Origin of the sequence: Microcoleus sp. MON1_C1 (assembly GCF_036701945.1) — a bacterium.
GTDB lineage: Bacteria > Cyanobacteriota > Cyanobacteriia > Cyanobacteriales > Microcoleaceae > Microcoleus.
In genome coordinates this window covers 1-57,671 of the sequence record NZ_JAUBRO010000033.1, presented here as the reverse complement: position 1 = coordinate 57,671, position 57,671 = coordinate 1, and the positions used below count along the sequence as shown (strand labels likewise).

Sequence of the window (57,671 nt, the reverse complement as noted above, 5' to 3'; positions counted from 1 at the left end):
AAATTTCTGTTACGAGCCGCACCGGGATTGCCGATGTAGAAGCAAATTGCGCGTATTCTGGCGTTAGAAAGACTGCATATTTGTCAGCTTCAGTAGTCAGTTGAGCAACGGTAGCCAAACTTACAGCTTTAATATAATTGCGTATGCTAACAGCTTGGTCGCCGACAACTTCATCGCCGGTAATTACTGTGCTCGGTCTACGAACTTGATGTAAAGTTGTACTGGGATCTTTGACGCTTAAGTGGGTTCCTCCTACAAAACCGACTAGCCATTTAGGAGATGGAATTTTCGGAAAGCCGGCAATTTGTTCGGCTAAGGCGGGAGTTGTTTTGTCTGCTGAAGATGCTACTATTAAGGTAGGAATTTGAATTGCACTTAAACCAGTTTCTCCAAATAGTAATGATGCGATCGGATTCATGGCGATCGCCCTTTTAATCCTCGCATCCCGCAATTGATACCGTTCTTCGGGCAATCCGGCCGCCGCGCACTGAATGCCTTCGCCCAAGCTGAACCCAATCAAATCCCCCTGACACCGCTGTTTGAGTCCGCTCAATTGCAGTTCGGCGCCGGCCAAGGACAAGGCTGTAGCGCCGCCGAAGGAATAGCCAATTATTACGGCTTGGTCGATCGCAATTTTCCCCTGCAAATTATCATCAGTTTCGTTCAATTTTGTCAGTTCGTCGAGTACAAAACTGATGTCTTTGGGACGGTCTAAAAACTCTTGAGGAGCTAGCAAGGGACACTTACCCGCCATCGCAGCATTGGTATTCGTCTCGTTGCTGCCCGGATGTTCTAAAGCTGCTACCACATAGCCGTGAGACGCCAAATGCTCGGCTAAGTAGCGCAAATCCGTGCGGACGGAACCCAACCCGTGAGAAAAGACGATCGTCGGTTTGTCGGCTGTCGCAGCTTCCGACCAGTACACATCAACCGGAATAGGTCGATTGCGGGCGCTATCGTTCAAATCTAGCGCCCGTACCTGCACCGAATTAGGGCCGGGCTGGGTTGGATCGAAAGGCAGGTTAAACGCGGGTTTAACCGGTGCTAACTGAGGTGCGATCGCCTCCATAAAGCGCTGAGTTTGCCAAAAACTTGCGTTCATATTTCCCAAAACTGCGAAAGCTCGATCGAGATCCACCACGACCCGCGAGCTCGGATAAGATTCAATGAAACTCAATACCGATAAGCCTTCCGGCGCGTTTGCTCCCAGCAGCAGAGCCGATCGCAGCGCTTCCACACCCCCACCGTCGCGCCTGGGTATCACTGTAGTCAAATCCGTCAGGATGCCAGTGCCGATGCCCGTATTTAGCAAGTTGCTCAGGCCGACTACATTTAGGGGAATTTTCGCTTGCAGCGCCCGAAAGATTTTACTGCGCTGTTCGTCAGACAGGAGATTGGCATAAGCTTGCAGTCTGGCGGGGACTTTTCCTGTTTCTGCGAGTTCGCGCAAATCCGCAACCGATATTGACGATTCTAAAATACCTTTGCGGACAACAACCGTTTCTGCAGCTTTTACAGGAGATGTCGTGTCGCTGAAAGGATTAATCGAAATCGAACCCAAAACACTCGCTACTGAAGAAAACCATCTGAAATTTGGTCTGATGCTCATTTTTACCTTATTGAACTAGAGAGGATAGATCACCATATTCTCAAAATTCTCCCAGATACCGAGAAATTGTCCTAGATGCCGAGAAATTGCCTGCATCGGGGTGCGATCGTCAAGGCCTCTACGCATATTTACTTGCCGATCGCACATTCCGTACCTAAGTGCACTTCTTGTGCGGCTGCTAATGATGATCAGTTGAAGGATTTTTTAATCGACCTCCCAAAAAATACAAACTTCGCGAGTGAAAAGAGCGATCGGCTATTAACTGTAGGGTTTTCTTTGTTGGGTAAATCCTATACTCCTGGAACTTCACAATTATCCCCAGTGAAAAATCTTCATAATTTGAGTCTCAAAAGTGAAGGATAATTTAAGCCGGCAACATTTGTAAATATTGATACCAAATGCCAGAAATGCTTCATTAATTAGGGGAAGTGATTGTGGAGCCAATTAAATATGGAAGTAAAAGCGAGCTGCGAGAAATTATTAAGTAGAATTGCCCACCAAAGAAAGATAGCCATTTATATCACTTCCGGTGGCACTCATATATCATAGCAACGGAGGGCACAGCAGTGCTGTGCCCCAGCCCAAAATAATCATGAGCGGTCGCGACAGATGTACCTATCGCCCGATTAATTTTTCGTAAACAGCACGGCGCGTGTCCTGACTGGGGGTAATATTAATTTTGATGCTACCCAATTTTATATTACTTAAACCACTAAGCCAAATTGCGGTAAGGGAAAGATTCAAAATAGGCTCTATCGATTAGCTATCAAAGTGTTGCATAAAAACTATGTACGGCGATCTAGTGTATTTCAGAACCGCGCACAGGTGCGGAAATTTTCCTCGCAATTCCGTTGGATTAGGATTAAATATAGGACTTACACAATTGTCACAAATAGGGAGGTTAAATTTTAGGTATGTAGTTGCGCTTGTTCGATATTAGCTTAGGAAAGAGCGAGTCGAGCGCAACTACATACCTTTGTTTAATTTGCCACTTGGCTTTACTCCTAAAACATTAACCGCAGATGAATGCAGATTCATAACATCATCTGCAGTTAAAATATTCCTCAAGATACAGGAAAATAAACAACCAGCATCGAAATATTTTGGTGAGCCCGGGCGATCGCTTCCGGTTCTTTGAGAGTTCCCGGTTTTTCCCACAATTTCTGTTGCTGAGAAAGTGTTGTTAAAATCAGCAAATCGTGTTCTAACAAATTCTGCGAAACTAACTTGATAAAATTTCCCTGCACCCGATTTACTGGTATCTCAGAAAGAATTTCCACCTCCGCCGCACTTTTGTTGCTTTTTTCCCGTTGTGTCGCCACCAACAACACTTGCAAACTCGCCTTAAGTTCCTCTGCCAAACTCTTAGCAATATCCACGGTTTCCTGAAACCCAAACCGACTCAACTCGCTGTCAGTTACCGCCAAAATAACTCTGGCTGTATTCTGGAGAGGATCGGGAAATCGAGCAATCAGTACGGGTACGGGCGATCGCCTTACTATATTGTCAATGATGCTGCCAAAAAAATTGTCGCGAGTCGTAGAAAATCCCTTCCAACCGCAAACTATTAAACTAGCCTCGCGTTCGGTTGCACTCCGCAGAATTCCGCGATCGATCGCATCATCTATCCTCGCGATCGGTTCAACCGCACAAGCAGCCGCATGGGCGACAGTTTCCGCAGCCGTCAAAAGTTGAGTTTGTTGCATTTTATCTGCCGGAGAAATTGCTTCCCCGCGATCGGACAAAATATGCAGCGGCAGCAAAGTTCCCTGATATCTTTTTGCTAATATCAAAGCCAAACGCAGCAAATTATCTTCCGTATTCGGATTAGCAACAGGCACTAAAACTCGCTCTCCCCATGAATGCTTTCCCGAAGTAGCAGTCGGCAAACTCGACCCCGGGTGCTGCATTTCTTGACCCCACCGAGATACAATCCAAGGAGAAGCGACACAAGTTACTAAAATCATGGCAATGATGCCGTTCACCGTTACGCGATCGACCAATTTAATTTCAAAAGCAACCGTAATCGCAGCCAAAGTAGAAGCAGCTTGAGCACCAGAAAGACCGAACATTACCATAATGTTCGGAAACTCAAAACCGAATAATTTCCCCGGTATCCAAGCTGCCAAAAACTTACTCACCACCTCGGCTAAAATCATCACCGCCGCCACCAACAAAGACTGCGGCTGCTTCACCAAAATTAGCGGGTCAATTAACATCCCCACCGAAATCAGAAAAAACGGTACAAAGAGCGTATTGCCAATAAACTCAATCCGATTCATCAGCGGACTCATTTTGGGAATAATTTGAGTAATGGCAATTCCCGATAAAAACGCCCCAATAATTGCCTCAATCTCAATTAGTTCTGCTGCGTAAGAAACTAAAAATAGGGTAGCCAATACAAATATAAATTCAGCATTTTCGTCGTGTCCGAATTTCTTAAAAAACCAGCGACCGATTTTGGGCACTCCCCACAAAGTAGCAAAAGTGTAGATAGCAAGAGAGGGAATGAGAACCAGCCAAAAATCGAGAGTGAGATTTCCTTTGTAAGCTTTGACAACAATTGCCAGCACCAACAGTCCCAACACATTCGTAATTAAAGTCCCCCCCAAAGTCGCAGTAATAGTCTGAGTTCGCATCAATCCCAATTTTGTGAGAATTGGCAGCGCTAAAAGCGTGTGCGTAGCGAAACAAGAAGCAATTAAAATTGAAGCCAGCCAGCTATATCCCAACAGCAGCATCGCTCCCGTCCCCAATATCATCGGTAACGAAAAAGTAGCCAGCCCAAATATGACAGCTTTGTCCGCATTGAGTTTGAGGTCGTCGAGGCTAGTTTCCAGTCCCGCTAGGAACATCAAAAACAGCAACCCTACTGTACCTAACAAAACAATAGTAGCGTCCCGTTGCAGCAAATTGAGACCGTTTGGTCCGACAATTACGCCAGCAATAATTAAACCGACTATTCCCGGTAGCCGCAAGCGCTCAAATAACAGGGGCGCGATTAGCATGATTGCTAAAAGAAGCAGAAAAACGGGAACGGGAGCGGTAATCGGCCCGGAAGTTAACATAAAAAAATTTCCCTAAATATTGGCAGCGAACTGCTACCATATTTAAAATAAAACAATCAAAATATCTATCAATCTAAAGAAGTATTATAAAAGTTTTACAGCGTAATTCTTAATAAGTAGGACTGGGCGGGAGAAACCCGGTTTCTTGGTAAAACATGGGTTTGATGACGAAAAATTTATGAAAAAAGCCGGGTTTCTAGTTCCCCGCGTACAAATCCTGATTGGGAATAATACCCACAAAAAAGGGCAACGTGCTTTTATCCCTTGCTCTTCTCTATTTAAAATCTAAAACCGGGAAAGGTTTCGCCGCTTCCATCTGCGCCGCTAAAGCAATTAAAGTTGCTTCCGCCGCCGGTCGCCCGATAATTTGAATTCCCACCGGCAAACCGTTGTCATCTAAAATGGCAGGAAGTGCGATCGCAGGCAAACCGCTAGCATTAAATGGCGGACAAGGAGCAATCCAATTAATAATCCGCTGCAAAGTTTCTTCAAAACTCAAATCCGCCCACTCCCCAACCCGGATGGGGGAGTGCATATAAGTCGGCAAAACTAACACATCAAATTTTTCAAAGAATCCCACAATCCGCCGTGAAATCACCTGCATTTGATTCACCGCCCGCAAATATTCCCCAGCCGAAATAGTTCTTTCTAACAGCCAGCGATTCATCGGTTCCAAAGCAGAACCTGGAATGCCGCTTGCCGCCGCCCCCGACTGCCAAATTGCGATAAACGGTTCGATTAAACCCGTAAAATCTGGGCATCCAGGTTCGACATCATGTCCCAAATCAGTCAATAATTTTACTGTTTCGAGTACCGCTTGCTGACAGGTAGCCGAAGCCTCGCCCACAGGGGAAATAGTCGTAGAAAACGCAATTCGCAGTTTGCCCAAATTTTGACGGGAAGCCTCTAAAAACGTCGGATTTGAATCTGGTAGCCAGTACGGATCGCCCGTTGTGTAGCCTGACATTACATCCAAAAGTGCGGCGGCGTCAGCTACTGTGCGCGCCAGGGGGCCATTGGCAGAAATGCCGCTGAGGTAATCTCCCACAGGTGCCCAGGAAACTCGCCCCCGCGATGGTTTAATGCCCACTAAACCGCAGCAGGAAGCTGGGCCTCGAATCGAACCGCCGCCGTCGGAACCTTGGGCGATCGCACACAAACCGGCTGCTACAGCCGCCGCTGAGCCGCCGCTGGAACCTCCGGGCGTATAGTCTAAATTCCAGGGATTGCGGGCGGGCGGGAAACCTTCTGGTTCGGTGTAAGGTAATGAGCCAATTTGAGAGGTGGCTGTTTTGCCCAGAATGTTAAATCCCGCTGCTTTGATCCGCCATACTACTGACTCGTCGTAGGCAGAGATGTTACCCAGCAAAGCTTGAGTGCCGTAGGTACAGGGAACGCCCGTAACTGGTGTCAAGTCTTTAATGGCGATCGGCACTCCGAAAAAAGGTGGCAATTCCTGTGGCTTGTTTAACCCAGCTAGTTTTTCGGTTTGAGATTTAGCTAGGGCGATCGCCCGCTCTGCCGTTACAGTAAAATAACTGCCCAGCTCAGGGTTTAATCGATCGATCCGTTCCAAGTAGAGATTGACAATTTCTAAAGGCGACACTTCCAGCGTGCGGATCGACTCCGCCAACTCCAGAGCTGGAGTAAAAGCCCGATCGACAGAATTCATCGGTTTAAGTCCTTAATATTTGGCTAATGTATCAATTTATACTGCTTGGTTGCGGAAAACTCTTTTCTTTAAACAACATTCTCCAAAAATGTGGAAAATCCATATTTGGTCGTAGATAGAGGTGAGCGCATCCTCCTATTGGCAGAATATTTCCTTTGTATTGCACCAGTAGAAACTGATCTTGCGATAGACTGAGGAGAACAGTTAAGCTTTTGTGCAAGAGCCGCACAATGGCGATCGGCATTGTCCAACTCCCACAAATCCTCTGTTCGAGTCAGCCTTCTCACCAACTTAAGGTAGCGCATATGACACAGCAGCATCCGCCAGCTCCTCGCCCGCCCGTACCCGGAGCTCCCCCACTGCCAGGAATACCCCGCCCTCCAGCTCCAGGGATGCCCCCCAGAGCAGCAGGAATGCCGCCCGCACCGCCGCCCGCACCAGCACCAGCACCAGCACCGCCGCCGCAATCCTTCGCCACACCTAAAAGCCCGAGCTTTAGCAGCGGCGGATCTCCGACTTTGAAAGAGCTAGTCCTCCGAGCGAAAGATGAAGGAGTTTCCGACCTTCACCTCGGCGTAAACGAAGTGCCCCGCTTCCGCACGCGGGGTGAGATTGCCGACATCGGCTATCCACCAACAGATTTAGATACGTTTTTTGGCTGGTTGCGCGAGTGCATGAGCGATGAAGAAATTGAAATTTTCCAAAAAACCCTAGACTTTGACGGCGCTTTCGACTTCGGGTTCGTGCGGATTCGGATCAGTTGCATGGACTCCTTAGCCGGACCGGCCATGGTGCTGCGGCTAATTCCTGCCAAAATAATGACACTGGAGGAATTGAAGCTGCCGGAGGTCTTTAAGAAAATATCCGGCTACCACAAAGGGCTGATTTTGGTGACGGGTCCGACAGGTTCGGGTAAGTCTACCACCTTGGCTGCGATGATCGACTACATCAATAAGAATAAAGCCTACAATATCATCACGATCGAAGACCCGGTAGAATTCGTACACGAAAGCAAAAAATCCTTGATCAAGCACCGGGAAGTCGGCAGGCACACCCTGAAGTTTATGAGCGCTCTCAAAGGCGCTCTGCGGCAAGACCCGGACATGATGCTAGTAGGAGAAATTCGGGACAGAGAGACGGTGGAAATCGCCCTCAAAGCCTCTCAGACCGGTCACTTAGTTGCAGGAACCCTGCACACCAACAGTGCGATTAAAACTCTGAACCGGATTCTGGATATGTTCGGGCCCGAAGAACAGGAGGCCATACGGGTTTCACTTTCCGAATCCCTAGTGGCAATTATTGCTCAACTGCTGTGCAAAACCACAGACGGGAAGCGGGCTGCTTTCCACGACGTTTTGATCAATACCGACGTGGTTAAGGAATACATTCTGAAGGGCCAGAATGAGGAAATTAATCAAATTATGATCAAAGATACTTATGAAGGCATGACGACGATGAATAAGTCGCTCTACGGCCTTTATCAAGAAGGTCGGATTACTGAAGAACTTTGTGTAGAGAACTCGCCGTACCCGAACGAAATGGCTCAGATGCTCCGAGGTCGAGTCTAAAGGTCGAGTGTTAACAGTTAACTGTTAACAGTTAACTGTTAACTGTTAACTGCTATTGGTGTACTGAATTGAAAGTCGATCGCCCGATTTTGCCAGAAATTTTCAAAGGCATTGCGCTGTTTACACCAGGGGGAGACTTAATCTATTGCATAGACCCCCACAAGCAAACTCGGTGGCATTTGCAGTTGTGCGTAGCTCTACAGGAGATCCTCGGTTTGTCGGAACCGCCGCATTTTCTGATACCTTGCTACACGGCAACCGTTGACTCCTGGCTCGATCCAGGCGATCGGCAGGTGCGGGTTGCTGCCGAGGCTTACCCCCCTGTGCTGCGACATCAAACGCTGCTGAACGCCATTTTTGGGACTGGCGACTTATTGTGGCATCCCCGGAGCGAAGAAATGTGCGAACCGATGGCAATCGCTACTTATCACGAAGAATTCCCCGAACTTTGGGAAAATCACGACTTAGTTGTACAGTATGCTAGCCCCGAAGCTCGATCGGACTGGAGCAGTTCGATCGTCACTCCCTTGGGCTTTCCGGCATCGCAGCAGGCTCGGCTTCCCAAACCAACAGCACTCACCCCACCGCCACAAACTCAAGGGTACGTTTTGCGTCTGTTTGTTTCCGGCAGCAACCCCAGCACCGAACGCACCCTCGAAACTTTACACCAGTTTTTAGAGCAATGCCTCGATCGTCCCTACACTTTAAAAGTAATTGATGTTTTGAAACATCCAGACCAAGCTGAGGCAGATCAGATTTCAGCAACTCCTACTTTGATTAAAATCTGGCCGAAACCCGTGCGACGAATTGTCGGCGAATTGAACGATGATGAAAAAATAGTGCGGCTGCTGAGCTATTCGGAATTTTAGATTGGGGCGAGGATTTTTGCGAGTATTTAATACTGGCGATCGCGGTTTTAGTAGCCCTGGAATTAACAACATCTAGCAATTGAGTCCTGGACGCAAAAAGTGGTTTGACGCTCTACTTCTAGGGTTCAGGTGCTATGCTGCCGTGCACCATAAATATAGAGGTTCTGCATCCAGCACTCAATTGCTGGTGAGACACTGCACTCACCGCGAATAATTAGGGTAACTTACTGGGCGTAAAAATTGTGGTAAGGTGCGCCGAAGAGCACCCTACCACAATCAATCGGGCAATCAGGAGGATTGAAAACCGTGCCTGATGTCAAAAAGGTCGATCGGCTTACTCAGGCAAACAAACATCGGGAGGGCACAAATTGGGGAAATCCAAAGTTGTGACTTCCAGCGTATCCAACTCAATTCTCCGAATTACATGATTGTTCGTATCAGCAACAAACAAATGAGGCCCGATCGCACTCAACCCTGAAGGTTCAAAAAATCGAGCCTTGAGACCTTTAGCATCAACCAAACCTGCTGTACCATCTCCAATCATTGTTCTGCACGTACCGCCCCGGTGGTCGATCCGCTTAATTTTGTGATTGTAAGTATCAGCCACCCAGAGGTAATTTTGAGCGTATTCAACACCCAAACAGTGCTGCAACCTGACCTCATCACCGCGACCATCTTTATCCCCAAAACCAAACAATTCACCGCTACCGCAAACAGTGCGAACCTTCGGGTCTTCATCTATACCCACAGCACGAATCGAACTAATTTCGCTGTCGGCAACAAACAACTCCGATCGATCCGTAGCGAGGCCGCTGGGCTGAGAAAAAGCAGATTCTGCAAGATTCCCGTCCACACAGGATTCTCGGCCAATACCCGCATAAGTGCCGATCGTGCCAGTGTCTAACTGCATTTCCCAAATTTGGTGGGAACCCGCCATTGCAATAAAAAGTCTATTTCCAACTCTTTCTAAATCCCAAGGCGAATTCAATTGCGTTTCTAAACCCTTGCCGCTGCGGGGTGAAATTTCGTGACTTTGTTCGCCGGTACCAGCAACAGTTTCTACCCGTTGAGTCGTAAAATCAATCTTTCTGATAGCATGATTTTCCGTATCAGCAACATATAGAATTTGACTTTCTGCATCAAAAGCCATACCTTGAGGTGCAAAAAACTCAGCCTCTTCAAAGTCCCCATCAGTTAAACCCGGTTTGCCACTACCGATGACGTGCAGCACCTCACCTTCGAGGGTGCTGACAACAATCCTATTGTGTCCTGAATCGGCAATAAATAAGCAAGAACCGACTAAGTTTTGTATGACTGAATTAGCAGGCCCGGGCAATACAGTTTCATCTACAGATTCATTTTCCTGGCTCATTTCGCCCAAAAGCGCGACCTGTTGGTGAAGATGTTTTGCCTCCGTTGCAGCGATCGCAAATGCCAGCACTTTACCGGGAAAAGCCAGCGGCGTTGATACAGGTTTGCGCTGTTTTTCTAAGCTAAAACGGAGTTGTTTAAATTTGAGTGCATTTTTATCTTTGTATTCAGCAATTAACTTGCCAACTAACTCGTCAAGTGCTTCTCTATTGCCTTCGCCGGAAACAAAGCCGACGACATAACTTTCAGGATCGATCACCATTAAAGTCGGCCAAGCGCGAACCGCGTAGCTTTGCCAAACTTTCATGCCACTGTCAACGATTACAGGATGTTCGATATCGTAGCGGAGGATAGCTTGGCGGATGTTTTCTACTTCTTTTTCGTTTTCAAATTTGGCCGAGTGAACGCCGATAACCGTGAGGGAATCTTTATATTTTTGTTCGAGGTATTTTAAGTCTGGGAGGACGTGCAAGCAGTTGATGCAGCAGTACGTCCAGAAGTCGAGGAGGACGACCCGGCCTTTTAGAGATTCAATGGATAAAGGTTTGTCGGTGTTTAACCAAGGGTAGTTTCCGGGGAATTCTGGTGCTCTGACGCGAGGCATGGCATCTCCTGGGTAGGATGTGAATGATTTTTTTACTTCTTTAATTTAGCGGGAAGTTTCGCGGCATGGGGAAAAAGGGAGGTTAAACCTGGGCTTTTGGACACAGCCAAGATGCCATTGCCACCAGAGGCGAGTGAGTTCAGTGCTCATATTGCCACCTTGAATACTTTAGTCTGTAGAACTTTTGTATTCAAAACCTTACTATTTTTCTCTATGCAGCCTAGCAAACTAGATCAAACTTTAGGACTAGAAATACAACGTCGTCGCATAGAGAAACGTTGGTCACAAGAATATCTGGCAGAAGTCACAGGTCTGCACAGAACCTATATCAGCCAGCTTGAGCGAGGGCTGAAAAGTCCATCTGTTAGAGTTCTTAGTCATATTACAAATGCTCTGGACATAACAATGGGTGAATTTTTACGAATTGTAGAGGAACTCTTGAGTGCTGACGGAAAACGAGATTGAAAGATTGAGGCAAGCCATTATTGCTACCATTGCATCTCCAGTTATAGGCTCGATAGAGGATTATACTTGGGAAGCTATTTTTCATTATGTCAAGCATATTCCTTTATCAGATCCAGCATTAGGACGTAGCAAACTCCTCTATGATGCTGTTGACACCACGACTGCAAGTGGTTGGTCACTCAAATCTCTTCAACTGAATACTCTTACTGTTGTAAACACATTTTTGTTTGTCATTCAGAGAGCAGATGTTATCAAAAAGGCTGCCAAACTTGGTTTTCCTGGTTTGACGGAACAATCCTCACCTGCTGAACTCGGAGCAGCTATTGTTCAGCATTGGAACGAGAAAATTATATCGAGTCAAGCAGCACAGAGCATTACCAATAGCTATGAAGGCATACTGCTGAAAACCATTAGAGGATATGAATATATTTACTGTGAATTCCCTCTTAATCCACTTGACCCAAATGCTTTTTCTTGGGCTTGGACAGTTGATAGAGTTACTGGAAGAGCGGGAGCAGGTCTACAAGGCAATGTTGCAGGTAAGCTAGAGTTAGTTTGGTACAAGAATCAAAAGCAACTTTTTAGAGCTAGAACCATTCCTCCAGAAGCAGTTCACATCAGGGTTAAGCGAACTCGTATTACACTTGATCGATATGTGCAAACTGTTCTCTCAGCTTTGCAAGATCAACTCAGTACACCGTCTTTTGACAGTGAACTTGGAGAATAGATGCAGCTATTGCTTTACCTAGAAGTGGGGGTACTGATTCTCCTATTTGAGAAGCCATATCAGTGTATGTTCCCAGAAAGTGAAAGTTATCTGGGTAAGAGTGCAATCTTGCAGCTTCACGGATTGTAATTGTCCGATTTTGGGTTGGATGAAAAAACCTGCCAGAGCCGGGATGGAAAACCCACCTTGTGATAGTTCTTGCTGGTTTATCCCAATAAAGCCTTCCATAGGCACCGCTATAGTGCTTTTTAGGAGCTAATTCCGGTGGCAAGTCTCTAGCATCTTGCCCTTCACTAAGAAGACGCACTCTTGACATTTGAATGGGACTCAAAGCACGAGCAACGTGATTGAAAAGTTTCGTACTTCCATTACGTATCATTGCTTGGTACGCAGTTTGGGGTGGAAAAGGATAAACTTCAGCATTATATTGGTCTCCTGCGTTCAATGACGGCAAATCTCCAATCGCATCTCTAACTGTGACGACTGAAGAAATGTTTGATTCTAGGAGACTAAGTTGGTAAGAAGATTTAGTAGCTCTGTAATCGCTTCTAATCTCGCCAGCGTGTGTAGGTTCAGGGAATTGAAGTGGTTTATCTAAACTAGCCAGGAAAAAAGCCCTTGATCTGGTCTGCGGTACTCCATAATGCGCGGAGTTTAGTGAGCCAAAAGTGACTTTATAACCTTGCGACTCAAGTTGCTGTGTAATTTCATTCTTAACTACACCATCATAAGCTTTCAAGATTTCAGGTACGTTCTCCATAACAACGTAAAGGGGTCTAAATTCCTGTACGAATTCTAAAAATGTCCGATATAACTGATTGCGAGAGTCGCTGAGGTAGCGATAGTCAGCAGGAATATTTCTTGAAAATCCTTGGCACGGGGGGCCGCCTATCAACGCTGTTAGTTCCTCTCTCTGCAAACCCAAACATAATCGCAGATCCAAAGGATTGACCTCACGTATATCCTGATGAACAATTTTGGTGTTTGGGTAATTATGCTTATAAGTCGTTAGAGCTTTCGCATCCACCTCGATCGCACATAAAGATTCAAAACCAGCCAGGTGAAATCCTGTAGTCAAGCCACCCGCACCAGAAAATAAGTCAATAGTCTTATATGTCATCATCGAATACTATAGTATTAGGAAGCTCTTGTCAACCAACTTCAGCAATTGGCATCTCTTGCTTCTGCTAAATTTTATGCTTGCTTTTCCCTGCCATTATTTTCCAAAATAACCAATACACCGTTAATTTTATTCTGGTCGATCGCACTTGCGATCGACTTCACCCACACAAAATCTAACAGCAACCGCCGCCGTTATAATGCCAAGTCGAATCCGTAATTAACACCTTATCCGGCATTAATCCCCCCAACTTCCCAGCAGTTTTATCGCACACCGCCGCCGGAACTCCTCGCTGCAAAACGTGACCCGCCCCATCATCAAACAGCTCTTCAGACCCCGCATAAATAGCAGTCTTGCCAGTAAAAATGCAAGCTCCATCATCCGGTACAGGCACTTTGAAAGACACCGAATCCAGGCTTTCTAACAGCAAATCTGCATCCAATTGATAATTGTGTTTGTCCAGCAGTCGGTAAGGACGGCGCGCCCGAACTTCCACTTGCCCAAAACCTACATCTACAAGGTGTTGAACGTATTCTTCGTATGTCAGAGCACCCGACAAACACAGGGCGCGCAAGCGATCGTCTTCTTTCAAATGCTGCGGAATGGGTCGAGTTGCGATCGGATCGCTCATCAACAATCTGCCACCCGGTTTTAAAACCCGATAAGTCTCTTTTAATGCTTTAGCTAAGTCTGCTGGTTCAAAGATATTAAACAAGCAGTTTTGAGCGACAACATCTACAGAAGCATCCGGGACTGGCAACGCAAAAGCATCGCCTTCACGAATTTCTACAAAACTCGGATCAAACCAATCATTTTCTTGGGCCGCAATGTGCAAGTTTCGTGCAGCCGCATCTCGCATTGCTGGAACCGGATCGACGGCAATAACCGCTCCTTTGTGTCTAGAAAAATATGCAAATTGTAGTGCTTCCAAGCCGCCGCCGACGCCTACATAAAGCACGAATGGATTGCCGACAAGTTCGGCGGCGTGAACGGTTGTGCCGCAGCCGTAATTCATTTCTTGCATTTGTTCGGGAATTTTTAATCCTGGCAATTGCAAGGGACTGCTTTGGACGCAGCAAAGTCCGATTTGGGGTGTTTCGGCAACATCACTGTAGAATTTGGCTGCTGTTTCGAGGTAGGTCATTTTTTAGTGTCCTTTAATTTTTAATCGCAGATAGAGCACGGGCGGGACCCCCATGCCACGAAGAAGCCCCGAAAGATTTTGTTAGGTGGCAAATTCGACTTTTTGTTCGGATTTGGGCGGATTTTCGGGTTCGGAAACAGTTGTTTTGGGATCTGCTAATTCGGTGGTTGGCTGGCTAGGAGTTTCAGCGGCAACTGGTGGCGTTGGCGGTACAAGATTGGGAGACTCTTCTGGTATCGCGGGAGCGACTACTTTTGGTACTGGAGCTTTTCCTGTTATTTCTGGCAGGGTTGGTGGCACTGAAGGATTAGCAGGTTGGGGCTCTTCACGCAAGAAGTTGCGGAACCGATTGTAGTATCCTTTATATTCCTGTTTTTTTGTTTGGAGAGATGCTGTTGGGGTCGGTTCTATTATTTGAACGGGTGCAACAACTTTCGGGGTTTCTAACTGGGGAGTTGCTGTCGGTGTCGGTTCTATTACTTGAACGGGTGCAACAACTTTCGGGGTTTCTAACTGGGGAGTTGCTGTCGGTGTCGGTTCTATTACTTGACCGGGAGCAACTTCGGGAGCGACTGTTGGCTCTAAGCTCGGTTGAGTAACAGGGGTTTCTGGAACCGCTGGTGAGGGTGGGACAACTGGTGTTTTTTCTAATGCAGGTGTCGGTGTCGGTTCGGGGGTTGGGGTTGGTTTGGGTTCGGGAGCTTGGTAGGTGCGATCGACTATACCGCGAGCTTGTGCTGCTGTTAGTTCGCGCCGCACTAATTTTGAAAGAGTATCTTGACCGAGGGGTTGGTAATTTATCAGTCTGGCTGTATTATTAAAGGCGTTTTTGACAATTTTTCCTCGTTCGTCAATTAATTCTAGCTGTACCCAGTTTTTCCCTGGTGTGAATCCTTTAAGATATATAGGTTGCCACTGGTCGATCGCAAAGCTTTCGCCGTTCACTGTGGCTCGAATTTTCCAATCGAGTATTTCATCTTGGGAATTTTCTTGCGCCACTTCGTGCGGGGGGGCATTTGTCAAGTAAAAGTCGAGCAGGATGGGTTCTGCCCCGTAGCTGCCTTGGGGGCTGTTGTACGTTAATAGGGGCAATGTTCGATCGGGATTATTGTCGTCTGTTTTGGTAAAAACGTGAAAGGTGGTTTGAGCTGCGGCACCTTCGTTTTTAAAGCTTTCTTCCCAAGGGCGAGCGGCGAACACCTGCAGGGTATGGGTTCCGGGTTCTAAGTCGGAGAGCGTTAAAGGTTGGTTGATGTCGTAAACTGCTGCATAAGGTTGGTTGTCTAATAAAACTTGCAGATGGGGGCCCAAACCCAAGTTTGCATCTTTGAAAATGGGCAAGTCCTTCACTTGGAACTGAACAGACACATTTATATCCTGAAGCACTTGGTCAGGTTTTGGATTCAAAATACTAATTTGAGGCTGGTAGATTTCTAGAGCCTGACGCAGTTGTTGAAGGGCTTCTGGGGGAGAAACCTCTGAGATTCTGTTTACTGGGGCGGTAGCTGAGTCGCTCTTGTTCCCTGATTTGGGCAATTCGGGATGACCCGCGCCACAACTTGCTAAACCCAAAATTAATATTGCTGCTGCGAACAATGCCAGCAGCCTGCCCGCAACCGTTCTGTGCCAATTGATCCCAATCACGCAACCATACTCCTAGAAGCCTTCTCATAGGGAACTATAGCCCAAAAATGAATTTAGTATTGGGGAATTGCCGCTCAGGAATTCCAAAGCCGCGTAGGAAGCCGGATTGAGGCAGCAGCGGCCAACCCATCTTCTCGCACTCTTAATTCCCGCAGCCTTATTCCAAAACATATATCTACAAATGAGTATTCCTAAATTACTTTATCTTTGAGTTTTGTAAAGTTAATGGCAGTACCCCTTGACTTTTTCGAGGGACTGTGGGATTTACAGGCGTTATTACATCAATAATTGAGCCTTTTTTAAGTATTGTTAACAAGCGATTAATACTCCTCTAGCAAGCTTATAATTCATAAAACTCCCTCAAAAGGAGCAGCCGTATCAAGTCTGAATCAAGGACGCGATCGGCGACTCATCTGGAGAGAAGAGTTGGCAGTACCCAGTCACATTGTTAGCGACACTGGGAAACTGGCTTCTTCACAGAAGCAAAATGCTTGGGGAGACGATGCACCTGCGTCTAGCTCTGCAAAGAGTAAAGTGTAGCAGTGTCGGCTTTTTCGAGAATCCCCCGCCTAATCAAGCGCGGGGAGTGTCCGGTACAGTATTCAGTTCTCGTTCCTTGTCTTACCGAGAGGAGAGTCTTCATGACCATTAGTCCTCCAGAGCGAGAGGTAAAAGCTAGGGTAGTAGTCGATAAGAATCCGGTTCCAACTTCTTTCGAGAAGTGGTCAAAACCAGGTCATTTCGATCGCACTCTAGCTAAGGGGCCAAAAACCACCACTTGGATTTGGAACCTCCACGCTAACGCTCACGACTTTGACAGTCATACAAGTGACTTAGAAGACGTTTCGCGCAAAATCTTTAGCGCTCACTTCGGCCACTTGGCAGTAATCTTCGTGTGGATCAGTGGCGCATATTTCCACGGCGCTAAATTTTCCAATTACGAAGCTTGGCTGACAAATCCTACAGCCATCAAGCCCAGCGCTCAAGTGGTCTGGCCGATTTTTGGTCAAGAAATTTTAAATGCAGATGTAGGCGGCGGCTTTCACGGAATTCAGATCACCTCTGGTCTATTCCAGTGGTGGCGCGCCAACGGCATCACTAACTCATACCAGCTATATTGCACTGCGATCGGCGCCCTGGTAATGGCAGCTCTGATGCTATTTGCCGGTTGGTTCCACTATCACGTCCGCGCTCCGAAACTGGAATGGTTCCAGAACGTGGAATCGATGATGAACCACCACTTGGCTGTGTTGTTGGGTTGCGGCTGCTTGGGCTACGCGGGACAGCAAATTCACGTGTCGCTGCCAATCAACGCTTGCATGGACGCGATCGATGCAGGTTCACCGCTGACAGTCGGCGGCAAGCTGATCAAAACAGTTGCCGACATCCCCCTGCCGCACGAGTGGATTTTGACACCGGGCTTGATGGCTGACATCTACCCGAGTTTCGCTAAAGGTTTAACCCCCTTCTTCACCCTCAACTGGGGCGCATACACAGACTTCCTGACCTTCAAAGGCGGTCTGAACCCCACCACAGGCGGTTTGTGGCTGACTGATACAACACACCACCACTTAGCTTTGGCAGTGCTGTTCATCGTCGCTGGTCATATGTACCGGACGAACTGGGGCATCGGCCACAGCATGAAAGAAATCCTAGAGAACCACAAAGGCCCCTTCACTGGTGAAGGTCACAAAGGTCTCTACGAAATCCTGACTAATTCTTGGCACGCGCAACTGGCGATTAACTTGGCACTGATGGGCTCTCTGAGCATCATCGTGGCTCACCACATGTACGCGATGCCTCCGTATCCGTACATCGCGACCGACTACCCGACTCAGTTGTCCATCTTCACCCACCACATGTGGATCGGCGGATTCCTGATCGTTGGAGGAGCCGCTCACGGAGCAATCTTCATGGTGCGGGACTACGAACCGAGCGGCAACGTCAACAACCTGCTCGATCGCGTGATCCGTCATAGAGATGCGATCATTTCCCACCTGAACTGGGTTTGTATATTCTTGGGCTTCCACAGCTTCGGTTTGTACGTCCACAACGACACGATGCGGGCTTTCGGTCGTCCTCAAGATTTGTTCTCCGATACCGGGATTCAGTTGCGTCCGATATTTGCCCAGTGGGTGCAAAACATCCACGCCTTGGCTCCTGGCACAACAGCGCCTAATGCTACGGAAATCGTCAGCCACGCTTTTGGCGGCGGTGCAGTAGTAGTCGCCGGCAAAGTAGCGATGATGCCGATCGAGTTGGGTACGGCGGATTTCATGATCCACCACATCCACGCTTTCACAATTCACGTTACAGTCCTGATTCTCTTGAAGGGCGTGTTGTTTGCACGCAGTTCTCGCTTGATTCCTGACAAAGGCAACTTGGGCTTCCGGTTCCCTTGCGACGGCCCCGGCCGTGGCGGCACCTGCCAAGTTTCGGGTTGGGATCACGTGTTCCTCGGCCTGTTCTGGATGTACAACAGCATCTCGATCGTGATTTTCCACTTTAGCTGGAAAATGCAGTCGGACGTGTGGGGAACAGTAGCGCCAGACGGCACAATTTCTCACATTACCGGCGGCAACTTCGCACAAAGTTCGATCACGATTAACGGCTGGCTGCGGGACTTCCTCTGGGCGCAAGCTTCTCAGGTGATTCAGTCCTACGGTTCGGCACTGTCGGCCTACGGTCTGATGTTCCTAGCTGGACACTTCGTCTTCGCCTTCAGCTTGATGTTCCTGTTCAGCGGCCGCGGCTACTGGCAAGAACTGATTGAGTCCATTGTTTGGGCTCACAACAAGCTCAAGGTAGGTCCCTCCATTCAGCCTCGCGCTCTGAGCATTATTCAGGGTCGGGCTGTGGGTGTAGCTCACTACCTCCTAGGAGGAATTGTCACTACGTGGGCATTTTTCCTAGCGCGAATCATTTCGGTAGGGTAAACTACCCCTAGGTTTTGGATTCTCGATTTGGGAGGAATCTCAAATCGAGAATCCAAACTCAGAACCGAATCCCTTCAATTTTGTTCAGGATTCAGGATTAATCAAGGCTTATGGCAACGAAATTTCCAAAATTTAGCCAAGACCTTGCCCAAGACCCGACCACACGGCGGATCTGGTACGGGATTGCCACAGCACACGACTTTGAAAGCCACGATGGCATGACGGAAGAAAATCTTTACCAAAAGATTTTTGCTTCTCACTTCGGCCACATAGCAATCATTTTCTTGTGGACTTCGGGCAGCCTGTTCCACGTAGCATGGCAAGGTAACTTTGAACAGTGGATTAAAGACCCCCTAAACGTCCGCCCGATCGCTCACGCGATTTGGGACCCCCAATTCGGCGCTCCTGCAGTAGAAGCTTTCACTCAAGGGGGCGCTTCTAACCCAGTAGACATCTCTTACTCCGGTGTCTACCATTGGTGGTTCACTCAAGGGATTCGGACAAACGCTGACCTGTATCAAGGAGCTATCTTCTTGCTACTACTGGCGGCTGTCTTCCTGTTCGCAGGTTGGTTGCACCTCCAGCCCAAGTACCGCCCCAGCTTGTCTTGGTTTAAAAATGCTGAATCTCGCCTCAACCACCACTTGGCTGGTTTGTTCGGTGTCAGCTCTTTGGCTTGGACTGGTCACATGGTTCACGTTGCTATCCCCGAATCTCGCGGACAGCACGTAGGTTGGGAAAACTTCTTGTCTACCCCGCCTCACCCGGCAGGTTTGGCTCCGTTCTTCACTGGTAACTGGAGCGTATACGCCGAGAACCCAGATGCACCGAACCATGTCTTCGGTACTTCCGAAGGCGCTGGAACCGCAATTCTGACTTTCTTGGGTGGCTTCCACCCTCAAACAGAATCCCTGTGGCTGACAGACATCGCTCACCACCACTTGGCGATCGCAGTTCTGTTTATCGTTGCCGGTCATATGTACCGGACTAACTTCGGTATCGGTCACAGCATCAAAGAGATGTTGGATTCTAAGGCTGGTTTGGTCGGCGGCAAGAGTGAAGGGCAGTTCAACTTGCCTCACCAAGGCTTGTACGAAACCTACAACAACTCGCTGCACTTCCAACTGGGAATTCACCTCGCTGCTTTGGGCGTAATTACCTCCCTGGTAGCACAGCATATGTACGCGATGCCTCCCTACGCTTTCATGGCGAAGGACTTCACGACTCAGGCTGCGCTGTATACGCACCACCAGTACATTGCTGGATTCATCATGGTCGGCGCTTTCGCCCACGGAGCTATCTTCTTGGTGCGGGACTACGATCCTGAAGCAAACAAAGGCAACGTGCTCGATCGCGTGTTGCAGCACAAAGAAGCGATTATCTCTCACTTGAGCTGGGTGTCGCTGTTCTTGGGCTTCCACACTCTAGGTCTGTACGTTCACAATGACGTGGTAGTTGCTTTCGGAACTCCTGAAAAGCAAATCTTGATTGAACCAGTGTTCGCACAGTTCATCCAAGCTGCTCACGGAAAAGCTCTCTACGGCATGGACGTGCTGTTGTCTAACCCTGACAGCCTTGCTTCTACCGCTTGGCCGAACTATGCTAACGTGTGGCTCCCAGGCTGGTTAGACGGGATTAACAACGGTACTAATTCTCTGTTCTTGGCGATCGGACCTGGCGATTTCTTGGTTCACCACGCGATCGCACTAGGCTTGCACACCACCACCTTGATCTTGGTCAAGGGAGCTCTGGATGCACGCGGTACTAAGCTGATGCCGGACAAGAAAGACTTCGGTTATGCTTTCCCTTGCGACGGCCCCGGCCGTGGCGGTACTTGCGACATCTCTGCTTGGGACTCTTTCTTCCTGGCGATGTTCTGGATGCTGAACACCCTGGGTTGGGTAACGTTCTACTGGCACTGGAAGCACCTGGGCATCTGGCAAGGTAACGTGGCTCAGTTCAATGAGTCTTCTACCTACCTGATGGGCTGGTTCCGCGATTACCTCTGGCTGTATTCCGCTCAGTTGATCAACGGTTACAACCCGTATGGTACTAACAACTTGTCTGTCTGGTCTTGGATGTTCTTATTCGGACACCTTGTTTGGGCAACTGGTTTCATGTTCCTGATCTCTTGGAGAGGTTACTGGCAAGAGTTGATCGAGACTTTGGTTTGGGCTCACGAGCGCACTCCTTTGGCTAACTTGGTTCGCTGGAAAGACAAGCCTGTTGCTTTGTCGATCATCCAAGGTCGCGTTGTTGGTCTGGCTCACTTTACTGTGGGATACATCCTCACTTACGCCGCCTTTGTAATTGCCTCGACGGCCGGGAAATTCGGGTAACTCTGAACTCTGGTTTCTAGGTAATTAACTAAAATCCCCCGCCTTCTGGCGGGGGATTTTTTTAGGTATTTTGGTTAATTGAAAGGAAAGGCTAAAAGGAATTGGAAGATACTATAATTGAGCCAAGACAATTTTCCCACCCAGATAAAATTAAGAAAACTGTCGCTTGGGTGCGGGAAAGCAACCGAATGCTTGAAGCTTGGACTCAAAGACTAGATGAACTAATTGCGAGCGTAGAAGCTGATATTCGCAACAATCCGATTAATGTTTATCGGCGGGAGAATGCTAAGCAGCGTGCCGAATCTGTTAAACAGGAATTGTAGATAGATATATCCTACCAACTTCAATAATACTCCCATGACAGGAATTGAACCCTTTGCTATAAGTTGTGTTAGCGGTATCGCCCTCCCCATTTTCCAGTCAGTCTTTGAAACTGGTGGCAAATTTCTCGGCTTGATGGGCAAAAAGCTAGATGAGAAAACTAAACAGCTAATTTACACGGCATCGGGGGAATACGGCAAACGGTACTTCAAGCGTCACGGCATTCTGAAAGCATTGGGAATGCGGGAGGCTGTGCCATTAGAATCGGTTTATACTGCTGTGCAGTTTTTGGATGAGCAAGCAATCGGCAGTTTTGAATCAATCCAAAATTTAGAAGAAGCTTACCGCCAAGCAAACAAGCGAAGTTTTCAGCAGCAAGATTGCCAGAAGCAAGAAGGGCTAAAAATTGCTAATCAGAAGCAATATTTGATGGTTTTAGGGCAGCCCGGGGCGGGAAAATCTACATTTTTGCGGAAAATAGGACTCGAAGCACTGAAGGGCAAACGAGGCGGATTTAAGCACGATCGCATTCCTGTTTTTATCGAACTTAAAAGCTTTACATCTAGCCAGATAGACATAGAAAAATTAATTGTTGAAGAGTTTAGCATTTGTGGCTTTCCCTCATCTGAGCAATTTATCGCTAAGGCATTAGAGCAGGGAAAGCTGTTAATCTTGCTGGATGGATTGGATGAAGTGCCGACAGTCAACACAAATGAGGTCATTAGTAAGATTCAGAATTTTGTTGACCGCTATGATAAAAATAGCTTCATTGTCTCTTGTCGCACAGCCGCTTATAGAAACAACTTTCAACGCTTTACCGATGTCAAACTAGCAGAGTTTGACGATACTCAAATTGAGCAATTTATTGGTAACTGGTTTCAGTCTGAGGTCGATAAACAAGCAGGAACGGCTCAAAAATGTTGGAAGTTATTGCAAAAGCCAGAATATGCAGCAGCTAAAGAGTTAGCCCACACGCCATTATTGCTAACTTTCCTCTGCCTCATTTATGACCGTTCGCAAAACTTTCCGAATAATCGCAGCGTTCTTTACAGAAAAGCTTTGCGGATATTGTTGGAAGAATGGGCGGCGGAAAAGCGGATTCAGAAAGAGGAAATTTATCAAGGGCTCAGCACGGAGTTAGAGGAGAGTTTGTTATCGGAGATTGCTTATACTGGTTTTGAGGCTGATAAGCTGTTTTTTTCGCAGCGAGAAGTGGTTGAGGAAATCAAAACTTTTTTAGAAAATAATTTGAATGCACCGAAGCATTTAGACGGTGAGGCGGTTCTGAAAGCTATGGCAGTTCAACAGGGGATTTTAGTAGAACGAGCTGAGGATGTGTACTCGTTTTCGCATTTGACGCTTCAGGAATATCTCACAGCTCAATATATTGCTGATAATAATTTAATTGAGCAGTTAGTTACCGATCATCTTTCCGATCGACGCTGGCAAGAGGTATTTTTGTTGGTAGCGGGGTTGGTGCGTTCAAAAAATGGGGCTGATAACTTGCTCCTATTAATGGAAAAAGAGGCTCAAAAGTACATTAACACGCCGAAGTTGCAAGGGCTATTGCAATGGGCTGATGCAGCGACTAATGGCTCGGAAGGTGATTTTAAGCCTGTCGGTAAACGTGCTGCGGCGATCGCCCACGCCATGGACATCGCCAGCGCCATCGCCAGCGCCAACGCCAACGCCAACGCTAACGCCATCACCATCGACTACGTCATGGCCATCAGCAAGACCACAGGCATCGCCCAGGCCTACGCCGACGTCAACGCCAACGCCAACGCCAACGCCAACGCCAACGCCAACGCCAACGCGTTGACCATCGCGTCGGCCGAAAAACTTAAAAAAATTAAAATCTTCAAGGAGGTGAACGGGACTGAACTAATTGCTCAACTGATAGAACTTGAGAAGCAATTGCCCGATAGTGAGCAGCCTAAACAAATACACTTAGCATTTGCCGATCGCCTTGTAGATACCTGGTGTCATGCACTCCATCTCAATCCAGAAATAGTCAAGTTATCTGAGGAAGAAGCAGAGGCGCTGGGAGATTATTTATTGGCAAATATTTTCATCATCCCATGCAAAGAAGCAGCAGTGAGAATATCAGCAAAAACCTGGGAAGAAATAGAATCGCGGATGTTGTTAGTTCCAGAGAATTCTACCATTTGAGATTCTCGATCTGTCCTGGACACGCTCCAACCAAAGAAACCGGGTTTTTTTCCTAATCTGCTGGTTGCAACGCGTCTTTTCGTAAAAACCCGGTTTCTGGACGCCCACCGGGTTTTCTTCAGCTTCAAATCTCGCCATTGACCTGCATCTGATGCACCTTATCTGCCAATTCTTGCAAGCGCTTTTCGTCCAACTCGTCAATCGCCAGCATCCCGACATAGATAATTTCCTTCAGCGTTAGTCGGGTTGCTAGCGCCTTTTTCTGCACAATTTCCTTGATGATGGGGCTCACCCCGATGGCGGTACTGGCTCTAGTCACAAAGGTAACGGGAGATTAACAACTTCGACTAAATCTTAGCACCTTTAAGCTGAGCTTTTAGCCGCGATGCAAAGTGTTTAAGCGCGTTTTGACAAGACGAAACACAAGGATTTATAGTAGAAACGTGCAAAGGCCGATCGACTACTCCTCAATAATCTCCACCAAGTCCTCAATCATCACATCAAACGCCCGCGCTAACTTGTACAGGGCGGTAAAGTCAACCATTGATATTTCTGAACGACGAGCATAGCTGGTTATGGTGCTGTAGATCACGCCCGATCGCTCAGCCACCTCCTTGAATGTCCAGCCCCTCTCGGCCGCTAACTCTCGCACTTTTACTCTGACTAAACCCATGCTTGACAAATAATGCAGTTGCGTTTTAAGATAATTGCATCTGAAAAAGCGATCGCCCCCGGTCTAGACAACTAAAGGCCGATCGACCTATTCCTCCAAAACCTCAACCAAATCCTCAATCATCACATCAAAAGTCCGAGCTAACTTCCGCAGGCAAGTAAAGTCAACCATTGCCATTTCAGGACGACGAGCATAGCTTCGGACAGTGCTATAAATTACCCCGGAACGATCGGATACTTCCTTAAGCGTCCAGCCCTTCTCCGCCGCTAGTTCCCGAATTTTTAGCCTGACTAAACCCATGCTTGACAGTTGATGCAATTGCGTCGTACAATTTTATATGTAAAGAGCGATCGCCCTCCGGCCTGGAAAACTAAAGGGCAATCACCTGTAAAACCATAGGGACAAACATTTTTTGTCCCATGCACTTAAATATCTAGAGATTTACTCTCTATCCAAAAGTGCATTTACCATATCCATAGGTCTACCAGCCATGATATCAGAAACTCCGGCAAAATCGCGCGCGATCGCAGAATCCAGAATAATTCATAAATCTCCAATCCTGCATCCGCTGGCGAGATTTGTCACAGAAGAAACAGTTGCACTCCTGTTCAATATCTCAGCAGACGAGATTTACCGCATTGAATGCTGTCGGTACATGGTGTACGTACACGCCAAAGGCATCAGCCGGTTTGTCAGCTACGCCGATTTTCCCCCGATTTTAGAAGTAAAGTCGATCGCACTTCAAGATTTTGGCAGATGGTACAAACGCTGGAAAAGCAAGCTAGCACCAGCATTTTGGACGAAATTCTACACCCACAAGTTCAAAAAAGCTGTTTCAGTTGACAGCTTGCTGGAGTGGGGTCAATTGGTAGCTACAGTTAAATCGGTCATTTCTGGGGCGGCGCTGCAACAGCTACGAGATGTTTATGCTCAAGAAAAAGATTTGATGGAGAAATTTTAAAGTGCGATCGACTTAATGCTACTTGAACTTTCAATTAAATTTTAAAACACTTCATCCTCGATACCCAGCCACCATTCCCCCAGATTCATTAAATCTTTGTGAAGGTCAGTAAGTTCTGTCATATACTCTTCAGCAGAAATCTCCGATCGCCTTTCTTGCAATTTTTTCAGCCGCAGTTGCACCAACAACCAAGGTTTGGAAATCCCGTCCTTTGCTTCGATATATTGGGCTAGCTCTTTGCTGTCCATAGTTATTGTTATTTGTTATTTGTTATCTGTTGGTAGGTGGACTGGTATTATACCAACTTTGAAATCCCTTTAAAAAAACCTCATTTTTTCCCGTCGCTTTTAACCGATATTTTGAACCATTCTCCAGAACAGGCAAGATGCCTGTTCCACAAAACATCAGGTTGCTTGTGGGCTGGGCATCTTGGCCGCCGGAAAACATCCTTTACCTGTAATCCGAAGTCTGAATATTCTTGAGCTTCGCAGCATATTTCATGCCGTATTCCGGGCGACAGAAGCGATCGATTTGAGACTCAAAGAAAGCTCGATTTGCCTTCAAATGCTTGGGATTTGGGTCATCTAAAGGATACAAAAGAGCAGTCCGCAAAGCTTGAATCACCGCCGAAGTAACGCAGTACATCGATCGCTGAAAAGTCACCCCAATTTGATTGAGAATATCATCTTCGCCGCGACAGCGCTGTTTGTAGAAATCCATCAAATAAGGCGGCAGGAAATGCAGCATATCTTGTGCTAGCAAAGTCGGCGGAATCCCCGCCGTACCTACCGGGAATTTGTCTGCATACAAAACTCCGTAGTGGAAGTCTTTTTGATCGTCAGGAACTTCCTTAGCTTGAGCGTTGTAAGATTTGGTGCCTCGGAACGGCGAAGTGCGATAAAATACAGCTTCCACGTAAGGTAACGCTGCTTCGTAAAGCCAAGTGAAACCTTTAGATTTCGGGATGATTTCGTAGGTTTCGCCGTCGATTTGAACGTGGTGGTAAATCGGGCGTCCGGCGATCGCAAATATGCCATTTACTAGGAAATCCATCGCCTGCGGGACTGTCGTAATTTTCCCTTCGTCGTACAAGTCGGAAACCTCAAAAAACACCGGCGCCATGACTTCCCAGAATAAACCGAGATTGCTGTAATAAGACATTTGGCGGCACTGTTCTAAAAACATTTCTGGAAATGCTTTGTGAAGTCCCAGCATGAACGGGTTTTTTTTGAAGTAAGCTTTAATTGCCCGATCGGCATTAGCCTTATATTCGTCACTGTCCAAATAAGGATCGAATTGATTGGTCGGCACGTACAAGCCCCGGTGCCAAAGCATTGACCTCATGCACTCTTCGGCAAATTCCATGTTAATGCGATCGTGCCACAAATGGTGAAACAGCCGCGGCATTTTACCAGTTTCACCCTTCTGCATGAACTCCAAAAGTTCCGGGTGAACACTTCCAGTCCCGCGCCAAATACGCAAATCTGCACCGTCGCCTGCATAGTGATTTTGCAAGTCTAAATACTCCTGCGGCAAGAAGTATTTAAAGAAAGGAAGCGGGTGTAAAAATACCCGTTCGGCGATGTAAAGCAAATCCCGCCAGTAGAAATCCATCGGCACTGCGTAAGCTTTCCAGATAGCGATGATTTGCATCAGATTTTCCGGCGTATCTGGAATCATCGCGCCGCCAGCTTCCAGCCTGTGAATTACTTCGGCAAATTGGTGTTTGGAAGGAGGTAGTTTAGTTGCTGGTTTATTAGGGGTTTGTACCATTGTTTCTTCCTTTGATTGAGTGAATCTAAATATTTTGAATTATTGCAAAAAGCTGCGATTCTTTAACTGGTTCCCAGGAATATCCTGGGAACCGAATATCCAGGTTCGCGAGCCGTAAAATTGGAGGCAGAGCCTCCGCATCTGCGTTACCAGGCTCTGCCTGGTAACGAGTAGATTGTTAGTCTGCAGAGGCGGACTTCGTTTGTGTAGACGCGATTTGCATAGCCGACTGTTCTAGGGAATAGCTAATAGCTATTTGGGTATTTCTGACCGCCGGCAGAGTAGCAAAAATCGCATTTGTAGTTGATTCGCTCCACTTGAGCAGCCAAGCAGGTTGAATCCCCAACACAAAAATGATGCCCGCCAAAACCAGCGCCGGCATATTTTCACCAAACGTAACAGGAGGGTAGTAAGCCGTGGCATTGTCCAACTTCCCAAAACAGGTGCGGTTGAGCAGAATTACAAAGTAAACTGCTGTTAAACCCGAAGCTAAAATGCACAGTAAAGTTGGAATTGGAAAGATCGAGAAACTGCCTTGAAACACTAAAAATTCAGCAACAAAACCCACCAAACCCGGAATTCCGGCGCTTGCCATGCCGCCCAAAACTAACAGGGAACTGGCAGTGGGTAAACCCCGCATCGGGTTCATCAAACCGTTGAGCACGTCCAAATCCCGCGTGCCAACTTTGGTTTCGATGATGCCTACCAAATAAAACAGCAAAGCTAAAATTAAACCGTGGCTTACCATTTGCCCCACAGCGCCGATTAATGCCAGCTTCGTACCTGCAGCGCAGGCAACGAGGATGTAGCCCATATGCCCGATCGAACTATAGGCTACCATGCGCTTGATGTCTTTTTGGGCGATCGCGCTCAAAGCACCGTACATCACGCTCACAGTCCCGATAATCGCTAAACTGGGAGCTATCATCGACCAAGTTTCGGGAAACATCTGCAAGCCAAACCGCACTAAACCGTAAGTTCCCAACTTCGCCAGAATTCCTCCCAGCAAAATTGCTGTTGCTGGCGAAGCTTCGACGTAAGCATCAGGCAGCCAAGTATGCAGCGGCACTAAAGGAATTTTAATTCCCAACCCAATTAGTACAATTGTTAGCAGGATCAATTGCGTGTTCAAGGGCAATTCTTGAGTGGTAATCGCAGTGTAATCGAAATTTAAAGACCCACTCAGCCAAGCCACACCCAAAAATGCTGCCAGCACTAAAAGTCCCGAAACTGCCGTGTAGATCAAAAACTTCATGGCAGCGTATTCCCGCTGCTTTCCGCCCCAAATCGCAATCAACAGGTAAAAAGGAATTAATTCTATTTCGTAAAACAGTACAAACAGCAGCAAATTTTGAGACATCAAAGCTCCGGCAATACCAGCATTGATTAGCAAAATCAAAGCGTAGTAAAGCTGGGGGCGATCCATCTTTTCGCCAGTGCCGTAAATGACTAATAGCGTCAGCAAAGCACTTAAAACCAGCAGCGGCAAGGACAAGCCGTCAATGCCCAAGTTGTAGCTCAAACCTAATTGTGGAATCCAAGGCAAATATTCTTGAAATTGCAATCCCGGATTGGCTGGATTGAATTGAGTCAACAGCCAGATATTCAAAAGGAAAACAGCAGCAGCAAAAGCTGAAGCTATTGAACGAAGACGCATCCCATTGATATTTCCGGGCAGGAAACCGACTACCGCAGCGCCCAACGCGGGCAACCAGAGCAAGGCACTAAGCATAATGTGTGAAGAGTGAAGAGTGAAGAATCAATTAATTTGGCAGCCTCTTGTCTTGGATAACTGGAGAGCTTAGATCTTAACTTTTTCCCAGTTATCTATCCGAAATTGCCTCAAGACTCAGAAAGAATAGTGACTCTCCCCGTGTCTAAATCGTAATATCCACCAACAACTTTCAGTTTATTCTCCGCAATTAACTTAGATATAACGGGAGATGCTTTCAACTTGTTAGCTTGGACAACCACATTGGCTTTTGAAGCATTTTCTAGCTTGTCGCCTGTTTGGCTTTTCGAGCTTTCTACAGCAGGCTTAATTGCGTCGAGCAAACTGCCAATTTGACCGGGAACCTGAGCTCCTTTGATGGTTGCGTCTACCGCACCGCACCTTTTATGGCCGACTACCACAAGCACTTTTGCTCCCAGTACCAGCGTGCCAAATTCCAGGCTGCCAATTTCTTCTGGAGTAGCAACATTTCCGGCCACGCGACAAACAAATAAATCTCCCAATCCCTGATCGAAGATAATTTCGGAAGGAAAGCGGGAATCTGCACAGCCCAGAATAGCAGCAAAGGGTTTTTGAGCTACGGCAACTTCGAGAAGGCGGGGTAAGTCTTGGTTGGGACTTTGGCGTTTGCTGTCAACAAACCGTTTGTTTCCGTCGATTAACTTTTGGAGAGCTGCATCGGGAGTTAAGTCTTGAGCAATTGCTGGTTCAGGTGCAGCCAAATCAGCGCCTGCTCGTGCTGCGAGTATCCCTGTACCAATAGCACCTGCGACAAATTTCAGGGAATTGCGGCGGGAAAGATTGAATTGTCTGTTATTTGAGTTCATTGATTTGGCCTTGTTGTATGTAGTTTGAAATCTTTGTTCAAGACTTCATGTTTTTAAGATTTTAGATTAAAACTGTCACCTAAAATCTTAAATTTTATATAGTTTTAGCCGCCCACAATCAGCGACAAGCGAGCTAGCAAAGGCCAGCTTACCAGCAGTCCCAAAAGTGCTACTCCCAACAGAATTGTCAGGGCGTAAAACTGAGTTTGACCCGTAACGTTGTATTTGAGGCTCTGCCCGCCGAAAACCGTTGCAAAACCGATTAAGTTCACGAATCCGTCAACAATATTGCGATCGACCCAGGAGATGATTTGCGAAACCAAACCAACTGCAAATATCACTGTCACGCGGTAAAGTTTGGCAGTGTAAAAGTCGTAGGCAAAAAAGTCTTGCAGGGCTTGAGAACCGATTCGCACCGGTTTTTCCCATTTCTCGTTCAGGTAAACAAATGCTCCTGCACCGATGCCGATCGCGGTTGACAAAACTAGCAGTCCAGTGGCGGTATAATTCAAACTTGCCCCAGGCAAGACCTGCCACGTCGCCAGCAAGTGCGGAACGTGCAAAGTAAAGCCCATTAAAACCGTCATCGGCAAGATAAAAGGCCAGTGAACTTCCGGCGAACGTTCGGTCATTTGCTTTGGTTTGCCGCCGAAAACTAAACCGAAGACGCGCACCAAGCCAAAAGCAGTAACGCAGTTTACAAACAGCACTATTCCTAACAAGAAAGGGTGAGTTTGCCAAAGCCCGGATGTGAAGTCTTCTAAAGCCCAGAAACAGCCGAAGGGAGGCAGTCCCACCAATCCAGCGCTACCGACAATAAACGATATCGCTGATATTGGCCGCTTTCCCCACAAACCGCCGAGAGCTCGGACATCCTGAGTGATGCTGTTCCAAACTACCGAACCGATGCTCATCACCAGCAAACCCATTGCGAAGGTGTAGGCAAATATCAATGTCAGGGCTGTCTGAGCTTGTCCGGTACCGACGGCGATAAATACTAAGCCCATGTAAGAGCTGACTATATAGGAAAGCGTGCGCTTAATGTCAATTTGGGCGATCGCAATTAATGAAGCACCAACCGCCGTCGCAGCCCCTACAATAATAGTTGTCGTCATCCCAATCGGCGACAAAGCAATCACTGGCTGCAACTTAATCAAAATCCAAGCACCAGTTTCCACAACTACGGTGTTCCGCAAAATCGTCGCCGGCAGCGGGCCTTCCATCGCCTCATCTAGCCACAGGTGCAAGGGAAACTGAGCACACTTACCCATCGGGCCGGCAATCAAAGCTAAAGTCAGCAGTGTCGCTACAGTGGGGTCAAGCTTTGCAGTCTGGGCCCAAACAGCCAACTCGTCAAAATTCCAAGTTCCAGCCAGCGGCAGAATGGCGACTACTCCCATCAGCAGAAATAAATCTCCCACCCGCTTTGTTAAGAAAGCGTCGCGGGCTCCTGTCACCACCAAAGACTGATTGAACCACAGCCCGACTAGCAGGTAAGTACCTAAAGTCAGAACTTCCAAAATCATGTAGCTGAAGAACAGGGAATTGCACAGTACCAAGCCGCACATCCCGGCTTCAAACAGCCCCATCAGAGAAAAGAACCGAGCCCAGCCCCAGTCCATTTCCATGTAACCGAAAGCATAAACCTGCGCCAGCAAGTTCAGTCCGGTAATCAAAACAGTCGCCCCGACGGTGACAGCAGAGATTTCAACGGGAATGGTTAAGTCTAAACCTGCTACATTCAGCCAAGGAATAAACTGGTGTTGCGCCGGTTGGTTCCAGATAGCTGTCAGGGCTATGACGGCGTGTAAGAAAGCGAACAAGGTTAATATGGCGTTCACGTAACCGGATGGTCTTGGCCCCGTGCGGCGGGTAACTGCTGGAAACCACAGCATCGACAGAACTCCGCCGATAAGTGGATAGCAAGGTATAAACCAAACGGTCTGGAGTAAGATTTGAGCCATTGGCATTACCTGTAAAGGTTACAAAAATTTAAAATTATGAGAATAATTCCGATCGCGCTGACGACAGCACTGAAAAGCCACAAGGCAGAAGTAAAGAAAATTTGGGGGTTTGCCTCTGAGTTGGTTCCCGTCGTCAAACCGAGCGCTTCAGAATCGACTTATTAATTTTATATTAAGTATTGCGTTAAATTTTCATATTTCTGATTCAGCATATTTATAGGAATCAATAAAGTTCACTTATAGGTATTTATAGGGGGGGGATTGTATACCAAAGAATATTTGTCGATCGCACATCCTGCACCATTTGGATGAACAGGCCCGAAAGCCTGTGCCACTCATAGTTCAATTTTTTTGTGGGGAGTCAGGGTTGGGCAGGAGAGCCCGCCCGTGAAAGCCTTATTTAGAACAGGCATTCGGGCCTGTTCCACTCATAGTTCAATTTTTTTGTGGGGAGTACGGGCTGGGCAGGAGAGCCCGCCCGTGAAAGGCTGATGCTCTAAAAGTTTAAAACCGCTCAATGTCCCAAGCTGATTCTGGCAGTTTGGCTTGGCGCTGTCCCATCGACCTTGCCCTAACATTCAAAAGACCGATCGGCGTATTAAACAAATCTACCAGATCGGCTCGGGCGATCCTCTTCGAGGGCTTCGCTAACGCACTTTTGGCAGCAGCAACCGGAAATTCCTTGAACAGCCACCTAGCCAGCCGGTAAAAATATTCCCCTGTTGTGAATTCTCGCATCAAATCGACACCGTAGAGTTCGTGCAAATATTTATTAGATTCGCCGTACCGATACCATTGACTTTGCAACTGTTTTATGGTTGAACGGTGGCGGTGTCGAACGATCGCATTTTCCGCAAAATACATTTTATAGGATGTTTCCCGCAAAATCCGCCAACACAAGTCAGCATCGCCGCCACTGGTGAGGTAAGGGCGAAATAATCCTATTTGTTGTAAAACTAGCCTCCTTACAGCTAAGTTGGCGGTTTGACCGTAGGGACAAAAAGGGTGAGCGAGAGTATGTTTTTGAGATAAAGTATTTTGGCGATCGGCGTGCTGTTCTAAAATAGTTTTACCGGGCAATGCGAGTATTTCCCCAGCGCTAATTCCTATTTCTAAGTCCACAAATGGCTTAACTAAATTTTCCAGCCAGTCAGATTCCGGGCGACAGTCTGCATCGGTAAATGCAATGATTTCGCCTGTGGATGCGCGAATTCCTTGATTGCGGGCGGCGTAGGAACTTTGAATCTGATTTTCAGTGAGGTGGCGAATGGTTATTTGATTGAAATTGCTTCCTTCCCTTACCAAAGGGGGGACTGAGGGGGGGTTAGAGGCTGCTGTTTGGAGGATGGTTGAAGTGCGATCGCGACTGTTGTTGTCTACTAAGAGATATTCTACTCTGTGTGGCGGATAAGTTTGCGATCGCAGGCACTCGATCAACTCCGGCAAATCCATCTCGCCGTTGTAAACAGGCACAACCACCGAAACCTCCGGTAAAAACGTTTTAGTCATTCACAAACAACCGTAAACGATAGCATAACTAATATTGAGTAAGATTAAAAGAACCGCGAAGGTGCTAAGGACGCTAAGGAAGATAAATAAGCAAATTTAGTTCTTACTTTGTCCTATAAGCGTCTTGGCGGTTCTTCAAATAATTAAAAAGCGTTATTAAGTTCCATTGCATTAACGGGGATATAACTTGTCAAACTTATAACTTCGGACCCTTAAACAGGCAAGATGCCTGTTCCACAACTGCATTCAGTTCTTGTGGAACAGGCATCTTGCCTGTTTCTTTCCAATAGTAGAAAATATCTCTTACATCCCCTGTGCAATCTGTCACCCAATCCGTTCTCAACTGTTCCCCGTCAACATCAAAATCATTAAAACTAACACCCCGTTAGTTAAATAAAAGATTCCCACAACCTGAGTTTCCAACCAGCCGCACAGTTCTAGATGATGGTGGAGAGGAGCCATTCTTAACAGACGCTTGCCGATTCCATCAGGCCCTTTTGTAGCTTTGTAATAACCTACTTGAGCAATTACTGACAGCGTTTCAATAAAGAAAATCCCGCTGATAATTAATAATATCCAAAGGCTATTTGTTAATAAAGCTACCGCACCCAACGCACCGCCCAAAGCTAAAGCACCTGTATCGCCCATAAACACCTTGGCTGGATTGCGGTTGTGTGCTAAAAAACCGAGACAACTGCCGCTGGTGCAAGCGCAAAATATCATTAATTCTGGCGAAGTTGAGGCTACAGATGCGCCCAATCCCAAAAGTGCGATCGCGCCTAAACCGCCCATCAACCCGTCAACGCCGTCAGTAATATTAGTAGCGTTGCTTTCAGCTACCAGCACAAAACCCGCCAGAGGCCAAAACAGAAAACCTAAAGGCAATACCCAACCGAAAGGCAAAGCAATGCTCGTAGAAATACCTGGTTCGCGGAACATCAACCACAGACAAAATAGAGCTGCAAAACCTATTTGCAAAGCCAATTTCATCCGAGGTGAAATACCTTTATTCGACTTGAGGCGCAGAATTTGCCAGTCGTCTATCCAGCCGATGAAACCGTAAGCTAAAGTTAAAGCCGATACGGCAACAACATCTGAGTTAAATCTCGACCAAAGCAAAGCTACTGCGACTCCTGCTGGCACAAAAAAGATGCCTCCCATTGTCGGCGTTCCCGCCTTTTTTAAATGAGCTTGGGGGCCGTCTTCGCGAATTATTTGTCCTGCTTTTAGTTGCTGGAGTAAAGGCACAACTACACAGCCCACACCCGATGCAACTACAGCACAAACAGCTAGTGGCATAAATAGCGATGCAGGCGTATTTAAAAGTCTACCCGCTGCTACATCTAAACCGATCGCTACAATGCCGATCCCCAAACTCAGCAGCAGGAATAAATTCCTGCCTGTAAGTTTGAAAGGCATAGTAAAAGGGATTTTCTCATCCACAAAGTTATCCATAACACTCCTCACCACACACTATTTGAGAATAAGCAATTGAAAATTGGGGAATAGGGTGCGATACAGGAGACTGAGAAATCTCTTAGTTTTTCTTCCCTGTTTCCGGTTGATTCCTTCACCCTTCTACCAGTTATTCTTCCCCTACACTCACATCATCTTCTACTTCATCTTCTAAATCATCGTAAGGACTGTCGTCAACTGCCATAAGTTCAGAAATTTCTTCTTCGTGCAGATAGTCGGGTTCTTGGACATCCCTTGCTAACAGGCGATTGTTAGATTCCAACCAGTCTAAAAGAGAAGATTGCTGCTTTAATGGAATTACATCCGCAGGCAAGTGGCGAGGTATTTGACGCAGAGATGGGTTGTACATGATTCTTGGTTTTTAAAGACAAAGACGCGATCGAGTGGAGGTAACGTTTTGCCGACGGGCTGCTGCTTCGATCGAGCACTTGCCAATCGGGCATTTAGCAAGGCTAAAGCATTATACCACAGGCACTGTTTGGTTCCGGATCGGATAAGATGGGAGACCCAAAAGGCGATCGCCCCCCAGCATGGGCGTCAGGATAACACTAAAATCCGCTCTTGCCAATCCTTCTTTAGCAGCAAGCATTGTCACCCCAGACGATCGTCTTTAAGATATCGCGGGACACGCGGCGATCCTATTCTGCAAGCCTCCCTAACGGCAAGGCGTTGATTCACAACAGTCTCCTGGTTTTTCCTCAAAGCCTGAGCCCGAATGCCCTCTGGCTTCTTCAGTCAACTCTCAAGCAATAAATCTCAGAATGGATATAACGGCAGCGGTTTTATACAACAAAGAGGGTTACCACACCGGAGGCAAAAAACTTCTGGGGCGTCATTCAGCCGGAGAAGGGTTTCTCAAAAGCTTAGTCCAACACGGAACCGCTGACTCTCTCTACTGTTGCGCCGATAGCGCCACAACCTTTAAGGAGTTTTGTTCGCACATCCAACCTTGGCTGCAAAAACCTCGGAAAGTTCGCTGGATTCCCATGGAACGACCGGATTTGCTATCTCAACCAGGCACAATTTACCGACCCGATCCGGTTTTGTCGCAGATGGTGTGGGCGCGCAGATTTGTCGATCAGCGGGCCTACAGCGTTTGCGGCGTTACTCACACGATCGGTACAAAATACATCATGGAGGCGATCGGCGATTTGATCACCGCACCCATGCAGCCTTGGGACGCCCTGATATGCACCTCTACAGCCGTGAAAACAGCAGTAGAAGGAGTTATGAGAGAGTGGTCTGAATATTTAGCGCAGCGTAACGGCGGTAAACCGGAAATTTTGGTCAAATTCCCCGTTATTCCCCTAGGAGTCGATTGCAGCGCGTTTCCGCAGGGTGTGGAAGCAGTTAATAGTCGCCGCCAACTACGACAAGAACTCGGGATTTCTCCCGAAGATATTGTTGTGTTATTTGTCGGTCGATTGACTTTTTCTGCAAAAGCTCATCCGGTACCCATGTACATCGCCCTAGAACGGGCCTCACAACAGACAAAAGCCAAAATCCACTTAATTCAAGCCGGTTGGATCGAAGATCCGAGAGAAGAACCCGACTTTAAAAATAGCGCACAAATATTTTGTCCCTCGGTGAATGCTATTTTTTTAGATGGGAGACAGCCGGAAATTAGAACAAATATTTGGTCGGCGGCAGACATTTTCATTTCGCTGTCCGACAACATACAAGAATCCTTCGGACTAACACCAATAGAAGCCATGGCGAACGGACTGCCGGCCATAGTCTCCGATTGGAACGGATACAAAGAATCTGTACGCCACGAAATAGATGGCTTCCGCATTCCCACACTCATCCCGCCCCCGGAATCTTGTTTAGATTTAGCCCTAAATTATCTTGACGGCAGCTTAAATTGGCCGACTTACATGGGTCACACTTCCCTCGCCACAGCAGTTGACATTGATGCTTGCACCTTGGCGTTGTGCCAACTAATTGAAAACCCCGAATTGAGAAAGCGGATGGGGGAAAATGCCAGACAAAGGGCGAGGGAAATTTATGATTGGAAAGTAGTAATTGCTGCTTACGAACAATTGTGGCAGGAATTAGCAGAGATTCGCCAGGGGGCACCGGAGTCAGCACCTTTAAAACCCGGGAAGCCGCCTTATCCCCTAGGCGACGATCCGTTTCGGGTATTAGGTAATTATGCGACTAGAAGTTTAAGCAATGAGATGATGCTGAGTCTGGGTGCGATGGCCACACCAGAACTTCTGAGAGAGTTGCAAACAATTTGGTTTACCAGCTTCGGTCAGGACAGAAGAATGTCTGTTAACATTCAGAGGGAGATATTGGATGCGATCGAGCAAAAGGGTGCTGTCAGCGTCGGAGAAGTTATCAGGCGTTATACCAAAAATGACCAAGAATTAGCATCCCTGTATCGGACTCTGCTCTATCTGGTGAAATTTGGTATCTTAGTTATTAGTTGTTAATACTCTGCGGACTCGGCGATTAAAATCGCTACTACACAAAATTTCGTCCCTCTCGCTTGAGACTGAAGAAAAGAGCGGTCTGACTTTTGCCTGACGTTCGATAATTAATCCGTGTATTCGTGTCAAAATCCGTGTTCTTCCTTCTTAAAAAATCATGCTTAGAAAATCTGCACTATTAGAGATAATTGCTGGTAAGAATCGCGGTTTGCTGGCGACTCCCAGCGACAAACAAGCGATTTTAAGTGCGATCGCCAAATTGGAAGATTACAACCCCACACCACGCCCTGTCGAAGCCGCAGAGCTTTTAAATGGTGATTGGCGGTTATTGTACACCAGCAGTCGCGACCTGCTGAATCTTGACAGTTTTCCCTTGGTGAAATTGGGTCAAATTTATCAATCTATCCGCGTCAACGAATCTAAAGTTTACAACATTGGCGAACTTTACGGATTGCCTTATTTGGAAGGAATTGTCAGTGTAGCGGCGAGATTTGAGGCAACTTCCGAACGCCGAGTGCAGATCAAGTTTGAGCGGTCGATTTTCGGTTTAAGCAGGTTGATTGGCTATGAATCTCCGGTTAAGTTTATCAATGAGATCGAGTCCGGGAAAAAGTTCGCTGCTGTAGATATCGGGCTGGATACTCGCGAACAGCAGGGATGGCTGGATATCACTTATTTGGATAAGGATTTGCGGATTGGACGAGGGAATAAAGAAAGTGTTTTTGTCTTGACAAAAGAGTGATTTGGTGATGTGTGATTAAGTGCGATCGCCCCTTAAATCATTCTCAATTTATCTTTCTTTCATCCGCGTTTATTCGCGTTCATCTGCGGTTAAAAATCAAAAATCTATCAGTTTTACAAACAATTCAACACTTGCTAAAACCCTCAAATCCATAGCCGATAAAAGTTTCAGATAAGATAACCGTTAAAAATTAGCGTTAAGGATTGACAATTGACAATTGTTGTGATGTTTTCTGGAATTTTAATGAAAAAGGCGTTAGTACATTCCCGCCAAGAAACTTACTAACGCCTTTTGTGTACTCCTTACGAATACAACACAATTATGTCACAAAACGCTTATCAAGCTGTTTCGCGTTATGTCACACGTCATCCTGAAATCTTGCAAGGCGAACCAATTATCGTAGGAACGAGGACTTCCGTTCGGGCGATCGTGGAATTGTGGCGTTTGGGTATTACTCCTGAAGAAATCCCCATGCACTTACCTCACCTGAAATGAGCTCAAATTTTGGACGCGCTGAGCTTTTATTTGGATAACCAAGAAGAAATAAATACGGCGTTGCTTAATCAGGGTATGAAAAAAATAACTTTAAAATCCAAAAGCTTTGTGGATACTGGTTTCTATGACGGGCATATTTAAGGTTTCATACCGTAAATCAGCAACGCCATAAATACTTATATTGAACGCAATCAAATTCCTGAAGACTTGATCCATCCTGCCGTTAAAGCTGCAAAGAGAAACAACTAAAAGTATTATAATTGTTCCTTACTATTGACTAGGACGAAAATTCTGGCTATAATGGTGGCAAAATTTTTAGAAATTAAGAATAATACTCCTTAATTCTCTATTCACATCTATCAACTTCAAGGAGACATAGATATGGCGAACGATCACAACATTTATATGGGTTCGGGTAACTATAGCCAATCAATCAAAGGCAATTACATACAAGGCAATTTCATAAGTAGGAGTCAGGACTTATCTGAAGTAGCGACTCAAATTCAAGAATCATTAATTCAACTTCAAACACAGGGATACACTCCACAGGATGCTCAGCAGAAAGTGGCTAGTGACTTAGTGTCTCAAGCTAATAATGATTCTCAGGCCAAAAGCAGGTTAGTGAAGTTGAGACAGTATGTACTGGATGCTGGTGCCAATGGTCTGATTGGTGAAGCAGTGGTAGGGGTAGTCAAGCTAGCCCTAGGATTATTAGGTATTCCTCTTTGAAGGACAGATAAGCTGTCGCGCATTTAATCTGGAGAGGCCGACTTATTCAAACTCTTGTAGGGCGGGCAGGATGCCCACCCTACAAGTTAAATTATAATCCCGAACAGCTTATTTCGCTAAATTAATGATAGGTAAAATAAGACGAATCTTTAATAAATTCAGTATTTTAATATCTCGGCTACCAGGAAGTAAAAAGCAACGATATTACTTCTTTAGCGTATTAGTTGGACTAATAAGTTTTGCGATTGTTGGCACGGGCGTTCTGACTCTAACTAGGTTGATAGCTAGCGTTGTAATATTCGGAGCTTCTAAATTGTTATGGGATTTAGGCGTTAATACTCCACAAGAATCAAGAACTAACTTAGAAGACAATACCCAAAATAGAGATCGCGATATTTACACAGGGGGTGGTAATTATAATCAATCTATTTATGGCGACTATATCCAGGGAGACTATATAGAAATACAAGGTTGTTACATTAACACCAATCAGGACTTATCTGATGTCGTCGCAGAGTTGCGCGAGGTTGTAGAGCAACTTAAAAATCAGGGATATAGTGCGGATAAAGCTGAGGCTCAAGTAGCCCAAGATTTAGCAGAAAAAGCCCGCAGTAACCCGAAAGTCAAAAAAAGAGTGGTTAAGTGGGCCAAGTCTTTAAATAATACGTCTAATCGAATAAATAATGAAACTGAGGCAGCTAAAGAAGTTATTAAATATGCGGCTGCTTCTCAATATAGTTCGTCTGCTAAATCTACTTCCGTGGTCGGGGGCAAGTATTCTAAATTAGATAGCTTGCTCGAAGCTAAAGAATGGATAAAAGCTGATGAAGAAACCGAGAAGCTTATACTAGAAATGTTAGGAAAAGACCCAAGAAATTTTCTTTTTTCTTACAACTTCTTATCTGGTTCCGACATTGAAAGATTACCGATTAAAGATCTCGATTATATGGATAAGCTCTGGGTACAACATAGCAAAGGACTCTTTGGTTTTAGTATGCAAAAGCAGATTTGGGAAAGCATTGTTGGTAATAAACCTAACAATAACATCTCTGGTTATAATGAGTTTGAAGCGAAGTTTGCTGAGAAGGTTGGTTGGTACGTGAAGGGTGATTGGATATATTACTCTGATATTAAATACTCTCTCAGAAAATCTCCACGGGGACATCTTCCCATCAAAGTAATGTTACCGGGATATTCTAATAAATGTAATTTTGATACCTCACTTTTTAGGGTTTTTGTTAAGCGTCAATATGACTCATAAGTGAAAAAATAAAGTTATTTTGTATTGAGTGAGTAAACTAAGAGCGCCCGTTCATCCAAAAAATCTAACAGAAGTGCGCTCGCAATCTCATCTAAAAATCGCAATTCTCAAATTATCCCCTCATAAATCCCAGCCCTAATATCCTAAATAAAAATGCTTCGACTATCCCAAACCCAACTCAAAATCCTCGAAGAATGCCCCCGCAAATTTCAACACAGCTACCTCGAACTACTCGCCACCACCGCCTCCCCAGAACACAAAGAAAAACTCACATGGGGAAGCCACTTTCACCTATTAATGCAGCAGCGAGAACTCGGACTTCCCATTGAATTTATCATCCAACAAGACCCCGAACTGGGACGCTGTGTGGCAGCATTTATCAACACCGCACCCGAACTTTTCACAGATTCAGAAAATAGCGACAACATTTTTCGCCAAGCCGAACACCCCCGCACCCTAATTTTCCAAGACTACCTATTCACGGTTATCTATGACTTGCTAATAGCCGAACCAAATTCCGCCCAAATTCTCGACTGGAAAACCTATCCCCGCCCTCAAAAATCAAAATGGATAGCCGAAAGTTGGCAGACTCGCCTCTATTTATACGTCTTAGTAGAAACCAGCGACTATTCCCCCGAACAAGTTTCCATGACATACTGGTTCGTACAATTGCAAGGAGAAGAACCGCCGCAAAAACTCACATTTTATTACAGCCAAACAGAACACGATCGCACAAAACAAGATTTAACCGACCTATTGCAGCAGCTAACCGACTGGCGGCAGCGCTATACCGAAGGCGGCGAATTCTTACCCCAAGTAGAAATTAGTTCCAATCTTTGCAATTCCTGTCAATTTGCCACTCGCTGCAACCGCACAACAGACAACACAGCTTTCTTACCCAATCTTGCAGCAGAAACTCCCACGGATTGGCTGCCAAATCTTGCTATAATCGACGAAATATTTATTTAATATATAAACAAACCCCCCCCATTTTACTCGTTACCAGGCAGAGCCTAGTAACGCCGATAGGGAGGCTCTGCCTCCAATTTTCCCGATCGTAAGCGAGGCAGAGCCTCTGGAAATGGGTTCCCAGGCAGAATCGGGGAACCAGTGACTCGCTTAAGTTTTATTTAACATACAAACAAGCCCCTAGATTCATCTGTAGTCACAATCTAAAATCTAAAATCTAAAATCTAAAATCGAATGACAGAAACCCCTCACAACTGGCAAAATCAACCCTTACCACAACCCCCAGCTTGGCTGATCCAAGCTGTCAGAAACCACGCACCAGAACTCCCCGGAAACTATGCCGCTGCACTTCTCTGGTATAGAGGAATTCAGAATCCCGAACAAATACCCGGTTTCTTAAATCCCCAACTTTACCAGCCAGCAAGTCCCTTTGAATTCGGACTAGAAATGAACTGGGCAATAGAAAGAATCCAGCAAGCACGAAACAGCGCAGAAAAAGTCGCAATTTGGGGAGACTTCGACGCCGACGGCATTACCTCAACCTCCGTACTTTGGGACGGACTGGGAGAATTTTTTGCTCAAAATGACCAACTAATTTATTACATTCCCAACCGCTTAACCGAATCTCACGGGCTCAACATTCCCGGAATAGATGCCTTAGCAAAATCGGGAATTAGCTTAATTATAACCTGTGATACTGGCAGTACAAACATCGCCGAAATCGAATATGCGACTAGCTTAAACATCGATACAATTATCACCGACCATCATACATTACCAGACGATCGCCCACCAGCTACAGCCATTATCAATCCCCGCTACTTTCCGCCAAACCACCAACTATTTAACCTTTCAGGAGTGGGAGTAGCTTACAAATTAGTTGAAGCACTATATCACACATTACCGGATATTCCGCAGCGCCCGCTCACAGATTTATTAGAATTAGTAGCGATCGGCTTAATTGCCGATTTAGTCCAACTTACAGGAGACAGCCGCTACCTAGCACAAATCGGCATCCAACAACTGCAAAAACAAATCGCAAATCCCACCCGCCCGGGAGTTGCAAAATTGCTCGAACTGTGCAAAAGATCGGGCGATCGCCCAACCGACATTTCCTTCGGCCTCGGCCCCCGAATCAACGCCGTCAGCCGCATTCAAGGTGACGCCAGCTTCTGCGTAGAACTCCTCACCAGCCGCGACAAAAAACGCTGCGAAGAACTAGCAAATTTAACCGAAATTGCCAACAGCAGACGTAAATCTTTACAAAAAGATGTTGCCAAAGATGCCGCCAACAAACTAGCCAAACTCGACCTTTCAACTACTAGCGTCATCGTCCTCAGCGATCCGCAATGGCCCGTAGGAGTATTAGGATTAGTAGCGGGACAAATCGCCCAAGAATACGGCCGCCCCGTGATTTTATTCAGCACAGAAGGAAGCGAAAAAATTAATGAAAATTCCCCGGAAATGCAATTTACCTCCTTCTTAGATTCAGAATCACCAACACTTTCCCCATCCAAAATTGCCAGGGGTTCCGCCCGTTCCGCCAATCAAATCGACCTTTACCAATTAGTCAAAGACCAAGCGCATTTATTGCACAGATTTGGCGGTCATCCCTTCGCCGCCGGATTGAGTCTCCCCGTTGAAAATATCCCCCTATTTACCGATGCAGTTAATCAGCAACTGCGACAACAATACAGCACCGATAGTTTAACAGCCGCGCCCGTTCAAGCCGACTTAAAAATTACTGTCTCCGAATTAGGCAAGGACTTATTTCAAGAACTAAAATTGCTCGAACCGTGCGGCATGGGCAACCCCGCCCCCAAATTGCTGATTGAAAACTGCTGGTTTGACAATCTGTGGAATCAAAAAATTAAGGATTTGAAAGGGCAAAAAGTAGAATATATCAAAACAGAATTTACAATTAGGGACGAATCTAGCGATACGGGATTTCCCGGCATTTGGTGGGGACACAATCAAAATGAAGTTCCCCAAGGCCGCTGCGATGTCACCGTTGAACTCGATTTTAATACTTATAAATCGCGGTATGAAGTGCGCCTCGTATCAGTGCAAGAACGCACGGAAGACAACCAAATAAATTCTCAGACTCCAATAGATTGGATTGTAGACTGGCGCAATAGAAATAACGATGAAGAGTTAGTAGGCGCTAGCACAAACTTAGAATCTCAAATGCCGATCGACAATCTAGTTTACAATTCCGAAAAGGTCGATCGCGAAAACTCGATCGTCCTCAAAGAATGCCCCGCAAGCTGGGACGAACTGCGGATATGGTTTCGGCAAGCACAGTACACTCAGAAAAAACTCGCGATCGCCTATACTTTACCCCCACTCGTACCCCCACAGCAAATCTGCCAACAGCTAATCGGCATCGCCAAATACCTCAGCCGCACCAACAAACCCGTCACCAGACAGCAACTCCGCCAAAAACTCGGCATCAGCGACACATCGCTGCAACTAGGGTTCAAAACCCTAACATATCTCGGTTTCCAAATCCATTACCGCGATCGAGCTTTCCACATCGCCAGACAAGCCGAAACCGCACAGCAGCAAGACGCGCTCGATCAAATCCCCAAACCCTTATTAGATAGCCAATCCATTCAATTCTCAGTGCCAAATTCCCCGATTGCCGCGCGTTTTGCAGCGCAATTCCTAGCAGCAGTCTCCGAAGAACAATTCCGGCGGAAATATTTCTGTGAAGTACCCCTCTCCACCATTGTGTCGATCGCCCGAGAGACTGTTTTCCAAGAAGATTCTACAGCAAATCCCTTCTAACTGAGATCTAGCAGCATTGTTAAGCATAGGCAGGATGACAGTTCCACTCATGAGATAACTTTTCTTGTCGGGCCCGCACTCGCTGCCGCCGATGGCGCTGCCTTTCTCGCCTGTGAAGCGAGAGAGGTTTTTGTAGGTGTGGCTTAACAGGCCTATTCCTGACACGGAGGCCACATCTCAGTTCTAAGAAATATCTGAGTTCTGAATTCATCCCGATAAAATAAGGCATAGGGCCATGGGAGTTATCCGTTGCGAGTCAGGCCCAAAACTCATAACTCCTAACTCACAGCCCAAAACCCAAAACTCCCCACCGCCAAACTCGATCGCCCATCTCCAATTTAAAACCCCTATGCTTCTCTGTCCCCGCTGCCAATTTGAAAATCCCAATCCAAACAAGTTTTGTCAACAATGCGGAAATTCCCTAATTTACAAACCTTGCCACGAATGCGGTGCCCAAGTCGCTTTTAGCGCCAAAGAATGTCAGAATTGCGGCGTCGCAACAGGTCAAGTGTGGCGGGCCATTATCTGCGGTCGATCGAATTTTCCAGCAGTCGAGCCAGACGAATCCACCCTACCCCCAGCCGAATTTCCCCAAAAACCAGAGATGGTTCCAGAAATCGCATCGCCCCAAAACTCTGCTGAACCAATCACAGACGCGATTAAAACAGAAATCACCACCCCAGCCGAACCCCAAACAGCCGTAGAACCAACTTCTCCACTGACCGAAGCCGCCGAATTCAGCAGCCCTGAAGACGCTGTGGTAGCCGTGGGGGCGATCGCACCAGCATCCTTTCAAACAACAGAAAAAAGCTCTAATACAGCACCAGAGCGCGAAATAACCCCACCTGAGCAGATTTTTACAACCGCACCACACCCTAAACAAATCCAGGAAGCAACAGAGAACCCCGACAGCCCAAACATAGCTGACCTCTCCCCCCAATCTCCACAATTCCCCGTCCCCAATTCAGAATATTTAATCCCTTCCCAGCCAGCCGGAGCTTATTTAGACACTCAGCAGCGCTACCAACTCCTAGAAACCGTGCCGCCGAGAAAACGCTCAGACACAGTAGCAGTAACAGTATTGGACTGTCAGCCGCTGGAAATGTCACCCCTCAAAGCCATGCTAGCAGCCAACTCTGCCAGCGTCGCCCGACGAACATCCCCCTATAGCGCAGCAATCAAACGCGGAGAAAATTCAACCAATTCCGCCTTAGCAGAGCTGTGCCAAGGCATAGCTGAACCTTATCTGGCACTCCGGTGGCAATTCTCTCAAAACCTGCCAGTCATTCACGATAGCTGGTCAGACAACGAACAGGCAGTGCTGCTGCTAGAAGACTGCTCCCAATGGCCGCTGCTGGTAGAACGGTGGAATCAACCTGAAACTTCCACCCAGCAAATTTTATACTGGCTGCACGAAATGACAGAACTGTGGGCTGCCCTAGAACCCTGGCGCTGTCGGCAAAGCTTGTTGGAACTGACAAATTTGCGAGTCAACCCCGACTCTTCCTTTTCCTTGGCTTCTTTGCGGCTGCAATACCTCTATCCCGAATCCGCCGGCTCAAACCTGCAACTGGTAGATTTGGGGCAATTGTGGCAGGTGATATTTAGCCAGTCGGATCATCGCACTCAGTTTGGCGCCTTGCTCGAACTGCTGCAACAAATGTACAGAGGCGAGATTAACACAATCGAAGAATTGCGATCGCGCCTAGAAACTGTTCCCCTCGAACTCCAACCTGCACCTTCACCAAGCTCAACCCCGACGCGCGGGCCTTTCCGCAGCCCAGACCAGTCCCCCCCCGAGGTTGGCGAGGTCTTAACCCAGCCCATGCCCGTCCAGATTTACAGCTTAGAAGACGCAGGCCTCACCGATGTTGGCCGCACGCGCGACCACAACGAAGACTTCTTCAGCATCTGGACTCAGCTCAACAAACTCGAAAGCTCCTTCGGTCGCATCTTTCAAATCAAAGGGCTTTACATTCTCTGCGACGGCATGGGCGGACATGACAGGGGAGAAGTAGCCAGTCAACTAGCCGCTGAAACCCTCAGAGAATTTTTTCAAACCAGTTGGGAAAATCAACTACCTCCTGCAGATACCATCCGCGAGGGAGTCCTACTAGCCAACAAAGCCATCTTTGAAATCAATCAAAAGGACGGACGCTCCGGCAGCGCCCGCATGGGTACAACTCTAGTCGCAGTCTTAGTTCAAGACACCAAATTCGCCGTTGCCCACGTCGGCGACAGCCGCCTCTACCGACTGAGAAAGGGACAAACCCTAGAAAAAATCACCTCAGACCACGAAGTAGGGCAGCGCGAAATAAAGCGCGGGGTTGACCCGGAAACTGCTTATGCCCGTCCCGACGCCTATCAACTAACTCAAGCCATCGGCCCGCGAGACAGTAATTTTCTCAAGCCCGACGTGCAGTTTTTAGACCTGTGCGAAGATACCTTATTGATTTTGGCCTCCGACGGTTTGACAGATAATGATTTGTTGGAAACTCACTGGCAAAACACTCTCGAACCTCTGTTCAATCCCCAAGCTGATCTCGACCAGGGAGTTGCCCAGTTGATTGAACTGGGCAACAAACGCAACGGTCACGACAATATCACGGCAATTATCATTCGGGCGCAGGTAGGCGCATTTCGATTTTAGAATGTGGATGCTCCACACTTTTTCTTGGCCTAGCCCAAGCCAGCGGCTGCCAGAGTTAAACCTGCCATTGTTCCAGGTTCAGGAACAACCTCTGAGTTTTCAGAGCAAGGCTTGATTTCCTCTGCTATTACCTATCCGCTGTTGAGGTAGCTTCCGTTTGATTGGAAACCATTTTGCACCCAGCTCATTCTATTATCCTGGCCCGTCGCTATTCCCAAATATGACCAGATTTGGAGGTGTTCGTATATTTCCAAATGCCCCATTTCCCCACAGATTGGGTTCTTCGGAACCGAAAGGGGAAAAACTTGCCGTAACAACTTGTAATTGATGTCGGTCAAACGGTGCCGACAAGAAAGGTGAAAGCCTTGTACCCCTGTCGCCAACTCTAGCCTGGGACAAGTTCCACGACAGCCGGAGTAAATTTACCGCAAAATCCTGTACTACAAACCATTTATCGCTGGCCTTAATTTCTAAAGGAGGTGTTCCCACACTTCTTGACGGAAAAATAGCTTCATAAGGAGTCGATTCATCATAGCTGAAAGAGCCTACAGCTACAGGAGTGTCGGTGTCCTGAAAAAAAGTTAATTTCACTGATGCAGCCTCTGCAGATTAGACTGCGGTCGCCACCAATCCCAAAATAGCAGCAGCAACAGCCATTTTTTGTAAGTTTTTAGTCATTGTTATTCTGTCCTTAATTTTGATAGGATGAAGTAGATATACTTGGGTAAAAAGCTCGATCTATTTATCAGCAATAATATTGAAAATATTTTACAAAAATGAGAGAGCGATAGCATCTTTATGCAATTTTTAATAAAAAATGTGCTTTAATCAAGATGTGATGAAGCTAAGGGCTGAAATCATAGTAATAATACTTATTACGCGAACGATGCAACAGATTGATTTCTAGTAAATTTACGGTTAAACGCTGCAACAGAGCTAGTTATTAGTTCCTCGTTCAATAGCCAGCTATTACAGTTGGCGCTGGGCAAAAGAATTGCCCAGCCCGAACCGGGGCAACTCCTGCTAGTTATTAGCAGATTAACCACATCCATCAAAAATGCTGCTGACTCTTTTAGATCCAGAAAAACAGACCCCCCTGCAACAGTGGAGTTTCGAGAGCGAATCCATTATTCGCATCGGCCGCTCTCCAGACAATCACGTTGTGATCCCTAACGCTCTAGTGTCGCGGCAGCATCTGGAACTGCAAAGAGTTAATAACGGGAGATCCAGTCAGTGGTACTTAGTCAATTCGGGGACAAATGGCACTTTGGTAAACGGTATTCTCATGTCTCAGGGTTGGATATCCGACGGTGCCCTGATCCAGTTGGCGCGGGGCGGCCCAATTCTCCATTTCCAAGTTATTACTATTGAAGTCGGTGGCAAGATTGAGGCTAACCCCACCGTCAATCTCGCCACCCCGAGGTGTACCCATGCGGGAAACCCGCCGGGGAATTTATTCTGCATCCACTGTGGCGAACCGATTAAAGTCGATCGCACTGTCCGACACTACCAAGTGCTGAGAACTTTGGGCCAAGGCGGTATGGGGACAACGACTTTAGCCTGGGATCGAGAGAAAGCAAAAGCTCAAAAACCCGGAAGTTCCCCCGCAGCATCTCTGGTAGTCCTCAAGGAAATGAATGCTGATATGGCTCAAATAGTCAAAGCTCAAGAACTGTTTGAACGTGAAGCTAAAACTCTCAAGGCCCTCCACCATCGGGGAATTCCTCAGTTTTTTGACTTTTTTGTGGAAGGGGGGAAAAAATACTTGGTGATGGAAATGCTCCACGGCGAGGATTTAGAAAAACGCATCTACAACCGTGGCCCTGTTGCTCCCCAACAAGCAATAGAGTGGATGATCCAAACCTGTGAGGTTTTGGGCTACATTCACTCTCAAAAACCCCCGATCGTCCACCGGGATATTAAACCTGCTAATTTGCTGGTGCGCCACCGCGACAATTGCATTACAGTGCTGGATTTTGGTGCCGTTAAAGAAATCGGCACTCCTCCAGGGACTCGCATCGGCGTTGAAGGCTACACCGCACCAGAACAAGACAGGGGACAGCCTCTCCCTCAGTCGGATTTATATGCTATTGGGCCTACTTTGATTTTTTTGCTGACGGCCCAAAGCCCTCAAAACTTTTACGGGAAAATACCTGGAGGGTACGGGTTTAAGCTCGAAAATATTCCGACGATCGCCCCCAAGCTGCGGGATACCATTTTGCGAACCACGGCAGCTAAGCCTGGGGATCGCTTTCAAACTGCTCAACAATTAGCTCGAGCTTTAGCAGCTTCCCTTTAATAGAAGTCACAAATCAAAAGTCGCAAGTCATTAGGAAGAGGGCCAAGGGAAGAGGGAAGAGGGAAGAAGCTAGCAACGGAAATTTATGAAAGAAAATTTACCCTATCGCCTCGAAATTTCTCTCCGACACCCCAGTCCTCCGTCTCATCTGTTATTCCTCGTCCCAAGCTTCTACAGCTATCAACTCGCTCACGGGGTCTTGCATAGAAAAATCAAACTCTAGCAATTGCTGTTTCCAATACGGCCATTCGTCGCCGTAAAGCAGAGCAATTTTCCAAATACTGTCTGTCGGCTTGATAATGTCAGACGTGACAAGAGAATGCACCTGACGCTGGAACTTAACCATCGGCTGTATAACCTGCTGGCTCATAATACCTCTTGAATTGTTTAAATCTTGTGTAATTACAACTTCCCAGCTCACACTTGTTACCGCAGTTTCGCCAAGAACAGTCTCGCCAAGATACGTGTAGATTTTTGTCGGGAAGCTACATATTCAACTTGTATCTTAACACTGTTCGTTTTGACAAGGGCCTATAAGCAGGACTGAAGAGTCAAGACCGACTTCAAAGAATTAATCATCTTTGAAATGTCCCGCTATATGCTGTCGAGTGACAGTGGGAGGCTTGCCGCCGCGATTGTTTCTACATAGTTGTTTCCACATAGTGGTAGATGCAAGGGCTGCGTTCGGCTTGTTCTGGACAAGGCTGAGTTTGCGTAGGAGAAACTGCAACTACTGCTCTTTCGCTGCTACAGCGTAATTTCCGCTTTCCTGCGGGTAAACCACACCTGTTTCACCTTCGACGCTGGGTTCGCTGTGAGAGTGGGGTCTGAGCTACATAAACTGATTATAACTCTACTTACCGCAAAAGCGATCAAAAATTGTTGGATACTGTTGATCGCCACCCCTAAATGTCGATCAAACATTCTAGGCTGCCCCACGTGGGCCAGCAGGCAAGTTTCAAACCCATCGTCCGTCTTGATTCAATAAATCTCAAATCTCAAATCTCAAATCTAAAATTGTATGACTTGGACAAGGCGACACATTCTCACTCTGGCTGATTTTACCTCGGACGAATACGATACGGTGCTGCAAACTGCAGCCAGTTTTCGGGAGGTACTCGGCCGCCGCACGAAGAAAGTGCCGGCCCTGCAGGGTCAGGTGGTCGCGAATTTGTTTTTTGAACCTTCTACCCGGACTCGCAATAGTTTTGAGTTGGCGGCGAAGCGACTGTCAGCGGATACGCTGAATTTTACCCCGGGAAGTTCTTCTCTGACGAAGGGGGAGACTATTCTGGATACGGCTAAGACTTATCTGGCGATGGGAACGGATTTGATGGTGATCCGCCACGAACAAGCTGGAGTTCCCAGCACGATTGCTTCGGAAATGGATCGCTTGGGTTCGAGAGTCAGCGTTCTCAATGCAGGAGACGGCCAGCACGAACACCCATCGCAAGGTTTGCTAGACTTATTTACTATTTGTACTCTGTTAGATACCGAACGTCCGCGGCTGGAACTTTTAGCGGGCAAAAAAATTGCTGTTGTCGGGGATATCTTGCATTCGCGGGTGGCTAGGTCTAATATTTGGAGTCTAACGGCTTGTGGGGCCGAGGTTCATTTGGCCGGGCCTCCAACTTTGCTGCCGCTGTTGTTTGCTGAGTGTGGCGATGGTAGGGAAGGCAAATTATTTTTGCACTGGCATCTTGAACCTGCTTTGGCCGATGCTGATTTTGTGATGACTTTGCGGCTGCAAAAGGAACGGATGAGCGACCATTTGCTGCCGAGTTTACGAGAGTACCATTCTTTGTACGGGATTACGCGCGATCGACTCAAACTCTGCAAGCCTGATGTGAAGGTGTTGCACCCAGGCCCAGTTAACCGCGGCGTGGAAATTAGTTCGGATTTGATGGACGATGCCCAGTTTAGCCTGATTTCTCAGCAAGTTACCAGCGGTGTGGCGGTGCGGATGGCATTACTTTATCTGATCGGCGGTGGTAAAGTTTAGGCTGTTAGTTGTGAGTCAGGAATTTCGGATATTCGATTATTTTCAGGCTCGATCGCCTCTTTACAATAATCGTTACCCAGTATGACCGGGTAACGATTAAAACTCTTTCTAGAAATGTAAATTGCTCTAGTTAAGAGTTAGGAAAGCCAGGACGCAGACACCCAGCCACCACCTTTCAGTTGGGCCCAGCCGTGTTTGTAACGACCGGTCAATTTTACGTGGTCTCCATAATATAACTTGCCGATTACATGAGAACAGCTATCGGGGCGGTTGCGGATATTCAGTCGGCCGCCATTCGTGACAACTTTGGCGTAGCTGTGATGGCCGTGATGGCTTTTCTTGCCGCAGCGGGAGTAGCAAGCGGCCTGGGCTTCGCCACCGACACTCAGAACAGATAAAGCTACTGCCATACCTGCAACGCCTATCCATGCAGAATTAGGAATTTTCAAGCCCAGTTGATCTAACGACTTGACTTGGAGTTCGGACTCTGGAGATTCATAAGCAACAAAAGAGTGGCTCAATGCTAGTGCTTCCATAGTTTCCTCGTGATTGTTGTTAACATTTATTGGTGCAGACTCAGGTCGAAACCTCCATTAACAGCCCAAACTATTAACTTATGTTTCATATAAGGCACATGAGGGCGTTACGATTTTGCTTTTGTCTAGTATCCGCCAATTTGCCTCAACCCTGCACAGGTATATCATGTCATCTAAGTAGCTTTCCGGAACAAAAAAATAAATAAAGTTTACATCTGCTGCTAAAAATTTTGGCTACACCGATAAGTAGGAGGACCGAATTAAAGTTAACTGTGTCATTCAAAAGGGAACAAAGTAATCGCTTGGGGTTTGAGATTGCTTGTACGGAGTTACGAATGACACTACTTATTGGGGTGTGCTTATTTATTGAGTTGCTACAGCAATATCGGCAGTTAATTTGATCGAACAAGCATCCTGCTCGTCTTCAATCACGCTCTTAATTTGGTTGGGGCGAGTTATATTGTAGCCGATCGCACTGGTACAAAAGTTCGGGGTGATGGCGTCGGGCCCTCGCCCGTGCTACGAGATGGCTCTCAACATTAGCCACCCCGTTTCCCGGACAACGATGCAAGATCGATCGCGACTTGATTTGTGTCAAGATCAATTAACTTCTCCACCACCACTTCTTTGGCAATGAACTCTAGCGCTGCACTTTCGATCGGCACAATTCCTCAACGCCATGAATCAGACAGCTTCGCCATTACCTTAGCGCCGTTGTCTGTAGAGGAAATATACGCTTTGGCAGATGACCCCGCGAACGGAGCCGTGGTAATGATGAGCGGTACAGTCCGCAACCAAACTGACGGTCAAGCTGTAGTTTCCCTAGAATATCAAGCCTACGAACCGATGGCCGTGCGAGTATTCCAGCAAATCGCTACGGAAATCCGCCGCCAGTGGGCCGATGTCAATCGGGTCGCCATTCACCACCGAGTCGGACACTTGCAGGTGGGCGAAATCAGCGTACTGGTGGCTGTTGGCTGTCCCCACCGGGGGGAGGCCTTTGCAGCTTGCCAGTACGCGATAGATACGCTAAAACACAATGTACCGATTTGGAAAAAGGAACATTGGGCCGACGGTTCTAGCAGTTGGGTTAGTATTGGAGCGTGCGAGGTTGTCGGGCATTAGTAAGCAGTCAGCAGTCATTGACTGTTTGATGACTGAAGCCGATCGCAGTTTCCGAGCGCGGGAACCAATCGGGATCTGCTACCGTCAAAAAGTGTGGAATGTTCGATGAGCCAATTCCACCGATGAGCGACTTTATTTCCGTGTCCTGGTCTGCGGTTGTGGCGACCGTTCAAAGAGTGCAATTGCCAGCCGAAAAACTCTCTAATTATGACTTGGTATTGCGTTGTCAGGAAGGAAATCGACCTGAGAGCACTGCCTTTTCAGAACTGTTGAAGCGGTATCAGTCCCACGTAGACAGGGTTCTCTATCACTTGGCCCCTGACTGGCAAGACCGAGCAGACTTGGCTCAGGAAGTGTGGATTCGAGTGTACCGCAATATTAACCGCTTGCAAGAGCCTGTTAAATTTCGGGGCTGGCTGAGCCGCATCGCCACTAATTTGTTTTACGATGAGTTGCGGAAGCGCAAGCGGGTGCGAACTCCGCTGTCGTTGGACGTACCCCGTGCTCTGGAAGATGGCGAGGTAGATTGGGAAATTCCGGCCGACAGTCCGGGGCCTGATGAAGATTTGACGACTAGAGAATTTTACGATCAGTTGCGGGTGGCGATCGCCGATTTGCCGGAAGTATTCCGCACGACAATTGTTTTAAGAGAAATTGAAGGTTTAGCATATGAGGAAATAGCCGAAATGACTGGAGTTTCTCTGGGAACTGTCAAGTCGAGAATTGCTAGAGCTCGCCAAAGATTGCAGTTGGAATTGCAAAAATATCTCGATGGTAATTAGCAATAGTGCTTTTAGAGGCAGAGCAAGAAGATTTGGTGATGTTTGCTGTCATATCAAAACTTCTTTTTTAAAATATAAAAAAGCAGTAAATCATTCTAAGCGCGGGTGCGTCCTTTCTCCAATTAAAGCAATTTTGAAATATGAATTATAACTTTGAATCGGATAAAAATCAGAATCAGCAAGGTATCGGGGATTCACTCGCTGAAAGTCAAGCTAACAACAATTATCCCCAGGGGAATGTAACTACTATGATGCGCGATCGCTTTGAATTGCTGAGTGCCTACCTCGACGGTGAAGTGACGGCGACAGAACGTCGGCAAGTTGAGGAGTGGCTGACAAATGACCCCACTACGAAACGTTTGTACTCGCGACTGCTGATGATGCAGCAGAGTTTTCAGGCAATGCCGGTGCCTGCTTCGGAACAATCTGCACAAGAGTTGGCGACGAAGGTTTTGCAGCGGGTGGAACGCAAGCCGAAACAAACTTGGATTTTGGGTGGAGGTGCGATCGCAGCTTTGTTGATTGCGCTAGTGTCTGGTGTCGGTGGCGATCGCCAATTGTTTGCTCCCCAGTTTGCTCGATCGCCCGTTTCGGGTGAATCGGACGGTTTGATTATGGCTTTGAACGAGCCTCTGGTGGAGATTGTTAATCCTAACGATTTGATGCTTGGGGTGAATGCACCGATAATGGATATTCCCAAAGTTCGTGTAGCAACCCCTCAAAAGTAATTGCTAAAGGCGCAGTAGGATTTCTGTTTTGAGCATAACTGAAGTCGCTAAGTAAGCTCCCTAAAAAAGGGGGCTTTTTGCCATTTTTCCCAGTTTTTCAAGGTGGATATATCCTGTGACACTTTCCCCGCTTTGAAGGAGGAATTGTGGGGCGCTCGCATCTTAATATGGGAGTAGGTAGCGAGTGGAATTAGAGCGGGCGATCGCCCTTGTCACCGGTTTTTTGGAGATGTGCGATCGGCAACAGCAATGTTCCTTCAATTTCCTGCCGCACAGCAGGAGATACATTAGAAGCGCTATTGAGGCAATATACCAGCACTTTATTAGCATCGTAATACTTCCTCAGCAATGACTTCTGCTGTTCGCTAAATTGCCAATCGTGACCTATATTGCGATAGGAAATGATGATTTTTCTTAATTCGCTAGTCCAAACTTGTCCATTAGCTTGCCACCATTTCCTAAATATTTCCTTGTCACCATCTGGCTGAGGTAGCTGTTTCTTAAGTTCTTGCAGTGCTTGCATTAATTCAGGTTCAACAAGAGGGATAAGAAGAATGTCGTGGGCAAGACTAAGGGCTGGGTCAATAGCACCGTCGAGTACAGGCAAAATGGCAAGGTCAAGAACAAGGTCCAGGGTAATTTCAACAGCAGGGTCAAAGGTATATTTAACGGCAAGGTAAAGGGCTGGGTCAAGGAAACGTTCAGGGTTACGATTAAGAGCAAGCTCAAGGCATGGAAGAAGGGAAAAGTAAAAGAATCTCACTGCCGCAGGTTTGTACGGAAAATCAACAGAAAGGGATTTTTGATTTACCCACAGTAGGAATTGCTGCAACTGCTCATCCTCAGCGACAAGTCCATCAACTTGTTGTTTCATTAACCGTAAAAAATCATCAGCTTTTTGCAACATCCCAACTGCTAAGAACAATACTTCTCGCCAACGCTTCTCGGTCAGGTGGCTGACCAGTTTTTCCAAAGCTTGTGAATCGGAATTATTAACTATTTTTATAGCAGTGAAATACTCTTGGAATGTTAGATGAGAAAACGAATAAATCCCTCTTGCCCTCTCCACTAATAATCCATGTTGTGCCTCGATCGCCTTCAGGACAACCTCACTATGGATCTCCAACTGAATGGGGTCACTTGTGCCATCGGGTAAATTAGCCAGATAATCGGCAATCACTTGTTGAATTTGATGTTTTTCAAAAAAGTAATCACCCCGCTCAAAAGTAATAGCTGCCACAAAAGCAAGTAAATGTTTCTTGCGACACAAATTCAAATCGCGATAAACTTCATCCCGTTCAATGCCTCTCGTTTCATCCCATTTTCTGAGCATAATTTCCAGTCCTTCCTCATACAACTGGGCTCGGTTCGATGGAAAATCTGCTTTGGCTTGGAATACTAAACAACTCAAGTTCAACAATATAGGCGTTACTGCCAGTTCTCGAATTTGCTGATTTTTACCCATTTTTAGCTGCTCTACAAATTGAGAAGCTAAAGCTTTCCCTGCCTCCACATTCTGGGAAAATGCCACAAACCAATTGCGAGCAAAGGCAGCGATTTGCTTGTTATTAAAATCGGCTACCTCAACATTGGTAAATCCTTCTTCGTGAAATCTGTACTTAGAAGCGGCAATTCGACAGGTAATAATAAACTGATTGTTGTAATACTTTCCGGCAAAATGACGAATCTGTCTGACGACTGCATCGCTATCTGATTCTGGCACTTCATCTAAGCCGTCGAGCAAAATCAGCCCTCTGCCTTGACTGAGTGCGAATTCAGTTTGCGATCGCGCCTCAACTCCGCAACTGGCAAATTCGTCGCTGATATATTCTAATAAGTCAACATTAGCGATTTCAGCAAAGGTTTTGAGAGAGATAAAAATCGGTATTTTGTTGGCTTCAAATTTGGCGCGATCGCACTGAATGGCGATGTGTTTCAAAAAAGTAGTTTTACCGGAACCCGGTTTGCCGAGTACCATTAGTTTAGAGTGAGATTTCACCGCATCCAATCCTGATACTCGTTTCTGGCGTACTTTACCTAAACCTAAGCGGTTAAAGTTATCTGCATCTGGGTTGAAGTCTCTCAGTAAATCGCGAATTTCTCCCGGCTGCCAACTGGTAATTTCCTCCAAAATGTTGACTTCAACGTAGAGGTTGCTGACATCAACGGGCTGTGCAATATCCAACAGTTGCATTTTGCTGTAAAGCTGTTGGATTTTGCTGTGGCATTTTTGCCGGATCTCTTGGACTACCGAATCAATAGGCTGTTGGCAAAAATCTCTAACCCCCCCAACCCCCCCTTGGTAAGGGGAGGCTAAAGGAGGACGATCGACAATTTCTTCCCAATTCAACTGCAAAACCGTGCAGAAGGCCTTGAAAGCATTGGCTTTTATGGGTTCTCTTCCTGCTAAAAAGCGCCTCCAAGTGGGCAGCGAAAGGCCATCGGCATAGGGTCCGGCTTCTGTCCAAGTTCGATCTGGATCTAATGCTTTACTAGCTTCTACTAGCCATCTGGGGTCTTCTATCGTCGAGCCCCTTTCTCTTCTAGCTTGCCTAATTTTTACTAATCCCTCCTCAGAGGCTTTGAGGGTGGTCATTATATAATTTACTTATCTCATTGTCAATGTCAGTTTTCGCTCAGTTTAGCGATCGCAAACTGAGTTTGTCAAGACCCAAGCAAAAAAGAGAAAATGAGCGGGACAACAACTGCACGGCATACGGGAAAAGTCAGGCATAAATCATGCAAACTTAATCGTTTAGAATGTCACTCTCTTTTTTAGGTAAAAAAGTACACATTAAATGATGACAAAGGATAGCACCATGAGAGATAACATAGATGAAATTCCGTCAGGTGGGATAGGTATAAAAATTATTGGCAAAATTGCCGATGAGCTAAGTTATACCCGCACTTCTGACGGTCGAAACTGTCTGTTCATTGTAAAATATTATCAGCAGCCTGGTCTAGTACCATCCCAACACAGCAGTCAAGATGGTTTTTTTAAGCGCGCGATCGATGTTTTAAACAGCTTTAATTTCAGGTTTCAAAAGCAACGAAATCGCCCAGCGGAGCCAAGTTATAACCAGCAAGTTCAAAAATTTATCCTTCAAGTAAATACTGATATCAAGGCTGTTGCTCAAGTTTTATCGTGGGTAGAACAGTTAGATCCTCTACCAATTCCCCTAGCCGTTTTGCATCAGTGTAAACTTGCTGTGATTGAAGGGTTTACGAATGCTGTTCGCCACGCTCACAAAAATCTGCCATTAGAAACTCTGATAGAGCTTGAAATAATGGTATTTAACGAACACCTAGAAGTAAAAATTTGGGATTGGGGAGAGCCTTTTGACATTCAAGCGAAGTTGAAAGAAGAATTGCACCAAAAAAATCTGTATTAGTTGGAACTATGTGGGATTGACGCTTCACTAAAGCTGTTCTGTAGTTGCCAGCTTTAAATTGACAATAACGGGACTTGAACAAAATTCAAGCCCAAACATAGCCCAAACCTGCTAGGTGTATGGCAAATACGTCACCATTATCTTGGAGCCAACCGACAAATCTATAAGATATAGCCGTTCTCAAAGCTAACA

At 46.7% G+C, this 57,671-nt stretch carries 48 protein-coding genes (1 of these 48 running past the window's edge); 25 read left to right on the top strand and 23 right to left on the bottom strand.

The window, feature by feature from the left end; genetic code table 11:
* A protein-coding gene (locus tag QUA62_RS19090) for an alpha/beta hydrolase (RefSeq protein WP_333405984.1) crosses the window boundary here: on the bottom strand, window positions 1-1,609 show its 5' portion. The gene continues 50 nt to the left of window position 1, outside the view; only the first 1,609 of its 1,659 coding nucleotides appear in the window; the start codon lies at window positions 1,607-1,609; its stop codon lies off the left edge, out of view.
* A gap of 75 nt (window positions 1,610-1,684) precedes the next feature.
* Here QUA62_RS19090 and QUA62_RS19085 point away from each other — a divergent pair, with 75 nt between their 5' ends.
* Complete coding sequence (locus tag QUA62_RS19085) at window positions 1,685-1,972, top strand: hypothetical protein (RefSeq protein WP_333405982.1); 288 nt, start codon at window positions 1,685-1,687, stop codon at window positions 1,970-1,972.
* A gap of 701 nt (window positions 1,973-2,673) precedes the next feature.
* Here QUA62_RS19085 and QUA62_RS19080 read toward each other — a convergent pair.
* The gene (locus QUA62_RS19080) at window positions 2,674-4,677 is read right to left on the bottom strand and encodes a cation:proton antiporter domain-containing protein (RefSeq protein WP_333405980.1); all 2,004 of its coding nucleotides are present in this window, start codon (window positions 4,675-4,677) and stop codon (window positions 2,674-2,676) included.
* A gap of 274 nt (window positions 4,678-4,951) precedes the next feature.
* Complete coding sequence (locus QUA62_RS19075; RefSeq protein WP_333405978.1) at window positions 4,952-6,349, bottom strand: amidase; 1,398 nt, start codon at window positions 6,347-6,349, stop codon at window positions 4,952-4,954.
* A gap of 305 nt (window positions 6,350-6,654) precedes the next feature.
* Between QUA62_RS19075 and QUA62_RS19070 the strand changes: the two genes are divergently transcribed.
* Both QUA62_RS19070 and QUA62_RS19065 read left to right on the top strand, forming a co-directional pair.
* The gene (locus tag QUA62_RS19070) at window positions 6,655-7,917 is read left to right on the top strand and encodes a type IV pilus twitching motility protein PilT (protein ID WP_333288326.1); all 1,263 of its coding nucleotides are present in this window, start codon (window positions 6,655-6,657) and stop codon (window positions 7,915-7,917) included.
* Window positions 7,918-7,985: 68 nt separating this feature from the next.
* Window positions 7,986-8,786 carry a circadian clock KaiB family protein gene (locus QUA62_RS19065; protein ID WP_333405976.1) on the top strand — a complete coding sequence of 267 codons (801 nt, stop codon included), beginning with the start codon at window positions 7,986-7,988 and terminating at the stop codon, window positions 8,784-8,786.
* A 334-nt stretch (window positions 8,787-9,120) separates the two neighbouring features.
* Here the strand turns inward: QUA62_RS19065 and QUA62_RS19060 are convergent, their stop codons facing one another.
* The gene (locus tag QUA62_RS19060; RefSeq protein ID WP_190739166.1) at window positions 9,121-10,761 is read right to left on the bottom strand and encodes a thioredoxin-like domain-containing protein; all 1,641 of its coding nucleotides are present in this window, start codon (window positions 10,759-10,761) and stop codon (window positions 9,121-9,123) included.
* 111 nt (window positions 10,762-10,872) lie between these two features.
* Here QUA62_RS19060 and QUA62_RS19055 point away from each other — a divergent pair, with 111 nt between their 5' ends.
* Both QUA62_RS19055 and QUA62_RS19050 read left to right on the top strand, forming a co-directional pair.
* Complete coding sequence (locus tag QUA62_RS19055) at window positions 10,873-11,226, top strand: helix-turn-helix transcriptional regulator (protein ID WP_333405974.1); 354 nt, start codon at window positions 10,873-10,875, stop codon at window positions 11,224-11,226.
* A complete protein-coding gene (locus tag QUA62_RS19050) occupies window positions 11,204-11,953 on the top strand; it encodes a hypothetical protein (RefSeq protein ID WP_333405972.1) in 750 nt (249 codons plus the stop codon). The genes QUA62_RS19055 and QUA62_RS19050 overlap by 23 nt, the downstream gene beginning before the upstream one ends.
* Here the strand turns inward: QUA62_RS19050 and QUA62_RS19045 are convergent.
* The 3 genes from QUA62_RS19045 to QUA62_RS19035 form a co-directional block, all read right to left on the bottom strand.
* Window positions 11,916-13,076 carry a DNA cytosine methyltransferase gene (locus tag QUA62_RS19045; RefSeq protein ID WP_333405970.1) on the bottom strand — a complete coding sequence of 387 codons (1,161 nt, stop codon included), beginning with the start codon at window positions 13,074-13,076 and terminating at the stop codon, window positions 11,916-11,918. The two genes, QUA62_RS19050 and QUA62_RS19045, sit on opposite strands and share 38 nt — an antisense overlap.
* Window positions 13,077-13,248: 172 nt before the next feature.
* Window positions 13,249-14,217, bottom strand: a complete 969-nt coding sequence (gene arsM / locus QUA62_RS19040) for an arsenosugar biosynthesis arsenite methyltransferase ArsM (protein ID WP_333405968.1) — start codon at window positions 14,215-14,217, stop codon at window positions 13,249-13,251.
* Between the two features lie 81 nt (window positions 14,218-14,298).
* Window positions 14,299-15,861 (bottom strand): hypothetical protein, encoded by a 1,563-nt coding sequence (locus tag QUA62_RS19035; RefSeq protein ID WP_333405966.1) that lies wholly within the window; start codon window positions 15,859-15,861, stop codon window positions 14,299-14,301.
* A 641-nt stretch (window positions 15,862-16,502) separates the two neighbouring features.
* Between QUA62_RS19035 and psaA the strand changes: the two genes are divergently transcribed.
* From psaA to QUA62_RS19015, 4 genes are all read left to right on the top strand, one after another.
* Window positions 16,503-18,797 (top strand): photosystem I core protein PsaA, encoded by a 2,295-nt coding sequence (gene psaA, locus QUA62_RS19030; protein WP_333220614.1) that lies wholly within the window; start codon window positions 16,503-16,505, stop codon window positions 18,795-18,797.
* Between the two features lie 110 nt (window positions 18,798-18,907).
* On the top strand, window positions 18,908-21,136 hold the full coding sequence (psaB, locus tag QUA62_RS19025; RefSeq protein WP_190659912.1) for a photosystem I core protein PsaB: 2,229 nt from the start codon (window positions 18,908-18,910) through the stop codon (window positions 21,134-21,136).
* A gap of 101 nt (window positions 21,137-21,237) precedes the next feature.
* A complete protein-coding gene (locus QUA62_RS19020; protein WP_333405964.1) occupies window positions 21,238-21,459 on the top strand; it encodes a hypothetical protein in 222 nt (73 codons plus the stop codon).
* A gap of 34 nt (window positions 21,460-21,493) precedes the next feature.
* A complete protein-coding gene (locus tag QUA62_RS19015) occupies window positions 21,494-23,629 on the top strand; it encodes an NACHT domain-containing protein (RefSeq protein ID WP_333405962.1) in 2,136 nt (711 codons plus the stop codon).
* 124 nt (window positions 23,630-23,753) lie between these two features.
* On the opposite strand, the gene QUA62_RS19010 is transcribed toward QUA62_RS19015, so the two are convergent.
* From QUA62_RS19010 to QUA62_RS19000, 3 genes are all read right to left on the bottom strand, one after another.
* Window positions 23,754-23,948, bottom strand: a complete 195-nt coding sequence (locus QUA62_RS19010; RefSeq protein WP_333063872.1) for a hypothetical protein — start codon at window positions 23,946-23,948, stop codon at window positions 23,754-23,756.
* A gap of 141 nt (window positions 23,949-24,089) precedes the next feature.
* Window positions 24,090-24,302, bottom strand: a complete 213-nt coding sequence (locus QUA62_RS19005) for a helix-turn-helix domain-containing protein (protein ID WP_006631308.1) — start codon at window positions 24,300-24,302, stop codon at window positions 24,090-24,092.
* A gap of 87 nt (window positions 24,303-24,389) precedes the next feature.
* Entirely contained in the window at window positions 24,390-24,602 is a 213-nt protein-coding gene (locus tag QUA62_RS19000) for a helix-turn-helix domain-containing protein (RefSeq protein WP_006631307.1), read from the bottom strand.
* A gap of 190 nt (window positions 24,603-24,792) precedes the next feature.
* Here QUA62_RS19000 and QUA62_RS18995 point away from each other — a divergent pair, with 190 nt between their 5' ends.
* Window positions 24,793-25,263, top strand: coding sequence for a hypothetical protein (locus QUA62_RS18995; RefSeq protein WP_333405960.1), 471 nt, complete (start codon window positions 24,793-24,795; stop codon window positions 25,261-25,263).
* A gap of 41 nt (window positions 25,264-25,304) precedes the next feature.
* Here the strand turns inward: QUA62_RS18995 and QUA62_RS18990 are convergent, their stop codons facing one another.
* The 5 genes from QUA62_RS18990 to QUA62_RS18970 form a co-directional block, all read right to left on the bottom strand.
* Window positions 25,305-25,511, bottom strand: coding sequence for a hypothetical protein (locus tag QUA62_RS18990; RefSeq protein WP_333405958.1), 207 nt, complete (start codon window positions 25,509-25,511; stop codon window positions 25,305-25,307).
* A 202-nt stretch (window positions 25,512-25,713) separates the two neighbouring features.
* Window positions 25,714-27,036, bottom strand: coding sequence for a CO2 hydration protein (locus QUA62_RS18985; RefSeq protein ID WP_333220430.1), 1,323 nt, complete (start codon window positions 27,034-27,036; stop codon window positions 25,714-25,716).
* 178 nt (window positions 27,037-27,214) lie between these two features.
* Entirely contained in the window at window positions 27,215-28,768 is a 1,554-nt protein-coding gene (locus QUA62_RS18980; protein ID WP_333405956.1) for an NADH-quinone oxidoreductase subunit M, read from the bottom strand.
* Window positions 28,769-28,878: 110 nt separating this feature from the next.
* Window positions 28,879-29,595 (bottom strand): carbonic anhydrase, encoded by a 717-nt coding sequence (locus tag QUA62_RS18975; RefSeq protein ID WP_333405954.1) that lies wholly within the window; start codon window positions 29,593-29,595, stop codon window positions 28,879-28,881.
* A 104-nt stretch (window positions 29,596-29,699) separates the two neighbouring features.
* Window positions 29,700-31,559 carry an NAD(P)H-quinone oxidoreductase subunit F gene (locus QUA62_RS18970; RefSeq protein ID WP_333405952.1) on the bottom strand — a complete coding sequence of 620 codons (1,860 nt, stop codon included), beginning with the start codon at window positions 31,557-31,559 and terminating at the stop codon, window positions 29,700-29,702.
* Between the two features lie 36 nt (window positions 31,560-31,595).
* Here QUA62_RS18970 and QUA62_RS18965 point away from each other — a divergent pair, with 36 nt between their 5' ends.
* On the top strand, window positions 31,596-31,724 hold the full coding sequence (locus tag QUA62_RS18965) for a hypothetical protein (RefSeq protein WP_333405950.1): 129 nt from the start codon (window positions 31,596-31,598) through the stop codon (window positions 31,722-31,724).
* A gap of 339 nt (window positions 31,725-32,063) precedes the next feature.
* Here the strand turns inward: QUA62_RS18965 and QUA62_RS18960 are convergent, their stop codons facing one another.
* The 3 genes from QUA62_RS18960 to QUA62_RS18950 form a co-directional block, all read right to left on the bottom strand.
* The gene (locus tag QUA62_RS18960) at window positions 32,064-33,068 is read right to left on the bottom strand and encodes a glycosyltransferase (protein WP_333405948.1); all 1,005 of its coding nucleotides are present in this window, start codon (window positions 33,066-33,068) and stop codon (window positions 32,064-32,066) included.
* Window positions 33,069-33,407: 339 nt separating this feature from the next.
* Window positions 33,408-34,523 (bottom strand): phospho-N-acetylmuramoyl-pentapeptide-transferase, encoded by a 1,116-nt coding sequence (mraY, locus tag QUA62_RS18955; protein WP_333405947.1) that lies wholly within the window; start codon window positions 34,521-34,523, stop codon window positions 33,408-33,410.
* 130 nt (window positions 34,524-34,653) lie between these two features.
* The gene (locus QUA62_RS18950) at window positions 34,654-34,893 is read right to left on the bottom strand and encodes a DUF3134 domain-containing protein (RefSeq protein ID WP_333220415.1); all 240 of its coding nucleotides are present in this window, start codon (window positions 34,891-34,893) and stop codon (window positions 34,654-34,656) included.
* Window positions 34,894-35,305: 412 nt separating this feature from the next.
* On the opposite strand from QUA62_RS18950, the gene QUA62_RS18945 reads away from it, so the two are divergent.
* From QUA62_RS18945 to QUA62_RS18910, 8 genes are all read left to right on the top strand, one after another.
* Complete coding sequence (locus QUA62_RS18945; protein ID WP_333405945.1) at window positions 35,306-36,982, top strand: glycosyltransferase family 4 protein; 1,677 nt, start codon at window positions 35,306-35,308, stop codon at window positions 36,980-36,982.
* Between the two features lie 154 nt (window positions 36,983-37,136).
* Window positions 37,137-37,721 (top strand): PAP/fibrillin family protein, encoded by a 585-nt coding sequence (locus QUA62_RS18940; RefSeq protein ID WP_333405943.1) that lies wholly within the window; start codon window positions 37,137-37,139, stop codon window positions 37,719-37,721.
* A 321-nt stretch (window positions 37,722-38,042) separates the two neighbouring features.
* Entirely contained in the window at window positions 38,043-38,216 is a 174-nt protein-coding gene (locus QUA62_RS18935) for a DUF433 domain-containing protein (RefSeq protein ID WP_445301689.1), read from the top strand.
* A 381-nt stretch (window positions 38,217-38,597) separates the two neighbouring features.
* Window positions 38,598-38,945 (top strand): hypothetical protein, encoded by a 348-nt coding sequence (locus QUA62_RS18930; RefSeq protein ID WP_333405941.1) that lies wholly within the window; start codon window positions 38,598-38,600, stop codon window positions 38,943-38,945.
* Between the two features lie 124 nt (window positions 38,946-39,069).
* Complete coding sequence (locus QUA62_RS18925; RefSeq protein ID WP_333405939.1) at window positions 39,070-40,206, top strand: GUN4 domain-containing protein; 1,137 nt, start codon at window positions 39,070-39,072, stop codon at window positions 40,204-40,206.
* Between the two features lie 153 nt (window positions 40,207-40,359).
* Window positions 40,360-41,175, top strand: a complete 816-nt coding sequence (locus tag QUA62_RS18920; protein ID WP_333405937.1) for a PD-(D/E)XK nuclease family protein — start codon at window positions 40,360-40,362, stop codon at window positions 41,173-41,175.
* A 234-nt stretch (window positions 41,176-41,409) separates the two neighbouring features.
* On the top strand, window positions 41,410-43,965 hold the full coding sequence (locus QUA62_RS18915; RefSeq protein WP_333405935.1) for a DHH family phosphoesterase: 2,556 nt from the start codon (window positions 41,410-41,412) through the stop codon (window positions 43,963-43,965).
* 349 nt (window positions 43,966-44,314) lie between these two features.
* The gene (locus tag QUA62_RS18910; protein WP_333405933.1) at window positions 44,315-46,615 is read left to right on the top strand and encodes a serine/threonine phosphatase; all 2,301 of its coding nucleotides are present in this window, start codon (window positions 44,315-44,317) and stop codon (window positions 46,613-46,615) included.
* A gap of 29 nt (window positions 46,616-46,644) precedes the next feature.
* On the opposite strand, the gene QUA62_RS29455 is transcribed toward QUA62_RS18910, so the two are convergent.
* Both QUA62_RS29455 and QUA62_RS18905 read right to left on the bottom strand, forming a co-directional pair.
* Window positions 46,645-46,731, bottom strand: a complete 87-nt coding sequence (locus QUA62_RS29455) for a PEP-CTERM sorting domain-containing protein (RefSeq protein ID WP_445301690.1) — start codon at window positions 46,729-46,731, stop codon at window positions 46,645-46,647.
* Window positions 46,732-46,807: 76 nt separating this feature from the next.
* A complete protein-coding gene (locus QUA62_RS18905; RefSeq protein WP_333405931.1) occupies window positions 46,808-47,206 on the bottom strand; it encodes a hypothetical protein in 399 nt (132 codons plus the stop codon).
* A 466-nt stretch (window positions 47,207-47,672) separates the two neighbouring features.
* Here QUA62_RS18905 and QUA62_RS18900 point away from each other — a divergent pair, with 466 nt between their 5' ends.
* Window positions 47,673-48,914: a protein kinase domain-containing protein gene (locus QUA62_RS18900; protein ID WP_333405929.1), complete on the top strand. Its 1,242-nt coding sequence runs from the start codon at window positions 47,673-47,675 to the stop codon at window positions 48,912-48,914.
* Window positions 48,915-49,065: 151 nt separating this feature from the next.
* On the opposite strand, the gene QUA62_RS18895 is transcribed toward QUA62_RS18900, so the two are convergent.
* Window positions 49,066-49,284 (bottom strand): DUF4327 family protein, encoded by a 219-nt coding sequence (locus QUA62_RS18895; RefSeq protein ID WP_006631282.1) that lies wholly within the window; start codon window positions 49,282-49,284, stop codon window positions 49,066-49,068.
* 651 nt (window positions 49,285-49,935) lie between these two features.
* Here QUA62_RS18895 and QUA62_RS18890 point away from each other — a divergent pair.
* Window positions 49,936-50,916, top strand: a complete 981-nt coding sequence (locus QUA62_RS18890) for an aspartate carbamoyltransferase catalytic subunit (RefSeq protein WP_333405927.1) — start codon at window positions 49,936-49,938, stop codon at window positions 50,914-50,916.
* A gap of 137 nt (window positions 50,917-51,053) precedes the next feature.
* Here the strand turns inward: QUA62_RS18890 and QUA62_RS18885 are convergent, their stop codons facing one another.
* On the bottom strand, window positions 51,054-51,452 hold the full coding sequence (locus QUA62_RS18885; protein WP_333078472.1) for an SH3 domain-containing protein: 399 nt from the start codon (window positions 51,450-51,452) through the stop codon (window positions 51,054-51,056).
* A 633-nt stretch (window positions 51,453-52,085) separates the two neighbouring features.
* On the opposite strand from QUA62_RS18885, the gene QUA62_RS18880 reads away from it, so the two are divergent.
* The 3 genes from QUA62_RS18880 to QUA62_RS18870 all read left to right on the top strand — a co-directional run bounded on the left by QUA62_RS18880 (window position 52,086) and on the right by QUA62_RS18870 (window position 54,087).
* Window positions 52,086-52,577: a molybdopterin synthase catalytic subunit gene (locus tag QUA62_RS18880; RefSeq protein ID WP_190659969.1), complete on the top strand. Its 492-nt coding sequence runs from the start codon at window positions 52,086-52,088 to the stop codon at window positions 52,575-52,577.
* Window positions 52,578-52,699: 122 nt separating this feature from the next.
* Complete coding sequence (locus QUA62_RS18875; RefSeq protein WP_006631278.1) at window positions 52,700-53,359, top strand: sigma-70 family RNA polymerase sigma factor; 660 nt, start codon at window positions 52,700-52,702, stop codon at window positions 53,357-53,359.
* A 140-nt stretch (window positions 53,360-53,499) separates the two neighbouring features.
* Window positions 53,500-54,087, top strand: coding sequence for a zf-HC2 domain-containing protein (locus QUA62_RS18870; protein WP_333405925.1), 588 nt, complete (start codon window positions 53,500-53,502; stop codon window positions 54,085-54,087).
* A gap of 190 nt (window positions 54,088-54,277) precedes the next feature.
* On the opposite strand, the gene QUA62_RS18865 is transcribed toward QUA62_RS18870, so the two are convergent.
* Window positions 54,278-56,683 (bottom strand): NACHT domain-containing NTPase, encoded by a 2,406-nt coding sequence (locus QUA62_RS18865; protein WP_333405924.1) that lies wholly within the window; start codon window positions 56,681-56,683, stop codon window positions 54,278-54,280.
* 223 nt (window positions 56,684-56,906) lie between these two features.
* Here QUA62_RS18865 and QUA62_RS18860 point away from each other — a divergent pair, with 223 nt between their 5' ends.
* Complete coding sequence (locus tag QUA62_RS18860) at window positions 56,907-57,479, top strand: ATP-binding protein (RefSeq protein WP_333405922.1); 573 nt, start codon at window positions 56,907-56,909, stop codon at window positions 57,477-57,479.
* Window positions 57,480-57,671 lie beyond the last annotated feature (192 nt).

Bases quoted from the DNA above. Each gene is read 5' to 3' on its own strand.
- QUA62_RS18980 (WP_333405956.1), bottom strand. From the start codon at position 28,768: ATGCTTAGTGCCTTGCTCTGGTTGCCCGCGTTGGGCGCTGCGGTAGTC.
- QUA62_RS19085 (WP_333405982.1), top strand. From the start codon at position 1,685: ATGCCGAGAAATTGCCTGCATCGGGGTGCGATCGTCAAGGCCTCTACG.
- QUA62_RS19000 (WP_006631307.1), bottom strand. From the start codon at position 24,602: ATGGGTTTAGTCAGGCTAAAAATTCGGGAACTAGCGGCGGAGAAGGGC.
- QUA62_RS18970 (WP_333405952.1), bottom strand. From the start codon at position 31,559: ATGGCTCAAATCTTACTCCAGACCGTTTGGTTTATACCTTGCTATCCA.
- QUA62_RS19055 (WP_333405974.1), top strand. From the start codon at position 10,873: ATGCCATTGCCACCAGAGGCGAGTGAGTTCAGTGCTCATATTGCCACC.
- QUA62_RS18925 (WP_333405939.1), top strand. From the start codon at position 39,070: ATGATAGGTAAAATAAGACGAATCTTTAATAAATTCAGTATTTTAATA.
- QUA62_RS18965 (WP_333405950.1), top strand. From the start codon at position 31,596: ATGAGAATAATTCCGATCGCGCTGACGACAGCACTGAAAAGCCACAAG.
- QUA62_RS18935 (WP_445301689.1), top strand. From the start codon at position 38,043: ATGTCACAAAACGCTTATCAAGCTGTTTCGCGTTATGTCACACGTCAT.
- QUA62_RS18900 (WP_333405929.1), top strand. From the start codon at position 47,673: ATGCTGCTGACTCTTTTAGATCCAGAAAAACAGACCCCCCTGCAACAG.
- QUA62_RS18890 (WP_333405927.1), top strand. From the start codon at position 49,936: ATGACTTGGACAAGGCGACACATTCTCACTCTGGCTGATTTTACCTCG.
- QUA62_RS19080 (WP_333405980.1), bottom strand. From the start codon at position 4,677: ATGTTAACTTCCGGGCCGATTACCGCTCCCGTTCCCGTTTTTCTGCTT.
- QUA62_RS18945 (WP_333405945.1), top strand. From the start codon at position 35,306: ATGGATATAACGGCAGCGGTTTTATACAACAAAGAGGGTTACCACACC.
- QUA62_RS18865 (WP_333405924.1), bottom strand. From the start codon at position 56,683: ATGACCACCCTCAAAGCCTCTGAGGAGGGATTAGTAAAAATTAGGCAA.
- QUA62_RS18880 (WP_190659969.1), top strand. From the start codon at position 52,086: ATGAACTCTAGCGCTGCACTTTCGATCGGCACAATTCCTCAACGCCAT.
- QUA62_RS19005 (WP_006631308.1), bottom strand. From the start codon at position 24,302: ATGGGTTTAGTCAGAGTAAAAGTGCGAGAGTTAGCGGCCGAGAGGGGC.
- QUA62_RS19075 (WP_333405978.1), bottom strand. From the start codon at position 6,349: ATGAATTCTGTCGATCGGGCTTTTACTCCAGCTCTGGAGTTGGCGGAG.
- psaB (WP_190659912.1), top strand. From the start codon at position 18,908: ATGGCAACGAAATTTCCAAAATTTAGCCAAGACCTTGCCCAAGACCCG.
- QUA62_RS18860 (WP_333405922.1), top strand. From the start codon at position 56,907: ATGAGAGATAACATAGATGAAATTCCGTCAGGTGGGATAGGTATAAAA.
- QUA62_RS19060 (WP_190739166.1), bottom strand. From the start codon at position 10,761: ATGCCTCGCGTCAGAGCACCAGAATTCCCCGGAAACTACCCTTGGTTA.
- QUA62_RS18930 (WP_333405941.1), top strand. From the start codon at position 38,598: ATGGCGAACGATCACAACATTTATATGGGTTCGGGTAACTATAGCCAA.
- QUA62_RS18940 (WP_333405943.1), top strand. From the start codon at position 37,137: ATGCTTAGAAAATCTGCACTATTAGAGATAATTGCTGGTAAGAATCGC.
- QUA62_RS18915 (WP_333405935.1), top strand. From the start codon at position 41,410: ATGACAGAAACCCCTCACAACTGGCAAAATCAACCCTTACCACAACCC.
- QUA62_RS18895 (WP_006631282.1), bottom strand. From the start codon at position 49,284: ATGAGCCAGCAGGTTATACAGCCGATGGTTAAGTTCCAGCGTCAGGTG.
- psaA (WP_333220614.1), top strand. From the start codon at position 16,503: ATGACCATTAGTCCTCCAGAGCGAGAGGTAAAAGCTAGGGTAGTAGTC.
- mraY (WP_333405947.1), bottom strand. From the start codon at position 34,523: ATGGATAACTTTGTGGATGAGAAAATCCCTTTTACTATGCCTTTCAAA.
- QUA62_RS18910 (WP_333405933.1), top strand. From the start codon at position 44,315: ATGCTTCTCTGTCCCCGCTGCCAATTTGAAAATCCCAATCCAAACAAG.
- QUA62_RS18975 (WP_333405954.1), bottom strand. From the start codon at position 29,595: ATGAACTCAAATAACAGACAATTCAATCTTTCCCGCCGCAATTCCCTG.
- QUA62_RS18920 (WP_333405937.1), top strand. From the start codon at position 40,360: ATGCTTCGACTATCCCAAACCCAACTCAAAATCCTCGAAGAATGCCCC.
- QUA62_RS19015 (WP_333405962.1), top strand. From the start codon at position 21,494: ATGACAGGAATTGAACCCTTTGCTATAAGTTGTGTTAGCGGTATCGCC.
- QUA62_RS18875 (WP_006631278.1), top strand. From the start codon at position 52,700: ATGAGCGACTTTATTTCCGTGTCCTGGTCTGCGGTTGTGGCGACCGTT.
- QUA62_RS18995 (WP_333405960.1), top strand. From the start codon at position 24,793: ATGATATCAGAAACTCCGGCAAAATCGCGCGCGATCGCAGAATCCAGA.
- QUA62_RS18985 (WP_333220430.1), bottom strand. From the start codon at position 27,036: ATGGTACAAACCCCTAATAAACCAGCAACTAAACTACCTCCTTCCAAA.
- QUA62_RS19070 (WP_333288326.1), top strand. From the start codon at position 6,655: ATGACACAGCAGCATCCGCCAGCTCCTCGCCCGCCCGTACCCGGAGCT.
- QUA62_RS18885 (WP_333078472.1), bottom strand. From the start codon at position 51,452: ATGGAAGCACTAGCATTGAGCCACTCTTTTGTTGCTTATGAATCTCCA.
- QUA62_RS19045 (WP_333405970.1), bottom strand. From the start codon at position 13,076: ATGATGACATATAAGACTATTGACTTATTTTCTGGTGCGGGTGGCTTG.
- QUA62_RS18950 (WP_333220415.1), bottom strand. From the start codon at position 34,893: ATGTACAACCCATCTCTGCGTCAAATACCTCGCCACTTGCCTGCGGAT.
- arsM (WP_333405968.1), bottom strand. From the start codon at position 14,217: ATGACCTACCTCGAAACAGCAGCCAAATTCTACAGTGATGTTGCCGAA.
- QUA62_RS18990 (WP_333405958.1), bottom strand. From the start codon at position 25,511: ATGGACAGCAAAGAGCTAGCCCAATATATCGAAGCAAAGGACGGGATT.
- QUA62_RS18960 (WP_333405948.1), bottom strand. From the start codon at position 33,068: ATGACTAAAACGTTTTTACCGGAGGTTTCGGTGGTTGTGCCTGTTTAC.
- QUA62_RS18870 (WP_333405925.1), top strand. From the start codon at position 53,500: ATGAATTATAACTTTGAATCGGATAAAAATCAGAATCAGCAAGGTATC.